Source organism: Campylobacter bilis (assembly GCF_016806695.1).
Taxonomy (GTDB): Bacteria; Campylobacterota; Campylobacteria; order Campylobacterales; family Campylobacteraceae; genus Campylobacter_D; species Campylobacter_D bilis.
Map to the genome: position 1 here is coordinate 1 of NZ_WUED01000013.1, position 49,757 is coordinate 49,757.

Sequence of the window (49,757 nt, forward strand, 5' to 3'; positions counted from 1 at the left end):
AAAGGAGTAAAAAGCATATTGTGGTCCACTAATTTGTGCCATAGCACAAGAACTTAGTAAGGATATGGTAGCTAAGGATAGGGCTAGTTTTTTAGAATTTGGTTTTTTTGATTTTAAATTCTTTGAAGTTAAATTCTTTGATCTTAAATTATTTGTTTTTTTAAATCAGAGTATTTAGATTTTAAATACCCCCCCCCAGAGAGTATTGCAAGCTTTCATAAGTGTTCCTTTAAAGTAAGATAAAATATAAAAAATAATTATGTAATGATAAAATATATTGTTTTAAAAGGAGGTTAAAAGTTCACAAATTAGAAGCTTAGGATTTTTGCTAGTTTGGTGTTTTAGGCTATGAAGTCGGTGCTTTCATAGCTTGTTGGTTCGATAAAAGAAGATTTATCCTTTAAGAATACAAGATCTAGCGATCCTACTGGACCATTTCTGTTTTTGCCTATGATGATCTCAGCATTTTCTTGTATAGGGTTTGGTATGAAGGTTCTTTTGTAATCTTTGCCTTCGAGTTTGGCTTTGTTTTCTTTTTCTTTTTCTTCTTGTTCTCTATAAACTTCATCGCGGTAGACAAATAAAATCGTATCGGCGTCTTGCTCTATGGCACCACTTTCGCGTAAATCACTCATCAAAGGCCTTTTATTTGATCGCTGTTCTAGACTGCGGTTTAACTGTGAGAGAGCTATGATGGGCAAGTCTAGCTCTCTTGCTAGGAGTTTTAGGCCTCTTGAGATTTCGCTTACTTGTAGATGCCTGTCATTGAAGCTTGAATTGCTCATCATTAAGCCTATATAGTCGATCACGCAAAGGCCTATGCTTGGTTCTTGTGATTTTAAGTGTCTTAAAATAGCTCTTAGATCAGTGATAGTGATGTAAGCGCTATCATAGATAAAAAATTTCTTTTTAGAATAATCATCGCAAGCGTGACCCATACGCTCCCATTCTTCGTCATTTAAATCAGCGGTTAGAATCTTTTGCAAAGGAATGGAGGTTTTGCAAGCAAGCATTCTTTGCATGATGTGAGTGGCTGGCATTTCAAGAGAGAATAAAACTACGCCTTTATTTTGCTTTAAGACCTTGTCGATGAAATTAAGACAAAGGGTGGTTTTGCCCATGCCTGGACGTGCGGCTATGATGATGAGTTCGCCATTTTTGAAGCCTTTGGTCATTTTATTAAGGTTTTGAAAACCTGTGTCTAATCCTATGATGGTTTTGTTTTCTAGGGCTTTTTGCTTTTTAAAGTCTTCAAGAAGTTCAGATAAGATCATATCGATGTCTTTGATGCCTTTGGAATTAGCACGGTGGGTTATGTTGAAAATCTCTTTGCTGATTTCATCTGCGATTTGACTGACAGGAAGAGTGGCATTAATACGTGTGGGTAAAAGATGGGTGAAGCTTAGAAGCTGCCTTTTAATAGACATTTCACGAAGCTCTTTGACATAGGCTAAGAGATCTATCATGGAAGGAGTGGCAAGGATTTCTGCTAGAATTTGCTCTTCTAGGCTGGCGTGTTTTCTTAAAAAGCTTAAGGCGATAGGTTGGTTAGCATTGGTACAAAAAATCATAGCCTTAAAAATATCTTGGTGGGCTTTGAGGCTAAAATCTTTAGGCTCTATTTGATCTGCTATGCTTGCATAGGCGTCTTCGCTCGTGATGCAAGCACTTAAAATGGCTCGCTCTAAGTCTAAATCATAGTGTTCTTGTTGCATGAATTTTCCTTGATAGAATCTGACTCTATGGTAATTTTATCTAAAAAAACTTAAAGAATTGATTGTATTAAAGATTTTATAATGATTTAAAATAATATTAGTTACAATAATTTTTGTGATTTTAACAAGATAAAAGTTTTAAGGAGAAAGTTTGAAAAAATGTTTGTTTTCTTATCTTGTAGCTTGCAGCTTGGCTGGGGCTTTGGACTTTGAGGAAGGGTTTAGCGGGAATTTAAGCATGGGAGTGGGTATAAGGGATATAAAAAGCAATCTCTCCACTCTAGCAAATAAGGATTTTTTAAGTGATTATAATGCTAAAAATTCAGATTCTGCTTTTGTTCCTTTTCTGGGGATAGAATTTTATTATAGTGGGCTGGTTGACAATGATAGGATTTTTGTCAAAAACTATAATGGAAGGGATATTAGCGGGGTGGCTTTAGGATATGAAAGGGCTTATTGGGAGGATTTTATCACTTCTTTTGCTTTGGTTTCTTCGCTAAGAGAAAAGGCCTATGCTGATCCGTATAAAAAGGGCTATAGAGAAGAGACGGATGTGAGTAAATATGGCTTTAAAATTTCTCAATTTTATGAAAGTGATTTGGGGAAAGTGAGTGCTTCGTATTTGTTCAGTAGAAATCGCTATGATAAAGATAACATTAGATACAGTTCTTTAAAAAGAGAAGGGGTGTATCATGAATTTGAAGTGAGTTATCAATATAGCTTGGTTAATTTGGGATTAAATTATGATTATAATAATGCTGAAGGAAAGGCTCAAAGCTACTCAAGATATAGTGTGGATATAGGGCTTAATTTGGTTTTAGCACAAAATTATATCCTTAATCCGAATTTTAATTTTAGTAAATATGAGGCACAAGAGAATGATCCTATTTTCCGTCAAAAACAAAACGGCCATATTATGAAAATGAATCTTAAAGTCATTAAAAATCAGTTTTTAGGATATAGTGGGCTTTATGGTTTTGCTCACTATGGTATAGAGAAAAGAAATAGCGATATAGGGTTTTACGATGAAAGCTATCAAATCGCTCTAACAGGTGTAGGGTATAAATTCTAAAAAAATCTTTGATAAGAATAGGAAAAAAGATCTATGAGATCATAGATCTTTTTGATATTTTTGTGCGGCAAAAAATTATTCTAAAACAAAACATTAAAAATCAGTTTGGCTCTATAGTATAGAAAGGATTTTTACTGCGTCGTTAAGCCCTGTGACTATGCTTGCACCGTTTTTGGTGGCGATATCTCCTGCTATGAAGATGCCTTTGACATTGCTTTGCTTATTCTCATCCATTAAAGGTATGCCTTTATCATCTACTTCGATAGAACATTTTTGCAAAAAATCAATAGGAGTAGATCCGCCTATAGCATAGATGACTCTATCATAAATTTGGCTTGTGTTGTCGCTAAAGTCTACTTTGGCTTTGGATTGTTCATCTTGTATTTGAAGTATGTCTGTGCCTAGCTTGAGTTCTAGTTTACCATCGGTGTGTGCTTGGTGGATGTCTTTAAGATTGGTTTGATTTAATCTTGTGAATTCATTTTTGCGGTAGCAAAGGCTTACTTTATGGGTAGAGGCTAGATCTAGAGCATATTCTACGGCTGAGTTGCCTCCACCTACGACTAGAATGGTTTCATTTGCTAAGACTGAGTTGGCATTGAAATTGATGATTTTGTTTAAAGTACTAGGAAGCTTATAATCAGGCTTGTTAGGCTTGCCCATCCTGCCTATGGCTATGATGATGTTTTTGCACTCATAAAGACCTGTGCTGGTGCTTAGTATGAATGTTTCGTTTTCTTTTTTTACGCTTTCTACTTCAGAGTTGAACTCAACTTGTATATGATGCTTGGCTAAGGCATTGCTAAAAGTTTCTAAGGTGCTTTCTTTGGTACCGTCTTCAAAGGGAATATGACTATGATTTGTGCCTTCGCAGCCTTTGTAGGCTTTATCTACCCTTTTGCCGTCTTTGTAAAATTGCATGAGAGTTTGACAAATATGGCTTGATTTTTCTAGGATTAAAACTTCTTTGTTCTTAAGCTTTGCTTCAACAGCACAAGCTATGCCTGTAGGACCTGCACCTATGATGATGAGTTCTGTTTTTTTCATTCTTTTGCCTTTCTTATAATTTTTTAAAAATTTATCAAGTTTTTTGTAAATATTTGTTTAAAAATATTTAAGGAAAATTATCAAAAATAGGATTAAAATTTATAGTGCAATCAATGCAAAGACAAGCTTTTGCCAAAGTGCAAAAGCTTAAGATTATTTATTGGCTTTTTCTATGTATTCTCCGCGTACTGTATCAACGCGAATGACTTCACCTTCTAAAACATGAAAAGGGATTTGCACTACAGCACCTGTTTCTAAGGTGGCGGGCTTTTTGTTTGATCCTTGAGTGTCGCCTTTGAAATTAGGTGCGGTTTGGGTGATTTTGAGTTCGACGACTTGAGGCACTTCTACACCTATGGCTTTGCCATTGTGAAAAAGCACTTCAACCATCATGCCATCAAGCATCCATTTTTTCGCATCGCCTACGTCTTCATCACTAATGGCTACTTGCTCATAGCTTGTTGTATCCATAAACTGGCAGTTTTCCCCATCATCATAAAGGTATTGCATGGTTTTGTTTTCTAAATTAGGGGCTTGGCATTTATCGCCTGCATGGAAGGTTTTTTCAAGTACTTTGCCATCGATAAAAGATTTGATTTTAATGCGTACGAAAGCTGGGCCTTTTCCTGGTTTTACGTGCTGATACTCGACTATTTTAAAAGGAATTCCATCGATTTCTATTTTAAGTCCTTTCTTTAAATCGCCCATTGAATAAGATGCCATTATATTTCCTTTGCTAAAAAATAAAGATTAATTCTAGCAAATTTTAATTGATATGGCAATAAAATCGTAGTATTTGATGAAAAAATAAGTAAAATTTAGCTATAATAAGAGCTAAGCATAGCAAATGCTCGCTTCTTTTTAGAAGAGGAAAGTCCGAGCTGCTAAAGACAAACATTCCATCTAACAGATGGCTAGGGCAACCTAAGGGATAGTGCAACAGAAAGCAAACTACCACTATAAAATGTGGAAAAGGTGAAACGGCGGGGTAAAAGCCCACCAGCGATTTTGGTAACAATTTCGGCTATGTAAACCCAATGTGCAGCAAGAAGGGGTGGTTGATGTCTTTGTTTAAACCCTTCGCTTGATTTTACTTGCAAAAGCAAAACTAGATAAATGAGCATTCACGACAGAACTCGGCTTATCGCTATGCTTTTAAGAATTAAAATAATTTATAGCTTTTTGGAATTTTTGAATTTCTGTGGCTTTGGTTTTTTTCTTTTCACTTAAAAGTGCTATGGCTTCTTGCAAAAGGGCTTGAATTTGAGTTAGAATATCTTTGGCGTGATCTTGTAATGAGTCTTTGGATAAAGAATTTTCAGCCAAGTCTTGTAATAATTGCTTTAAATCAAGCTTTTCTAGTAATGCTTCAAGCTTTTGGATGTTTTCTTCAATCAAAGCTAATTTAAAATCACTAAGCCATTGTTTCATTGTGGTGTACCTCTCTCCATGCTTCTAATAAGGCCTTAGTCACTTTAATGACTTCATTGACTTTTTCTTCATCGTTTTCTAGATTTGCTAAGGATAATAATTGGATTTCTCTTGTGTACAAACCGCTTAAATAATGTGCCACATCCCCGCCTTTGTCATAATCTAGCGTATTGATGAGTTCTATGAAGATGGCGGTGGTTCTTTTGACAAAATAGACTCTTTGTTCTATGTCTTCGTTTTTTATAGCTAGTTTTACCCTAGCACAAAAACGCAAAATCCCCTCATAAAGCATTTCAATAAGTTTTTGTGGCGATTCTATACTGACTTGATTTTGAGAATAAGCATTGTAGGCTAAATTATTTTGCATTGATTTTTTCCTTAATTATTTGAATTATTTGCTGCTTCTATCATGCTTTGTACAGCAGTTAATTGTCGGTTAAGTCTACTTAAAATACCTTCATATTGTAGCCATTGACTTGCCATGGTTTCATATCTTGTGTCAATGAGTGATTGGGTTGATTCTTTGATTTTAGTGAGAGATTTTGTATCATTTGTCAGACTCTCATCATATTTTGTCAAAGATCCGTTTTTGCCTGTGATGCTTTGTAAAGCTGCTTTAAGCTGAGAGAAAACCCCCACACCTTCAAGCGCTTGTGCGGTGATGCTTGTCTGACTTAAACCAAAGCGTTTTAACAATTCTTCATCGCCTTTGATAGCAAAATCTGAACTTCCATCGGTTTTGAAATTAAGCTTATAACCTTTTTCTCCGTCTTTATCGTAAGATTCTACTTTAACTGTGAGGCCTTTAATGCCTTTGGAATTGATATGAGAGGCTAGATTTTGAAGCATTTGCTCTTCTGTTTCACCTGTGAGTTTAAAATCGGTTCCATCGGCATTTTTGGATAAATCATAGGTTTGAAAATCAACAATGATTTGAAATTTTCCAGGTTCAAAAGTGATGCCTTTGCCTTCTTCTTTGCCTAAAAATTCTTTAAGGCTGTCTTGTTTAATCAAATCCCCTGTATAATTAATGTCTTTATATTGAGTGATACCTGAAAAAAAGCTTTCAGCCATGCTAGGATTTTCTTTTACCTTGTTTTCAAAAGCAGAAGAATCAAAATTCAAAGTTCCTGATTCTGTCATGCTTAGGCCATAATCTTGTAAAGAAAGCATGACTTTGGTGTGGACTTTGTTGCCATTGGCATCTTCTACAACTCCATCGACTGATTGGGTTTGAAAAAGTATTGAAACAAGTTTTGATCGTATGGAGTTTACCTCGCTAATGCCTTGTAAGGAACCTTTGGTTCCTGTTTCGCTATTATAATCTGTGGCTGCATTAAGGTTTAAAACTAGATCATTATAGGCATCTACCATATCTTGCATGGCTTTGGTGATAGAATCTGTGTCTTGAAGTACGTCAAAATCGATTTCACCTGTGCTATTTAAGGTCAAGGTAAGCCCTACGCCTAAATCGGTAATGGTATTGCTTGATCTTGTCATTTTAACCCCATCCATAGTAAATTTCGCATCTTGGGCTTTTTGTATATGCAAAGGATTATCTTCATCATCAATAATGCCAACGCCTTTTTTGTTTTTACTAGGATCAAAATCTTGTGCTTTTAAGGCATTATCATCAAGTTTCCAACCAAGGCTTTCAAAAACAGTTTTTGCATTTTCATCTACTTGATATTTTCCTTCGGAATCTTTTTTACCTGGATAAAAGCTTATAGCACTGTCTTCTCCGGTTTCTTTAGTGCTTAAGGTCAGGCGGTAAGGAGAGTCTTTTTCTCCTGTGTTGACAATCTTTGCAATTATTTCTCCACCGCTTGCTTCATTAATCTTATCAGCTAGGTCTCTATAAGTGGTGTTTTTATCTATAGTTACGGTGTATTCTTTGCCATTAGAGAAAAAAGTAAGATCAGTAGGGCTTTGTAAATTAGCATTGATAATGCCTGTGTCATTTACCAAACCCTTGCTTTGATAGACGTCTTTTTGTGCTAGTTGGGTGACATTAATCTTCATGCTTTGTAAAGCAACCCCACTACTAGCGCTTAAGCTTGCTGGAGGATTGGTGCTTACACTAGAATTTACCTTTCTTTTTGCAAAGGCACTCGCATCGGCTAAAGAAGACACGGCTGATTGGAATGCTGAAAGCTTGGTTTTAAGCTCTGTTAAATCCTTTTGCTTGGTTGTGTTTTCTTCGATCTTTTTTGTGTAAGGATCAATGCGTGCTTTTTGCTCTGCTTGCTTTAATTTATCTAAAGTATCTTGGGTTAAAACTCCTGAACCAAATCCTAAACTTGATAAACTACCAAATGCCATTTTTAACTCTCCTTATCAAATATCATGCCTATAACATCTTTAAAATATTCGGCTAATTTCATAGCCTCTTCACTAGGGATTTGACGGATTTCTTTTCCTGTGCTTTTTTCAGTGACTTTGACATACATTGAACCAATTTTATCACTATATCCAAAGCGAACGTTCGTACCTAAAGAATCCATTTGCTCGTTTAACTTTTCTATAATTTTGGCTAATTGATCTTTAGTATTTTGATCTTTTTGATCTTTGCTTCCGCCTTGGGCTTGATTTTTATGGGCTGGAATATTAAATGTTTGCTCTGTTTTATGGCCCGTATTGAGTAAGCTTGGATCCATTTGTGCTTTGGTTTTTAATATTTCCATTTTAAAATCCTTATTAAAATTTCATACTTACTGATAAAAACTATATCGACAAATTTATAAAAATATAAATACTTTATAAATAAAAATTGTATTTTTAACTATTAAAATAAGAAGCAAAAAGCGTGCCAAAAATTTGAAATTAAATTTTTGGCTTAGAAAATTTCAAATCGGGCAAAAAGCTCAGGATCGTTTTTTAAAATATTGCGCAAGATGAGATCTTCTATGACATTTTTCGAACAATCAGTTTGCTTAGGCCAAGCTCTTTCATAGCCTTCTATTTCACTTTTAGCACTTGCGTCTATACCTACTCTGTTGTTTTTGATAAAAATATCTCTTTTAGCATCTATATTATTTACCACGCGCCATACTAGCATATAAGGATTTTCTAATTTATTGTGCGTGTCTAAAAAGACTAAAATTCTAAAATGTTTTTTAAATTCTAAAAGCTTTTGAAAGCTTTGTTCTAGTTTTTCTTTTTTATCAAGCAAGATGCAAGTAATGGGGCTTTTGCTCTCTTTATAAAATTGCTTTAAATTTAATATTTCTAGCTTGGTTTTAAAAAGCTCTAACAAGGTTTGATCTTCTAAAATTTCAAGCTCTTCAACTTGCGTTTTTTCGCAAGCATCTAAGCCTGCTTTAGCTCCAAAACAAGAATGAGGCGAGGCATGATCTAATTGATCGCATATACCTTGAGAGATTAAAATTTTGTTTGCATCAAAACGGTTTAAGATGTAATTAATCAAAGCATCGTAATCTTTTAAAGAAGGTGCGTTTTTATCCACAAAAATAGCGTGCTTTACAAAACTCATTTGTCCTATACCCCAAAAAGCATGCATGATTTGTTGGGCGTGGGCAGGGTATTTTGCATCGATTTTTGCTAAAATAAGATTGTGAAAAACGCCATTTTCAGGCATTTTATAATCAATTAAATCAGGTATGGAGGTTTGAAGCAAAGGCAGAAAAATCCTTTCAGTTGCAAGGGCCATGATTTTATCTTCTAAAGGTGGTTTTCCCACTACTGTTGCTTGATAGATGGCTTCTTTTTTGACGCTGATTTTTTCTACTTTCATCACAGGGAAAAGTTCAGCAGAGGTATAAAAGCCTGTGTGATCCCCAAAGGGGCCTTCGATTTTAAATTCTTCTAAATCCACATAGCCTTCAATGACTATATCACTATCATAAGGTACGAAAATACCATTTTCACAAGGGGTTAATTTAGCAGGGGATTTTTGGATAAAACCATAAAGCAAAAGTTCAAAAATGCCTTTAGGTAAAGGTGCTTGCGAACACCAAATATAAAGCGGATGTCCGCCTATGGCTATGCTTACGGGCATTTTTTTAAAGCCTGCATTTTTATACTCATGATAGAAATTAGCTCCATCTTTGTGGATTTGCCAATGCATTAAAAGCTCATTTTTGCCGCTTAGTTGTAAACGATACATGCCAAGATTGTTTTGGGTTTTATCAGGATTTTGGGTGTAGACTTGCCCCATGGTGATGAATTTGCTCACATCTTCTTCCCAAGTTTTTAAAATAGGAAGCTCTTCTAAAGAATTTAAAATTTCATATGTGTATTGTGCTTTTTGCTTATGGAGTCTTTTAGGGGGGATGTTTTTAAAAGTTAATAAGGTCTTGAAAAAATCTATTTTAGCTTTAAAACTTGTAGGGATATGAAGCTTGAGTAAACTCTTAATTTCTTTAGCTACTTCTTCATGATCGCGACCAAAAGCTAAATTTAAAGCCTTTTGATTGCAAAAAGTATTCATTAAAACAGGGAATTTGTAGCGTTTGTTTAATTTCTTATCTATAGGGTTTTTAAAAAGCAAAGCCTTGCCATTTTCGCCCTTTTTAGCTTCTATGTAAGCTAAATGTGCGATTTCAAGTTCTACATCAAGAGGTTCTTCAATGACTTTTAATAAATCATTTTCTTTTAATATTTTAATAAATTTTTTCATATCATACTCTCAGCTTTGATTAAAAGTTCTTTAGCGCCTTTGGCGATAAATTCTTGGGCTAGTTTTTTGCCAAAGCCTTTAAAATCGCTTTTTTTAATCATTCTTTTATCCTTTAAAATCTCACTCCCATCAGGAAGTCCTAGCACACTGCGGATATAAATTTCATCCTTATAAAGCTCTGCATTAATGCCTATGGGCACTTGACAACCCCCTTCTAAAGTAGCGATAAAATCTCTTTCTATGCTAGTTTCAATGAAAGCGTGCTCATCATTAAGGCAGTTTAAAAAAGCTAAAATTTCATCTTCATCAATGCTTTGTATGCCTAAGGCTCCTTGAGAAGCTGCTGGGATTAATTCTTCTTTAGAAAATTCATAGACAAAATTGACTTGCTTGTCTAAATCTAAACGCCTAATGCCTGCCATAGCTAAAACTATAGCATCAAATGCACCATTTTTTAGTTTCTCTATGCGAGAGTTGACATTGCCGCGCAAGGAAATGATGTTTAAATCCGGACGTAATAATAAAAGCTGCATTTTGCGTCTAAGGCTTGTAGTGCCTATTTTTGCACCCTTGGGTAAGGAAAGGAAATTTTCATAATTTTGACTTAGCATGGCATCATTGCTTTTTTCTCTTTTGCTGATTGCTGCTAAAACTAAGCCTTGTGGGAAGAAAGCTGGGACATCTTTTAAACTATGTACGGCTAAATGGGCTTGCTTTTTTAACATGCTTTGTTCAAGTTCTTTAGTAAAAAGGCCTTTGCCCCCGATTTTTGCTAAGGGAGAATCAAGCAAAACATCGCCTTTAGTTTTAAAGCCTTTTAAAATCACTTCTACATGGTGCTTTTCTTTTAAAATCTGTGCTATGTGCTGGCTTTGCCAAAGGGCTAATTGGCTTTTTCTTGTTGCAATGATAAGTTGTTTCATTTTCTATCCTCTATGATTTCTACATCGATGATTTCTTCATTAGAATTAGCATGATGAGTGGGCTTGGATTTTGATTTTGTCATTAATTTTAAACTAAGGCCAAAAACAAAGACTAAAATCCCCAAAACACTAGTAAAAATCCCTGGAAAAATAAGCAAAAATCCCGCAATCACAAAAGTAAATTGCGTTAGCATATGCTTTAAATCAGTGATTTGAAATTCTAAAATATTTTTCCAAAAAATTGCTAATAAAACAATGCCAAAAATCAAGCTAAAAAGCATGAAAAGCAAAAAATTTCCCAAACCAAAAAAAACTATAAAAAGTACGCTAAGCACGATTTCAAGGACTATTAAAGGACTTAGATTTAATTTATAATTCATAATACTTTCTTTTTAAGAATTTCCATGAGTTCATTTGTATTAATGAGTTCTTTTATCAAGCCTTGCCTTTGGATGAGTTCTACTTGGGCACTCTTTAAAGCCTTGCCTATAACCAAAGCATAAGGAAAACCCATAAGTTCAAAATCATTCATCTTTACTCCAAAACGCTCATCCCTATCATCAAGCAATACTTCAATGCCTAATTGCATTAAATCTTCATAAAGCTGCTCAGCAAAGGCTAGAGTTTTTTCATCTTTGATATTTGAAACAATAATTTCTAGAGTAAAAGGGGCTAAAGCTTTATTCCAAATGCAGCCTTTTTCATCATGGCTAGCTTCAACTGCTACTGCAAGCAAACGTGAAACACCTATGCCATAACAACCCATGTAAAATGGCTGATTTTTACCATTTTGATCTAAAAAATTTGCATTCATGGCTTTAGAGTATTTTTGCCCTAATTTAAAGATATGACCTACTTCTATGCCTTTGCTTTGTTTTAATTTGCCTTGGCATTTGATGCAAAGATCATTTTGCTTGACTTCTACTAAATCTTTGAAGCGATCTTTGTTAAAATTAACCACATCAATGCCTATTAAATGATAATCCTTCTCATTGGCACCTATAATCATTTGCTTTTCATTTTCAAGTTCTTCATCTATATAAAAATCTATTCCTTTTAAGCCTACAAAACCTATAAAACCAGGAATTAATCCGGCTTTTTTCACTTCTTCTTCACTTGCATCAAGAAGTTCAAGGGCCTTGCAAGCATTTTGTGCTTTAGTCTCTTGTAAATCATCACATCCACGTAAAAAAAAGACTATTATCTTGCTTTCTTTTTCATAAACGGCCTTTTTTACTACGGCTTTAATGGTGTAAAAAGGATTGATTTTAAAAAATTCTGCTAAGGCCTCTATGGTGGTAATATTAGGCGTGTAAAATTTGCTTGCATAATTAGCCTCAGGACGTTCATCTTGACAAGTTTTTTTAATCCTTTTTGCCGCTTCTATATTGGCTGCGTAATCGCAATCTTGACAGATTAAGATATCATCTTCGCCATTTCTTGCCAAAACCATAAATTCTTTAGATCCACTCCCACCAATGGCTCCACTATCAGCTTCAACTGCTCTAAATTCTAAGCCCATTCTTTGGAAAATTCTAGAATAAGTTTTATACATCAAATCAAACTCACGCGTTAAGTCTTGCTCATCAGCATGAAAGCTATAACCATCTTTCATTAAAAATTCGCGACATCTTAAAAGCCCAAATCTTGGCCTTGCTTCATCGCGGAATTTAAGGCCTATTTGATATAAATGTAAAGGCAAATGCTTATAACTTGTGATTTTGTTTTTAACTAAAGAAAGTATAGCCTCCTCATGTGTAGGCCCTAAAACAAAGTCATTTTCTTTTCTGTCTTTAAAACGCAAAAGTTCTTTACCAAAAGCATAATAACGTCCGCTTTCTTGCCATAAAGATGCTGGAGTGATAAAACTAAGGCTTGTTTCTTGTGCGTTTGCTTGATCCATTTCTTCTTTAATGATATTTTTAATTTTGTCTAAAACCCTTTTTCCTAAAGGCAAAAAATTATAAAGTCCACTACCAATTTGCTCGATAAATCCCGCACGTGTTAAAAAAATATGGCTTGGTAAGATTGCATCTTTTGGCGCTTGTTTTAAACTTGGGGCGTATAATTTAGTCCATTTCATCATTATTCTCCATATTAAATTCGCATTTGTATTGATTCAAACCTTCAAGGTCGGTTTTTAAATCAAACACATAACGCATAGCATTAATGACTGTGTCACTTTGCACCTTGCCTTGTAATTGCTTTAAATTCATAGTAGGTTTATGCAAAAAAGCTTTGAAAACTTGATGGATGAGTTTTCTTGCTTCTTCTTTGTCAGATTTTTTCAAATAGCCCTTTTTTAGAGCAAGTTCAAGCTGAGTATGGGCGTATTGTTTAGCTTGTAAACGTATGGCTTTAATAATAGGGGCTAAGGCTAGATCGTTTAAATAGCTGAAAAATTCAGCCGTTTCATTGCCTATAATAGAATATGCCATGCGTGCTTCTTGTTCTCTTAAGGCTAGATTTTTTTGCACTACAAGCTTAAGATCATCAACAGAAAAAACGCAAATATTTTCGCTTTCATTAAGATCAATATCGCGTGGAACAGCAAGATCAAAAAAATACCGTTTATAAGGAAGATCTTGCAAAAGCTTAGAAGTGATAATAGCATAAGAAGCATTTGTAGCTGAGAAAAAAAATTCGTATTGATTTAAGTATTGTTTTAAATTTTCTAAACTATCATACTGGCTTAAAGTACCTAATTTTTCACAAAGATCTTTAGCCTTTTGTAAATTACGGTTTAAAATAATCACCCTAGCACCCGCAGCAATTAAATGTCTTGCCGCAAGCTCTCCCATTTCACCAGCTCCTATGATAATAACTTGTTTTTGACTAAGATTAGCAAGTTCTTTAGCTTTTGTAACCGCAACACTAGCTACTGAAATAGGATTTTTAGAAATTTGGGTTTCATTGCGGACTTTAGCAGCACATTTAAAAGCACTATGCAAAGCTCTTGAAAGGTGTATAGCACAAAAATTATTTTCTAAAGCAAAAACAAAAGCATCTTTTAACTGACCTGCAATTTGTGTTTCTCCTACTACTAAACTGTCTAAAGAACTAGCCACAGAAAATAAATGATGTATGGCTGCTTGATCTTGGAAAATATCTGCTTTTTGAAGCAAGATCTTTTTATCGCTATCGCACAATAAAGCCAATGAAGCAATGATAAACTCCGCACAGAGTGTTTTTACAAAAGCTACAATTTCAACGCGATTGCAAGTGCTTATGAGTAAACATTCATCAATATTTTCATTTGTTTTTACGATTTTTAAAAATTCTTTCTTTTTCTTTTCGTCTGAAAAACTCAATTTTTCTCTTAAAGCAAGATCGGTATTTTTGTGAGTAAAAGATATGCAATAATACATTAAAATTCCCTATCTACCATTGCTTGAGTGATATCATTGAGTTTAGCATTAGCATAATGCTTGATGGCTTTGCTAGCTTTTTCAGCATAGGCTTTAGCCTCTAAAATGGCTTTTTCTAAGGCTTTGTGTTCTTGTAATTTTAAATTGATCCATTGTTTTTCATTCTCATTTAACTCTTTTTTGAACAAGGTTTGTAAATAAAGCCTGTCTTCTTGATTTAAACTTTCATAAAGATAAATGTAAGGCAAGGTTGTTTTGCCTTCTTTAAAATCACTCATAATAGGTTTGCCAAGAATTGCTTCATCACTTTTAAGATCTAAAATATCATCTATCATTTGAAAAGCAAGACCTAGATTTTTCCCATATTGGGCAAAATCTTCTTCATCATACCCTGCTAAGATCGCTCCACACCTTGCACTTGCTTCGATTAAAACAGCTGTTTTATTATAAATCATTGTTAAATAAGCTTGCTTGTTAGTATTAAAGCTTTTAGCTAGTTCAACATCCATAAGTTCGCCTATAGCAAGCTTGACTACAGCATTTGAAATGATGCTTGCAAATTGAGTATTTATTTGGCTTAATTCATAAAAAGCTTTAGAATATAAAATATCTCCTAGCATTAAAGCATTTTTAGTGCCAAATAGGGCATTAAGTGACTTAGCTCCACGTCTTAATTCACTCTCATCAATAATATCATCATGCAACAAGCTTGCAAGATGTATAAGCTCTATAATAGCACAAATTTTATAAGCATCCTCACTTTCTAAAGCAATAGCTAAAAGCAATTTCGAACGCAATTTTTTACCTGTTTTGATATTTTTAAGCATATTTAAAATAGGCTTATAATCAAGCTCTTTTAAAAATTGTTCGATTAAATTATCTATTTTTTGCATGTTTTTCCTTGCTAATTGCTGATATTGTTTTCTTTGCTTGTTAAGGGTTTAACTTGCGGTTTGTTTAAATCTATCATAGGAACGACTTGATTGTTTTGTGGTGGATTTGATAAAGGTTTTTTTCTCGGATCTAAAAATTCTACCATAAGACGCGATTCCTTATCCTCTATATAAACTGTAAAAGTTGCCAAGCCTTTATTATAACCACTAAATTCTAAAATCAGCCTTGCCCTATCAATATGAGGATGAGTATAATCAGGAATTAAAGTCTGACTCACCCAATCTAAATTTCTGCGCAAACTCATCACAAATTGACGTGGGAATTTGCGAAATTTAGAATGCACAATGATATTGGTATTATCAAATAAAGTCCAATAAAAGTCGAAATTTTGTACTTTCTCCTCATAGCCTATTTCTTTAATCTGTACGCTAGCTCTTTGATCTTTTTTAAGTATAAATTGATAAATATAATCAAATTTTGGTTCTGATGCTTTAAGCTCGCTAAGAATAAAAAAAACAAAAATCCAACCACAAAAACCTATTTTTAGCAATTTTAGCCTTCATGTCCTAAAATTTTCGCAGCTAATTCTATATAAATATCATTTTGCCTTTGTTCTATCAAATCCCCGTTTTCAAGTATGAAATTTTTTACATCTCTTTCTGTGAGGCCTTGTTTTTCTAAAAGCTCTATCATAGCAATATGATCGGCAAAAAAATTTGCAAAAACTTTTTCCAAAGCTCCTAAATTACCATTATGAATGATTTCTATGAATTTTTCCTTAGGAGTTTTGCTAAACATTTCATCAAAAAGATCCATTAATTTTCCTTGATTATAAAAGTTTTTGATTATAAAATTTTAATCGTTAAAAGTAGCTAAATTAAAATTTTATTTGAAATTTATAAGAAAGATGAAAGAAATTCCGTAAAATACGGAATTTAAGAATGTGCCTTTGCTTGAGTGGCGTATTGTACCCCTAAATCAAAAGCTTTTGCATTTGCATCTTTTGTTTTAGCGGGAACCATGTGCAACATAGTTTGTTTTAATACCTCTAAATCAATGCATTTACTCATATAAGCAGCAATGGCTAATGCTACAACAGATTGAGTGGCTACATTTCCTACTTCATCCTTAGCTATAGTGATAATGGGGATTTGAAAAATTTGCCATTTTTTATAATCTTCACTTTCAGGATGGACCAAATTAGGCTCTACTACTATAATGCCGTCTTTTTTCACCCCGGTACGAAAATCTTTATAACCTTTATCTGCTGTTGAAAGCATGAAATCAACTTCACCTTCTACAGCATAAGGAAAAAGAATTTCTTTATCATCGATAATAATATCAACCTTAGTAGGACCCCCACGCACCTGTGAGGTGTAAGTTGAGGCTTTAAAGGCTTGGCGTCCTTCTTTAATCGCTGCTTCGGCTAAAATTTCTCCTGCGGTGATAACGCCTTGTCCGCCTTCGCCTCCAAATCTTAATTGATATTTCATTGTAAAGCTCCTAAGTCTATCATTCTTTTTTCTTTGGTTGCTCGACGCACTTCTTCATAGGCATGACAATACTCTGGCTGGGATTTATCCTCATGCAAGATTCCGGTTGGAAATTTGTCTTTTCTTTGTTCAAAATCCATGCTTTCAAATTTGGCTTTATCAACAACACGATTTTTAATCCAATCAAGCATAGCCACAGCTTCGCCCATTTTGTTTTTTCGGCCTAAATTAATATGACAGTTTGAAAACACATCCACAAAACTATAGCCTTTATGTGCTAGGGCTTTATAGATTAAATTTTCAAGTTTATTAGCTTCAATAACATTTCCTCTTGCTACAAAAGAAGCCCCCGCTGCCTTAGTAAGTTCACAAGCATCAAAATTAGGATCAATGCTACCGCATTGAGCTGTTACTGTGTAAAAGCCTTTTGGGGTAGTTGGCGAGGTTTGAGAATTAGTAAGCCCATAAATAAAATTATTGATCACAATATGAGTTAGATCTATATTTCTGCGACAGCCGTGTATAGTGTGATTTCCTCCAATCGCTAAGGTATCTCCATCACCGCTTACTACTATAACATGTTTACTAGGATTTGCTAGCTTAATACCTGTTGCATAGGCAATGGCTCTACCATGGGTAGTATGTACAGTATTGCAATTGACATAAGAACTCATCCTGCCACTACACCCAATACCTGAAACAAGACAAACATCATCCATATTCCAAGCAAGCTTTTCTATAGCGCGAATAATACATTTTAAAACAACCCCATCACCACAGCCCCAACACCATTGAGTAGGAAGTTTATCTGTTCTTAAATACTCATCATAATTAAATGCCATTTTATATATTCTCCTTTACTTTAGCGATAATTTCACTTGGGGTTATAGGACGGCCATTAGCACGGTGCAAGCTAATAAAATCGCGGCGAGAACTTACTCTTTCGATTTCTTCAAGGTATTGCCCCATATTAAGTTCACTTACCATTATTTTTTTAAATTTGCTTGTTACTTGTGCGATTTTCTTTTCTGCTACAGGATAAAGAGTAATAGGACGGAAAAGCCCTACTTTAATCCCTTCTTCTCTTAATCTTATAATGGCTTCTTTAGCCGAACGACTCACACTTCCATAAGCTATGATTAAAAACTCAGCATCATCAATCATATATTCTTCATAAGTGCAAATTTCATCTGTATTATTTTTGATCTTGCCTATAAGTCTTTGGATATTTTTTTTCACTGTATCGCCATCTTCGGTAGGAAAACCTATATCTCCATGATGAAGCCCGGTTATATGATAACGATAGCCTGTAAAGAAAGGATTTAAGGTTGCAGGTTCGTTTTCTCCTGCTGCATAAGGTTTATAATCTTTTTTATCCCCTTGGAATTTTTTACGGTTGTAAATTTTAATATCTTTTAAATCAGGCAATACAGCCTTACCATTCATATGCCCCACAGTTTCATCCATGAGTAAAAATACTGGGGTCATGAATTTTTCGGATAAATTAAAAGCTCTAATAGTTTCTGTATAAGCCTCTTCAAGTGAAGCAGGTGCAATAGCAATACTTGCAAAGTCCCCATGAGTAGGTGCTTTAGCCTGAAATAAATCCCCTTGGGCCACTCTTGTTGGAAGTCCTGTTGATGGGCCACCACGCATAACATTTACAATAACTAATGGAATTTCAGCAATAAATGCAAGTCCGATTTGCTCTGCTTTTAAAGAAATCCCCGGACCGCTACTTGCTGTCATAGATTTTACCCCACTCATAGCCGCACCAATAGCTACGCTAATGCCTGAAATTTCATCTTCCATTTGTATAAAAGTCCCATCATTTGCAGGAAGCATGTGACTTAACTCATGTGCTATTTCACTACTAGGTGTTATAGGATAACCTCCAAAAAATTTACATCCACAATCAATCGCTGCTTGTGCGATTAAAACATTACCAGTTGCTATAACTTCTCTCATTCTTATTCCTATGCTAGTTTTTTATATTTGTTGTTTTTTAGAGCTAGGGCTCTTTCTTTAGCTTCTGGAGTAAGTTTAGCAAATTTAAACTCATCCCTTTTTGCCACCATAATAGCAAAATCAGGGCAATGCGTTTCACACTCTGTACAGCCTATGCAAGATTGAGGATGTACAACTTCTATCATTTGCCCTAAAACCGCATGCACATCATCGCGCATAGCTAAAACTCCAGCAGGACAATAGCTAACGCAGATATTACACGCCTTACACCTATGCTCATCCACCCAAACAGGGGTATCTTTTGGAGCTATCATACTCATAATTTTTTCCTTTATTAAGCTAATATTTTTTCAATTGCTTGGCCAATTAAAGCAGGAGAATCCACTACATGAATCCCGTAAGACTTTAAAGCTTCTTTTTTGGCTGCAGCACTCTCATCAGCACTGCCTACTATAGCACCTGCATGTCCCATTCTTTTGCCTTTAGGTGCAGTCGCTCCTGCGATGAATGCTACCACAGGTTTACTGATATTTTCTTTAATAAATTTAGCCGCTTCAACCTCTAAACTACCGCCAATTTCTCCTATCATGACTATGGCTTTAGTCTCATCATCTTTTTGAAATTCGCTTAAAAGTTCTTTATAAGCAAGCCCTATAATAGGATCGCCTCCAATCCCTACTGCTGTAGAAATTCCATATCCGCTTTGAACGATTTGATTAGCTGCTTCATAGGTTAAAGTTCCGCTTTTTGAGATGAGTCCTACACAGCCTTTTTTGAAAATAAAACCAGGCATAATGCCTAATTTGCACTCTTCAGAAGTAATAATGCCAGGACAATTAGGCCCTATGATTTTCATACCCTTTTTATTGGCGTATTGTTTAGCAAACATCATGTCTTTTACAGGGGTATGTTCAGTTATAATCACAGCAAGCTTAATACCCGCATCAGCTGCTTCAATCACACTATCACCTACAGCAAAAGCAGGTACAAAAATCAAGCTCACATCAGCCTTTGTGGCTTCACGTGCTTGTGCAACAGTGTCAAAAACAGGTTTTCCCAAATGAGTTTGTCCTCCTTTATAAGGGGTAACTCCTCCGACTATATTAGTACCATAAGCTAGGCATTGTTCTGCATGAAAAGTTGCTTCCTTGCCTGTAAATCCTTGAACTATAACCTTGGTGTTTTTATTTACTAAAATACTCATGATTTATCCTTATCCTACTAAACTTTTTACAAGCTCTGCACCGTTTTTAAGATCGCTTGCTGCTTTGATATTTTTAAGATTTGAATTTTCTAAAATAGCTTTTGCTTCAGCTGCATTAGTGCCATCAAGACGCACTACTATAGGGATATTTACTTCTACATTCTGAGTTGCTTCTAAAATTCCATTTGCAATTCTATCACAGCGTACAATACCACCAAAAATATTGATAAATATAACTTTTACGTTTTTATCTCTTAAAATGATTTCAAAAGCCTTTGCAACAGTTTTAGCACAAGCTCCACCTCCAACATCTAAGAAATTTGCAGGTTTGGCACCGCTATAATTAATAATATCCATAGTAGCCATTGCTAAACCCGCACCATTTACCATACAAGCTACATTTCCATCTAGTTTCACATAACTCAAGCCAAACTCAGCCGCTTCTCTTTCAGCAGGATTTTCTTCTGTGATGTCTCTAAGTTCAGCAATTTCAGGATGACGATAAAGGGCACTATCATCAAAGCTGCATTTTGCATCAAGGGCATAAAAATCGCCTTCTTGGGTTTTGATTAAAGGATTGATTTCAAGCATATTCATGTCTTTATCATTATACAATTTATAAAGCTTAGCTATCATGTTAATAAATTTTTGACTTTCATCTTTATTAAGCCCTAAAACTTTTGCTACTTCAAGCCCATGAAAAAGCTTAAAGCCAATTTGAGGATCGATATTTACTTTTGCGATTTTTTCAGGGTATTCTTTGGCTACCTTTTCTATATCCATGCCTCCTTCGCTTGAAGCAATAAGGGTAATTTGCTCTGCCATTCTGTTGAATAAAATAGCCAAATAATACTCTTTTACAATGTTTACACCGCTTTCTATATAAAGCTTTTGCACGAGTTTGCCTTCAGGACCTGTTTGATGAGTAATTAAATTCATTCCTAAAATCTGTTCAGCATAGCTTTTTACTTCGTCTAAATTTTTAGCGATTTTAACACCCCCGCCAAGACCACGACCACCTGCGTGGATTTGAGCTTTAACCGCCCAAACATTACCACCTAATTCTTTAGCATTTGCAAGGGCTTGTTCTACACTAAATGCGACTTTTCCTTTTAGTGTAGGGATGCCATTATCCGCAAAAATAGCCTTTGCTTGATATTCATGTATATTCATTTATTCTCCTTTGTACTGATATTTGATTAAAGATTTTTCTAATTTATCTTTTTCTTGTGCACTAAGATCTAAATTCATGATTTCTATAACGCCTTCAAGACCTAATCTTGCCATTACTCCTAAAGCTTTATTCTTCACACCAAATTCTTGATGTAAAATCACACTCATAGGCAAAAATTCTCCACTTCTTAAAGACTCAAGCATCCTAACACAAGCACTAGCAGGGGCTAAATAGGCTGAAATTTTAAGGTATTTTATCACCTTAGCACCACCGGTTTTAACTTCGTTTTCTAAATCTTCAAATTCTTCTTCATTTAAAAATTCGCTTATATTTTTATTTTTAACACTAGCGTAGGATTTAAGCAAGACCATATCATCATTATGAAAGCCTATAAGTCTAGTATCTACACTTGACATTTTAACATTTAGTTTTTTAGCAAGTTCATATTTAAATCTTGCATTATCTAAAATACCTGCCATTGCCGCAATTTTTTTTGACGCGAAAATTCCACTTTCATAAAGAGTATTGAGTAAAAAATCCACAGGATTGGTTAAAATAATAAAAAGGGGATTAGGCGTAAATGCCTTAATATTTTTAGCACAATCAAGCATGATATTAGCATTAAGCTGTAAAAGTTCTTCTCTGCTTTGCCCTGCTTTTCTAGTAAAACCTGCACTAAAAAGCACTATATCTGAGTCTTTAGTATGGACATAATCTTTAGTGCAAATTAGATCTATATCTAAATTTAAAGCCGCTATGCTTTGTGCAAGCTCTAATTCTTTAGCGATCAATAAATTCTCATTAATATCAATTAGAACTATTGTGTTTGCCAACTCTCTTAAAATCAAAGCATAAGCTACACTTGAACCTACATTTCCAGCTCCTATGATGGTGATTTTCATCTTTACCCTATCTTTTCTAAAATAGCATTAAAAGTTGCACTAGGACGCATGATTTTATTAACCTTTTGTTCATCAAATTTATAATAACCACCCAAATCGACTTTGACTCCTTGAGTGTCATTAAATTCAGTTCTAATCTTTTCTTCATTAGAAGAAAGCTCTAAGGCTATATCCTTAAAAAAGCTTTGAAGTTCCATATCATTAGCCTGTCTTGCCAAATGATTAGCAAAATATAAGGCTAAATAAAAATGGCTTGTGCGATTATCATCTTCTTTGACTTTTCTTGTAGGGGTTTTATTATTTTCAAGCCATTCTCCTATAGCCTCATCAAGGCATTGAGCCAAGACTTTAGCTTTAAAATTTTTGCATTTATGGGCATAGAATTCTAAACTTGCTTGCAAGGCTAAAAACTCACCTAAGCTATCCCAACGCAAATGGTTTTCTTCTACTAATTGTTCTACTTGTTTAGGTGCTGATCCTCCCGCTCCTGTTTCAAACATAGCTCCACCATTTAACATAGGCACTATAGAAAGCATTTTTGCACTCGTTCCAAGCTCTAAGATAGGAAAAAGATCGGTTAAATAATCCCTTAAAACATTTCCTGTAATAGAAATAGTATCTTTTCCAGCACGGATAAGCTCTAAGCTTCTTAAGCAAGCTTGTTTTGGGGATAAAATAGCTATATCTTTGCCTTTTTCTTTAAGACGGTTTTGCACTAAAGCTATCATAATTTTATTGCTTGCTCTTTTACTATCTAGCCAAAAAATTGCTTCAGAACCTGTAATATCAGCCCTTTGTATACCCAAATCAATCCAATTTAACACTGCATCAATTTTTGTCTCATTTACTCTATAAATATCGCCTTTTTTCACACGATGTTCTAATAATACCTTGTCTTCGCAGACTATTTTAAAAACCCCATCTTCTTTAGCTACAAAGGTTTTATCATGAGATCCATATTCTTGTGCTTTTTTAGCCATTAAGCCTACATTAGAAACACTGCCTAATTTTGCAGGGTTTAAAGTGCCATTTTTATGTAAATCTTCAATCACTGCTTCATAAATGCTTGCATAAGTTTGATCAGGAATTAAAGCATTAGTATCTTTTGCTTTGCCTTCTTTATCCCATAATTTTGCACCATTTTTAAGCATAGCAGGTATGGAAGCATCTACAATCACATCACTAGGAACATGAAGATTTGTAATGCCTTTATCAGAATTTACCATAGCAATATCAGCAGATTTAGCTAAAATGGCATTGTATTTTTTTAAGATTTCTTCTTTTTTATCAGAAGCTTCAATTTTGGTTAAAAGCTCGCTTAATCCGTTATTAGGATTGATATTGAGTGCTTGAAATTCGTCTTTAAATTCCTCAAACAATTCTTTGAAAAACACTTTTACAGCATAACCAAAAAGTATAGGATCGCTTACTTTCATCATAGTAGCTTTTAGATGAAGCGAAAAAAGCACATCATCTTCTTTGCTAGCTTGAATTTCTTTAGCATAAAATTCTTGAAGCTTTTCTACATCCATAAAGCTTGCATCTAAAATTTCATTTTTTTCAAGCTTTAATCCCTCTTTTAAAATTTCACTTTTGCCACTATTTGCTAGGAATTCAACATTTACCAAGCAATCTTTATCAAGCAAAATCGCTTTTTCATTAGAGAAAAAATCCCCTTCTTTCATATAAGAAATTCGGGTTTTTGACTCAGGATGAAATTCTATAATTTTATAAGGATTATTTCTAGCATAGTCTTTAACCGCCTTTGTGCAACGACGATCAGAATTGCCTTGTCTTAATACTGGATTTACAGCTGAACCTAAAACTTTTTGGTATTTAGTTTTAATTTGTAATTCCTCATCATTTTTTGGCTCATCTGGGTAGTTTGGTAACATGTAGCCTTTATCTTGCAATTCTTTAATAGCGGCTTTTAGTTGTGGTATGGAAGCAGATATGTTTGGTGTTTTGATCAAATTAGCATCGGGTTTTTTTACAAGTTCTCCTAAAAATTCTAAAGCATCTTCGCATCTTTGCTCTGGTTTTAAATACTCGCTAAAATTTGCTAAAATCCTTGCTGATAAAGAAATGTCAGAGATTTTAACCCCTATGTGTGCCCTAGCTAAAAAGGCTTTGATTATAGGTAAAAATGAGTAAGTTGCAAGCGCTGGAGATTCATCTGTTAGGGTATAAGTAATTTGCATTTTGAGTCCTTTAAAACGCTATTTTTTTTTTGATTTTTAAGTATATTACAAATAAAAAAAAATGCAAGAGTAAATTTAAAGTTTATTTTAGTTTTGCAATAAACTTTAAATATTTCTAATTGAGTAAATTTGCGGGTAATTGTATGATATTTTTAATAAGATTAAATGGGGTTTTTAAAGTATCTGTTAAGATTTGGGTATGGAATTGGGGATCATCAATGCTTCCATCTATTTTTAAATTTGTGCTAATTTCTTGATTTTTCCCTAAAACAACATAATTAACAATAGGAACTTTAGATATGGCTTCAGAGGCTGATTTTAAAGTTTTTAATTCTAAATTAAAATTCACAGTATTTGATCTTAAATTAAGCGATCCTAAACCATAAATATCCACACTATCACCATTTAAATTAATCGCTGATACACTTAAAAGATCTTTTTTTCTATTGAAAATAATTTTCCCATCTTGCAAACTCAAGCCCTTTTGATTAAAAGTAGGAGATTTAAACATTAATAAACTAGGCACAGTATCAATAAAAGAAATCAATTGATTAATGCCTTTTAAATCTTTTATATAAGTATTTTTAAACTCAATTTGTCCTTCAAAGTATTCTAATGCATTCCCTTTTATACTCAGATTAAATATCCCATCTTGAACTGCTTGCTTTTGAAAAAATTCATTAAAATAGCCATCATCTGCGTTGCGCACATTTAATTTAAAATCTTTAGAAGAATAATAAAGATCAAAATGGGTATTTTTTCTCAAACCTTTTAAATTCAAAGCATCATCTTTTAGCTCTGCTTCTAGTTTATCAAAAGCTAAGGTTTTATTAAAATCTGCTAAAACTAAAGCTATATTAGCCCCACCTATGCTAAGTTTTTGCCAATTTTTTAAAGTATTGAAATTGAAGTCATTAAAAGAATCGGACTTTTTAGTATGAAGATAGGTTAAATTTTTTAAATGTAATTCTTTATTATGCGGGCCTATTTTAGCACTTATGATATTACTTTGGGAATGGATTTGGACGATATTGTTATCTTTGGTGATATCAAAAGTATCATTTTCATAAGGAATTTTGCCATGGATGAGTAAATTGTTTTTAAAATAAGCATCTTTAATGCTGGCATTAAAATCTTCAAAATTAAGGGTTTTATAATAAAAGCTCTTAGCATCAATAAAACCTAATTTTTTAAAAAAGGCAGAATGTGAGAATAAAATTTTAGGATCATTTAAATTCATTTGCATACCTTCTTTAAAATCTAAAACCAAATTCCACTTAGGAACACTTATATTAATATCTTTAGAATAATCTAAAAAAATGGTAGTATTCTTATCTTTTATATCCAAAAGTTCGCCATTTAGAAAATAAAGCCTTGAAATTTGAGTGTTAAATTGTGCTTGTTGCTTTTGCAAATCCAATTTAGCATTAAAATCAGCTTCTAAAAATCCGTTTTTAATACTAGCATTTTCTATGCTTAAATCATTTTGATTTATTTTTACAAAAGCTTTGCTAATATTAAAATCAGCCAAAGAAATATTAGCATTTTCTAAGGCTAAAATGCCATCGTAAAAAGTTTCGCCTTTATCATGAAAATCAATTTTTAACTCCAAATTGCTTTTAATTTTTCCACTTTTTTGATAAAAAGGCAAGGAAAAATGATAATTTTCCAAAGCTTTAGCAAGGTTTTGATCAAATTTTAAATTATCTGATTTAATACGTAAATAAATTCCTATTTTTTTCTCATCAAATAAATCGTATAAATAAACCTTACTAGAACTTAAATCAGAACCATTATAAGAAGCTTTATTAAAAGCAAAATCTAGCTTTTGTTTGTTTAGTTTAAAATGAAGCTTTGGAATTTCAATAGCATTCATATTCTCATCCAAACGGACTTGGACTTTATTGATATAACCCAAAGCACTTATACTATCTAAATAATAATTATCCTTAGTAAAATCTACAAATCCTTGCAAATAATCCCAGTGATAAAACTCTCCCTTAGCCCTATGTGCTATCCAAAGTTTTAAACTATCTTGAAGTTGGACTCTTTTGTCTATTTTTTCAAGCACTTGGACAATGTCTTTAATATTTAAATCCTCTATTTTATAAGCTAAATTTTTGTTTTTATAAGAAATGCTTGCGTTAAAATCAAGCAAATCCCCGCTTGCTTTGCCTTGAAAATAATAAAATTCGCTTTTGACATTAATGCTTAAATTCCCATCAATATTAAGATTATAATCTTTTAATAAAAGTTTTTTAATATCAGCTCTAAGCTCTTTATCTTGGCGTTGTAAGCTTAATTTTAAAAACAATAAATCATTATCAATGAAAAATTCATTATCTTTAAATAAAATCCGCACATGATTGTCTTTTATGCTTAAATTTTGTATATCAATCTCTTCTACAAAAGTATAAAGATATTTTAAATTTTTTGTTATTTTTAAAATTTCAGTAGAAACATAGTTAGAATTAGGGCTTGAGTTTAAGGCTAAAGCATCAGAGTTTTGGTTTATAATAATGTTTTTTGCTCTAACAATTAATTTTTTATCTAATTTAATATATAATTGTTCTAATTTTAAAAAATCAAATTGGATGCTAGAGATGACAATTCCATTTTTAAGTATGAAAAATAATGCTAAAATAAGCATGATAAAAAATATAACAATATATAAAATTTTCTTTTTCATGTGCCACTTCTTTTTAATATTTATTTTAGGTTTTTTTTATTATTTATCTCAACCTCTAAAAAGTAATTCTGTAGTGTTTATTCCCCAAGGTTCAGTTTCGCAAATTATAACATATTTAAAGCAAAATAAATACGAGATGAGTAGCATTGATAAATATATTTTATTTTTTTTAGGTCATCCTCAATCAGGTTGGATCCATATAGGTACAAAAGAATTAAACCGGGCAGAATTTTTACACAAGCTTACTGTCGCTAAAGCCGCACTTAAAACTATCACCCTCATACCAGGAGAAACTAGTGCAGTGTTTTTAGATCAAGTTGCTAAAGAACTTAATCTAAATCAAACTATACTTTTAAAAGAATTAGAAAAACAAGCTTCCTATAAAGAAGGGATTTTCATACCTCAAACTTATAAAATTCCTAAGGGCATCACAGAAAAATTATTCATCCAAATACTTTTAAATTATGCTGAACTTTTTAATAAAAAAACTTCTGAAAAAATTTTTGGCGATTATAATTCTAAAAAATGGCATCAATACATCATCATCGCTTCAGTCATACAAAAAGAAGCTGCCAATGAAAAAGAAATGCCTATCATCGCAAGCGTGATTTATAATAGACTTAAAAAAGGCATGAAACTTCAAATGGATGGGACTTTAAATTATGGAATTTACTCTCATATTAAAGTCACCCCACAAAGAATACAACAAGACAATAGCTCTTATAATACCTATAAATTTAAAGGCTTGCCTGAAGAAGCGGTGTGCAATGTATCTTTAGCAGCTATACGTGCAGCAATTTTTCCTGCAAAAACGGATTTTTTATATTTTGTCCGTGATAAAACTACAAAAGCTCATGTTTTTAGCACTAATATCAATGATCATAATAAAGCTATCAATTTACAAAAGGGAAAATAAATTATGGTATTCTTTTACAAGGAAAATAATTGGAACGCTATTTGCTTTCAATCTTTACAATAAGCTATAAAAAGGATGTAAAATGATCAATTCATTTAAATCAAAAGAACTAATCGTAGGGGCTTTAGCGGGTAGAAATCTAAGAAATCAGCTTATTAATTCTAATCTTGCTAATGTCGATACTCCTTTTTATAAAGCAAGAGATATTGAGTTTGAAACAGCTTTAATTGAACGTGCAAAAGAAATTTTTGATCAAAATGATAATAAAGAATTAAAGCTTGCTTTAACCCAAGAACATCATCAAACACCTTGGAAATTCCCTGATCCTAGTAAATCAACTATTTACTTAAGGGATGGGCATTTAGCAAGAAATGATGCAAATACTGTTGATTTAGATGTAGAAACAACAGAAATGAGTAAAAATACTATTATGATAACAGCTTTAGATGGAGTTTTAAGAAGACAAAGCAATATTTTTAGCTCCATACTAGATGCAAGCTCTAAATTAAGTTAAAGGTAAATTATGGCATATTTAAGTGATTTTGATATTAGTGGTTATGGTTTAAGCGCGCAACGCTTTAGAATGAATGTTATTAGCTCTAATATAGCTAATGCAAACACTACAAGAACAGCTGAAGGCGGACCTTATAGAAGGCGCGAAGTGATCTTTAAAGCGACAGATTTTGACAAGCTTTTAAATGAGCAAATCGATCAAAATAATAATTTTTTAAAATATGAAAATCCTTTAAACGATCCAAGTTCACCTGAAGAAGCTAAACCTGCTATTCAAAGTGTAGTGGTTGATAAAGTCGTTAGAGATGATAAAGATTTTCGCATGAAATACAATCCTTCTCATCCTGATGCTAATGCACAAGGATACGTGGCATATCCTAATGTCAATCCTGTGATTGAAATGGCTGATTTAATTGAAGCCACAAGGGCTTATCAAGCCAATGTTAGTGCCTTTACAAGTGCAAAAACCATAGCGCAAAGTGCGATTGATTTATTAAGAGGATAATGAAAATGAATAGTATTAATGATTTAAGATTAAAAAGCGTTTCAAATACGGATAAAACCCCAAATACAAATCCCAAAATAGGCGATGAATTTGCTAAACTTCTTAAAAATGAAATCAATGATTTAAACCAAGCACAAAAAACCGGTGAAGCTGCTATGACAGATATAGCCACAGGACAAGTTAAAGACTTACACCAAGCAGCCATTGCCATTACAAAAGCTGAAAGCAGTATGAAATTTATGCTAGAGGTTAGAAACAAAGCCATTAATGCTTATAAAGAAATCACAAGAACTCAAATTTAAACCCTAATGCAAGAAAACAAAAAAAATAGGGTTTCAAAAGTCGCCTTTGCTTATTGCATGGCACTTTTGTTTATGATTATTTTTCTTATCTCTACCTTTTTTCTCACTTCAAAACGCCATATACCTAATACTGAAAAAGACCAATATGATCTTGCTTTAAGAGGCTTAATGATTAGCAAAGATAATTTTACTATCGCAAGTTCTAAGCAAATTTATCGCGCAGAAATTGATCTAAGAAGCATCAATAAAGACAAATTTGATTTATTTTTAAAACTTTTTCAAATTTATAGCGGCATAAGCGATGATCAAGTAAAAGATATCAAAACAAGAATGCAAAAGCACAAAAAACGATCTTATACCTTTGTTCTTTTACAAAAACTTGATTCTAAACAAGCAAGCTATCTTAAAGATCTCGCAAAAAAGCTCTACATACAAGGATTTTTCAAAGCTTTTACCAATAACTCAGGCAAGGTTGAAACTAGAGGATTAAGCATTATAGAACACGAAGAAGACAGGATTTACATGTCTAAAGATTCTTTTACTCCTATAATAGGCTATACTAAAATGGTTTTAGATCCTCAAAGTGGGATTTTAAAAAATATTGGCATTAAGGGTTTAGAAAAATACTATGATGAGTGTTTAAGCCCGGTTCAAAATGAAAAAATCCAAGGCTTAAAAGATATAGGTGGAAATATTATCTTAAATTTAAATTCCCTCCAACAAAGAAAAATCAATGGCTGCAATTTATACTTAAACCTCTCTTTAAAATTACAAAAAAGCATAGAAAAGGCTATAGATCAAAGAAATAAAGACTTACAAGCTAGCGAAATCATCGTTGGGGTCATGCAGAGTAAAACAGGCAAAATCTTAGCCCTAGCAAGTTCAAGACGCTATAATCCACAAAACCGCAGGAAGGATCTATCAGTGCTTAATGCCAGTGCTATAGAATACGGTTATGAAGCAGGATCAGTCATTAAACCCTTTATTTTTACAACAGCTCTAAGACTTGGCAAAATTAAAATAGATGAAGTGATAAACACTTATGGAGGCTCTTACAAACTTGGACGTTTTACCATAAAAGATGATCACAGAATGGATAAAATAACCATGGAAGAAGTCATAAGATATTCTTCAAATGTAGGCATGATACAAATTGCTAAAAGGCTTAATAATGTAGAGATCATATCCGGACTTAGAATATTTAAATTTGGCGAAAAAAGTGGCATTGATCTTCCTTATGAACAAAAAGGAGAAATCCCAAATCCTAAGCGTTTAAAAGATATAGAAAAATCTGTTTTAAGCTATGGCTATGGACTTAAAACAACATTCATGCAATTACTTAGTGCTTATAATGTTTTTAATAATGACGGAATTTATATCACACCCCGCTTAGCACAAAAATTCTATCTAGATGGACGTTTTACAAACCTCGATGATGAAGTAAAAAAAGAAAAAATCTTAAGCTCTCAAGCGGCTAAAACCATGCAAAAAGTTTTAATCAATGTTATTGAAAAAGGCACAGGCAAAAAAGCCATCACCCAAGGCATCATCCTAGGGGGCAAAACAGGAACAGCACGCATAGCTGAAAGGCAAGGCTATAGCTCTAATCGTTACAATGCCTCTTTTTTTGGCTTTGCTAATGATTTAAACAACGCTTACACCATAGGAGTTTTAGTAAGACAACCCACTAAAGCTTATAGTTATTACGCTGCACAAAGTGCTTTGCCTATATTTAAAGACGTTGTAGATATTTTAATCAACGAAGAATTTTTAACACCCTTACAAAATCCTAATGACTTGAAAGAGAATTAAAGGTATTTTAATTTTGCCCTTGTAGTTTTTCAAATTCATATTTTAAAAATTCTCGTAAATCCTGGGCTTGTTTTTCGCCATTTTCTAAAAATTCAAGCAACAAATTTTCTAATTCTTTTAAAAAGTCAAAAAGTTCATTTTGCCAAATGCTGTCATTTTTATTGCTTAAATTTATAGTTTGTATGAAGGTAAGCTCTCTGCTTAAATCCCCTAATTTTTCTAAAAACTCATCTTTTTGTTCTTGATTTTTTAAGTTTAAAGCCCCATCTTGGATGTTTTCTTTCAATTCCCTTATTTTTTCATCAATCAAATCACAAAATTGAGGATAAATATCCATTTTTACAGGTTCTAAAAGTTCTTGTTCATCTATTTTTAAAGTTAATTTTTTAAGTGCAAAATAAAGCCCCAAAAAAGACAAAGCTGCTATAAGTAAATAAAATCCTAGCATTAACTACCTCTAAAAGCAAGCATTCCGCCCTCTAAATTACTGCCTACAATGCCTAATTTTTCAGCGACTAATTCAGCTGCAGACTTGCTTCTTTGCCCGCTACGGCAAACAAAAGCAAGTTTTTTATTCTCATCTCTTTTACTTTGAATTTGCTTTAAAAACTCCTCATTTAAAAAGCCTTTATTATCATACAAACTCACGCACTGGGCATTAGGTAAAATACCTTCCTCCCATTCTAAAGGCGTGCGAACATCAAAAATTTGATATTGACTTAAATCGCTTTTTGTCCAAAAACTTGCAGGGATATTTTCTATCATGAAAAAGCCTTATTGATAATTTTTGTAAGACTTGCATTAAATTCAACAGGATTATCAACCCCCATGCCTTCGCTAAGCTTTGCCATATTTAAAACCAAAGTAGCTATATCAGCGCTGAAAGTTTCATGATTTTTAAGGCCTTTAAAGATAGCGTGCTTAGGATTGATTTCTAAAATAGGCTTGAAATTTTGTTCTTGTCCCATTTGTTTTAAAAGCTGTTGCATGGCAAAATCAGGTTTATTTTTATCATAAACTATACAACTTGGACTATCTTGTAAACGGCTTGTAAGTCTTACATCTTCAACTTGATCTTTTAAAAGTTCTTTAAATTGAGCAAGCAATGGAGCAAAGTCGCTTTTTTCCTCATCGCTTAATTCATTTTTATCTTCTACTTGATTAATTGCTACAAATTTCAAGCCTTCATATTCCCCAAGCATAGGAATTATTAAAGAATCAATTTCATCATCCATAAGTAAAACTTCTATATTTTTTTGCTTATATTCTTCAAGTAAAGGTGAATTTCTTAGCAAGCTTTCATTATTACCTGTGATATAAAAAATTTCTTTTTGTTCGTTTTGTAAATCTTTTTTATACTCTTCTAAAGAACGCAAATTTTCGCCTTTAGTGCTTTTATAAAGCATGAGTTTTAAAAGGTTTTCTTTTTCATTGCTAAATCCATAAAGTCCTTCTTTAAGCACTTTACCAAAGGTTTTAAAGAAAGCAAGATATTTTTCTTTGTCAGTATTTTTGATTTTTTCAAGTTCACCTAAAATCTTTTTAACACTGGCTTCTTTAACGCTTCTTAAAATTTGATTTTCTTGTAAAATTTCGCGGCTTACATTAAGCGGTAAATCCTCCACATCGATAATTCCACGCACAAAACGCAAATAAGTAGGCAAAAGCTCTTTATCATCATCACTTATAAACACACGTTTAACATAAAGCTTTAAACCACTTTGATAATCCACACGAAAAAGATCAAAAGGTGCATTTTGCGGGATAAAAAATAAAGAACTATATTCTAACTTGCCTTCACTTTTAGTATGAAGATAAAATAAAGGCTTATTAGAATCATGGAAATTTTGCTCGTAAAATCTTTCATAATCTTGAGGTTTAAGACTTGATTTTTGCATTCTCCAAAGTGCGTTAGCCTTATTAATTTGTGAAATTTTAAGTTCTGTTTTTCCCTCTTCTTCACCTTCTTTAGCAGGAGTGAATTCTTCTTTTTCCATAAAAATAGGAAATTGTATATGATTAGAATATTTTTCTACTATACTTTCAATCTTATAAGCGTTTGCAAATTCATCATCTTTAAGGTATAAGGTAATACTTGTTCCTTGTTCTTCTTTTTTAGTTTCTTCAATCTCATAACCTTCAGCATCCGAAGTCCAAAGATAAGCTTTATCATCCAAAGCTTTTTTACTCAAAACCTCAATTTTACTAGCTACCATAAAAGCAGAGTAAAAGCCCACGCCAAATTGTCCTATAAGCTGAGAGTCCTTTTTAGCATCCCCGCTTAAATTTTCTAAGAAGCTTTTAGTACCGCTTTTTGCAATAGTACCAAGATTATTGATAAGATCGTCCTTATCCATACCTATGCCATTATCGCTGATAGTGAGGGTTTTTTTATCTTTGTCAATTTTAATTTCTATTTTAGGATCAAATTTTAAGTTTTTATATTTATCATCGCTTACACTTAAAAAATTCAACTTATCTAAAGCATCACTTGCATTAGAAATCAACTCTCTTAAAAAAATTTCTTTATTAGAATATAAAGAATGTATCATGAGTTGTAAAAGCTGATTTACTTCGGTTTGAAATTGCATTTTGTATCCTTTAATTGTGTTTTTGAATGATATTTTAGCAAAGAAATTCTAAGATAAATTTAAAAGATATCATTTAAAATGACAAAATCAAATCCCTTTATGAAGGCTTTATTTAAAATATTTCTTATTATTAAATATGATAAAATACATGAAAAACTCTATTTAAGCAAGCTTCTTTCTTGATCTAAAATTTCTTGCATTTTTTTTCGAGTGTTTTCAAGCCATTTTTCATCTTGAAGATCGACTAAATCCATACAAATGATTTTAAGCTTTCCTTTTTTTGCACTAAAACTTTTTGTATCTAAAATTTGGGCTGAGTCTACAAGCAAAATAGGCTGCACTTTAAGGTTTAGCTTCTCACTTAAAATTTTAGCTCCGCTTTGGAATTTAAGAAGTTTATCACCCCTAGAACGCGTCCCTTCAGGAAATATAGCTAAAACCCTTTTTTCTTTTAACCTCTCTTTAGCCTCTTTTAAAACGCGTACTAAATCACGTGGATTTTTTCTATCGATACAAAGAAGCTTGGGTTTGTTAATAGCGATTTTAAAAAAAGGGATTTGTCCTAATTCTTTTTTAGCAACCCAGCATAAATTTTTAGGATATAATTCCTCTAAAGCAATGATATCTAAAGTGCTTTGATGATTCATTAAAATCATATTGGCATTAAGATCAAATTCCCCCACAAGCTCTTGTTCATAAGATAAAATGTATTTTTGCGTTCTAGCCCAAATTTTGCGTATTTTCCACAATATGTTTTGAGAGTGAGTAAAACAAAAGCAAAGCACCACAAAGGCAACACTTACAACAAAAAGAACCCAAAAATAAAGAGCCTTAATTCTTCTGTAAATCATCTTTATTAACCCAACCTATCTTTCCATTAGAAAATAGTACTTTAATATAATTTTGCCTTTTAGCTAAAATCTCTACTTTTTCATCCGTATTTGCTATATAAAAATAAGTTGAAGGCTCTGTGGGCAAAATCTTAGCTCTAGACCCTGCTTTAAGCACAGCATTTTGAGTATGAGTATCTACTAAAAAACCTAAAGTAAAACAAACAATTGCCAAAAGCAACACGATATAACTTTTTTTCCATACAAATAAAATCACTAAAACCAATGCTAAAAACCAAAGTGCATATTGTTTATAAAGATTAAAGCTTTTATTTACAGGATTTAAATCACTTTGAGTGCTGACTTCATCATCGCTAATTTTGAGTTTCAAATTGAAATTTTCAAGTTTTTTGCTGTCTTTATTAAAATAAGAAAATTCAAAATTCGTCTTACTTGCAGGTAAAATAGCGTAATAAAAAGCATTAGAAGCATTAAAATCACCCTTTAGATTTTCAATACCTTGCTTTTCAATGCCTTGTATGAAAAAGCTTTTTAAATTAGCATGGCTTGCGTTTAATTCCATCATCATAATAATATTAGCATCATCAAAATAGCTTGCTTTAACCTTTTTAACTGTCAAAGAACTAGCCACAAGATGAGAAAAATCTTTATTAGATAAAGTATTTTCAAATTCAATAGGACTAAGATTAATATCAGCTTCTTGAAACACTTTATGGTTTCTTAGAAGTTTCACAGAAATTTTATCTAAGCTTGCATTGGAATTTTTAGCTTCAAACCACAAAGTCGTTTTGTATTCATTATCTAGTTTTTCCCATTTTGCATCAGGATTTAAAAAAGATAAATTGCTTCTTTCTACGCTAATATTAAAATCAAATTTAGTATTTTCAACAGTACGTGCATAGATAGTGATAGGAAAAACTTCTCCCACATATACTTTATTTGCATACTCATCATGAGTAAGAACTAAAGTTCCTTGCGCTATAAAAGGATCATCTGCATCGCTTTCAAAATCTGTAGTCTCATCACTAGGCACGACATTTTGATAAAAGCTTTGTTCTTCTTTTGGGAGTTTTTGCAAGGCTTCATCTTGGACATTAAAAACAGAACTTTCAGATCTAGCTAATAAAACAATAAAGCTAAAAACCAAAGCCCATAAAATTTTCAAGATAAAAAACCTTCAAGCATTTTCAAACCCTTATCATTGCCAAGAATTTCTTCGCAAGCACGCTCAGGATGAGGCATAAGTCCAAATATTTTTTTATTTTTATCACAAATTCCTGCAATATCAAGCATGGAACCATTAGGATTTGACTCATATTTTAAAAGAATAAGACCTTTATCTTGCAAGTTTTTTAAAGTATACTCATCTGCATAATAATTTCCTTCAGCATGGGCGATAGGAAGAGTGATAAGCTCATCTTTTTTAAAATTTTTTAAAAATGCATTGTCATTGGAAATCACTCTTAAATTTTGATTTTTAGAAATGAAACTAAGATGCTCATTGTGTCTCATAGCACCTTTTAAAAGACCACTTTCAAGCAAAATCTGAAAACCATTGCAAATACCTAAAACAAAGCCACCCCTTTTTGCATGTTCAAACACCCCTTGCATAATAGGCGCAAGTTTAGCAATAGCAGCACATCTTAAATAATCCCCATAAGAAAACCCTCCAGGTAAAACCACTAAATCGGCATTGATTTGCTTTTCTTGATGCCAAACAATTTGCGTTTGCACTCCAAGTTTTTCAAAGGCATAAACTGTGTCAAATTCACAATTTGTTCCTGGAAATTGGATAATAGCGACTTTCATATTATTCTTTTTCTATAAGGCATTCATATTCTTCAATAACACTATTGACCAAAAGCTCTTCGCACATTTTTCTTACTTTTTCTTTAGCAAGTTTTTCATCTTTTTCATCAAGATTAATTTGGATTTGTTTGGCGACTTTCACTTCTTTTACTCCATTAAAATTTAAAGAATGCAAGGCCTTTTCTAGGGCTTTACCTTGGGGATCTAAAACCCCATTTTTTAAAGAAATATTTACAATGACTTTCATTTTTTTCCTTAGTTTAGTATTCTTTTTAAAACTTCTTCATAAGCCATTTTTACATTGCCTAAATCCTGACGAAACCTATCTTTATCTAATTTCTCATTGCTAAATTTATCCCAAAACCTACAGCTATCAGGACTGATTTCATCGGCTAAAACAAGTTCATTTTCTTGAGTGAAACCAAATTCTATTTTAAAATCAACAAGTCTTAAATTTTTAGCATCAAAAAAAGCACTTAAAATAGAATTGATTTTTCGTGCCATATCTTTGATTTTTCCGATACAGTCTTCATTAGGCACTAAATTTAAAAGCAAACAATGCTCATCATTGATAAAAGGATCGCCTAAAGCGTCATCTTTAAGACAAAATTCCACCAAAGCAAAAGGCAAAATCTTTCCTTCTTCAATACCTAATCTTTTTGTAAGTGACCCAGTCGCAACATTGCGCACTATCACTTCAATAGGCACAATCTTGCATTTTTTAATGATTTGCTCTGTATCGCTTATAGTTTCAATTAAATGCGTTTTAATACCATTTTTTTCAAGCAAACGGAAAATTTCTGTACTGATTTTACAATTTAAACTACCTTTTCCACTTTCATTTCCCCTTTTTTCAGCATTAAAAGCAGTTAAATCATCTTTAAACTCACTAATGAGTAAATTCTCATCCTCTGTTTTAAAGATCTTTTTACCCTTTCCTTCATAAAGCATTTCTTTTTTCATTGTTTACCTTGTTTGATATTTAAGATTTTAATGGTATCTATGGCTGATTTTAACTGTATGTCATCATTAATTTGCTTTTTAGTAATGATATTTTTATTGTTTTTATTTTCTTGTTTGTCTTCTTTTTTATCTTTATTTATTTTTTCTAATTCCCCTTCTAAGTGTTGCTTTAAATCGCTTTCTTTAATACTAAAGCTATCTTCTTGAGTGCTTACCTTTCCTGGAAAAACTTCAATATCAGGTTTTACACCTACGGCTTGGATAGTACGTCCACTTGGAAGATAATACCTTGCAATAGTAAGCCTTAAAGCCTCAGTTTTATTAATAGGAATGATTTGTTGTACACTTCCTTTTCCAAAGGTATTCTCACCTATAACCACACCGCGTTTAAGATCTTGCAAAGCCCCACTTACAATCTCACTAGCACTAGCACTTCCTCCATTGACAAGCACAACTAAAGAAGCATTAGAAATTTTATTTTTAGCATCGGCTTTATATTCTTGATTCTCATTTGCAATACGCCCTTTTTGAGAAACGATAATGCCTTTATCTACAAATAAATTCACAAGTCCTATAGCTTGATTTAAAAGCCCTCCAGGATTGTTTCTAAGATCGAGTATAACTCCTTGGACATGAGGATATTTTTTAAGCTCTTTTTTAGCCATATCCACGACATTTTTATCAAAATTAGTCACTCTAAGATAAAGCATATTTTCATTCTCTATTAATTTAGCATAAACGCTTTCGATTTTAATAATCTCTCTTGTTAATGTGATATCAAAAGGCTTAGTCGATCCCTTTCTAAAGATAGTAAGAACAATCTGTGTTTTTGGCTTACCACGCATTTTTTCCACAGCATCATTAAGATTGATCCCTAAAGTAGCCTCATCATTGATTTTTAAGATAATATCACCCGATTTAATTCCTGCTTTATCAGCCGGTGTTCCTTCTATAGGTGAAACTACTGTCAAAGCTCCATCTTTCATTCCTACAGTAATACCAAGCCCGCCAAATTCACCAGTTGTTTGGATTTTCATATCATTGAAATCTTTTTCATTTAAAAAAGAAGAATGCGCATCAAGATTACTTAAAAGCCCTGATAAGGATTTATCTACCAAATCGCTAATATTTTGATCCTCTACATAGTATTGTTCTACTATGGCAAGGGTTTTTGTAAGTTTATCTAAAGCTTCTAAGCGTTTTTTAACTTGATCTTCTTTTTGATCAATTTTAGCTTGTAAATGGCTAGTTAAAAATAAGCATAAAATAAAAGTACTAGCAAAACCTGTAAGACTTGTAAAAAATCGTTTTGTTTTCAAAATGCACTCCATTATTGAGTTTTAGTTTAAAGACTAAATTTTAGTAAAAATTACTTAAAATTTCGTAAATCCATTGAATTTCTTAAAAATATGTTAAAATAGCCTAAAAAATTTTATAAAGAAAGTCACAAACATGCGCCCAAAAACTCTACATCAACATTCTCAAAAACACATCAAAACAGTCAGCAATCGTTTAAGCAGAACCATAGGGCATTTAAATGCTATTAAAAGAATGATAGAAAATGATAAAGATTGTAGTGAAATTTTAATCCAGCTTGCCGCAGTAAAAGCCCAGGTAAACAATACTGCCAAAGTGATTTTAAAAGAACATTTAGCCCATTGTGTCATCCATGCTGTGGAGGAAAACGACACCCAAAGCATAGAAGAATTAAACAAAGCCATAGATATGTTCATGAAATAGCCTAAAAATAGTCGTCTGAATTATTATTTAAAAAAAATCACTTAATTAACTTGACATTATTTGACTAAAGTTATATAATAGAACTTGAATAAATCAAACTGAAAGGATAAATAATGGCAAACATACAAGACTTTTTAACTGATAATATGCTTTCAAACCTAGAAAGTGCAGCATCTTTAGCCATACATTCTAAAAATAATGAAGTCATGCCTTTGCATCTTCTGTGGGCTTTAGCTGTAGATAGCACAAGTATTTTAAATCAAATTTTAAATAAACTCAATCTTTCTAAAGAGACCTTAGAACTTGAAATCAAAAGCAAAATTGCAAAGCTTCCTACAAGTTCAAATGTAAGCCGTCAAAACATACGCTTTTCAAATGACTTAATCGATTCTTTAGAAAATGCCAAAGGACTCATGAATGCTAATGGAGATAGTTATTTAAGCGTAGATACATGGCTTATAAGCCAAAGTCAAAAAAGTCCTATTAAAGAAATCTTAGAAGCGTTTTTGGATTTAAGAGAATTTCAAAAAGAACTTCAAAACCTTAGATCTGGACGCAAGATCGATAGCAAAACCAGCGATGAAACCTTAGATACTCTTAATAAATTTGGCATAGATCTAAGTGCAAAAGCAAGCGAAGGCAAGCTTGATCCTGTCATAGGTAGAGAAGAAGAAATCCAACGCTTAATGCAAATTTTAATACGCAAAACCAAAAACAATCCCATACTCTTAGGCGAACCAGGCGTAGGAAAAACAGCTATTGTTGAAGCCTTAGCTCAAAGAATTGTTAAAAAAGACGTGCCTAAATCTTTGCAAAATAAAAAAGTCATAGCCTTAGATATGAGTGCTTTAATCGCAGGTGCAAAATACCGTGGGGAATTTGAAGACAGATTAAAAGCTGTAGTCAAAGAAGTCATACAAAGTGAAAATATCATACTTTTTATCGATGAAATTCATACCATAGTAGGTGCGGGTGCGAGTGAGGGAAGTATGGATGCGGCAAATATCTTAAAACCCGCACTTGCAAGAGGGGAACTTCACACCATAGGCGCAACAACCTTAAAAGAATATCGCAAGTATTTTGAAAAGGATGCAGCCTTACAACGCCGCTTCCAGCCTGTTAATGTAGGAGAACCTAGTCTAAATGAAGCATTAGCTATGCTAAGAGGTATTAAAGAAAAACTTGAAATCCATCACAATGTCAGCATAAACGATAGTGCCTTAGTAGCAGCAGCCAAGCTTTCAAAACGCTATATAGCTGATCGTTTCTTGCCTGATAAAGCCATTGATTTAATCGATGAAGCAGCAGCCGAACTTAAAATGCAAATTGAAAGCGAACCTAGTTCTTTAAGAAAGGTACGCAAAGATATAGAAACCTTAGAGGTTGAAAACGAAGCTTTAAAAATGGAAAAGGATGAAAAAAACCAAAAAAGGCTTAATGAAATCGCAAAAGAACTTGCGAATTTAAAAGAAAAACAAAAGGCCTTAAACTCTCAATTTGAAAACGAAAAAAATGTCTTTGATAGTATAAGTGCTAAGAAAAAGCAAATCGACACGCTTAAAAACGAAGCCTCTTTAGCCAAAAGCAAGGGCGAATTTCAAAAAGCAGCTGAGTTAGAATATGGCAAAATTCCAAGCCTAGAAAAAGAAGTTCAAATCCTAGAAGAAAAATGGAAAAAAATGAGTGAAAATGGGGTCTTGCTTAAAAACCAAGTTGATGAAGATTTAGTAGCAGGGATTTTAAGCAAATGGACAGGTATTAGCGTGCAAAAAATGCTAACTTCTGAAAGACAAAAATTCCTAGAAGTAGAAAAACACCTCAAAGAAAGCGTCATAGGCCAAGATCAAGCCTTAAGTGCTTTAGCAAGAGCTATTAAACGTAACAAAGCAGGACTTAATACTGATAATAAACCCATAGGAAGCTTTTTATTCTTAGGCCCAACAGGAGTAGGTAAAACCCAATCGGCTAAGGCTTTGGCCAAATTTTTATTTGATGATGAAAAAGCCATGATACGTTTTGATATGAGTGAATTCATGGAAAAACATAGTGTTTCAAGACTTCTAGGCGCGCCTCCAGGATACATAGGGCATGAAGAGGGTGGAGAACTCACTCAAGCTGTACGCACAAAGCCTTATAGCGTGCTTTTATTTGACGAAGTAGAAAAAGCCCACAAAGATGTATTTAACATACTTTTAGGAATCTTAGATGATGGTAGGGCTACAGATAGCAAGGGTGTTACAGTAGATTTTAAAAACACTATTATTATTTTAACTTCAAATATCGCTTCTCATGCCATCATGACTCTAAACGCAAAAGAACGCGAAAAAGCTGTCAAAAATGAATTAAGAAATTTTTTCAAACCCGAATTTTTAAACCGTTTAGATGATATTATCATCTTTAATCCTTTAGGAAAAGATGAAGCCTATGAGATAGTCAAACTCTTGTTTAAAGATTTGCAAGAAAACTTAGAAAATAAAGGCATAAAAGCAAGCCTAAGTGAAAATGCCGCCCTTTTGATAGTTAAAGACGGTTTTGATCCTGATTTTGGTGCTAGACCTTTAAAAAGAGCCATTTATGATCTCATAGAAGATAAATTAAGCGATATGATACTCTCTGATCAATTGCACGAAAATGACAGCATACTCATTGATGCTCAAAATGATGAAATCATAATTAAAAAAGTTTAAAGGCTTGAAAGTAGATCTTTTCTACTTTCAAAATATAATCTCACTTTCATTGAATTTCATACTAGCCTTAGGCAAGGGCGATTTGATGGTATAATAAGCACTTTCGCCTTTATAATTACCCTTATATACCCCTTGTGGGATGCTAAATTTTCTAGTTGTATCAGGGAATTTTTCCAAGTATTTGCTTAAAAATTCTCTAAACACAGGTGCAGCAGTCCTAGCACCCCCTTCTGTATAACGCATAGGCTTATTATTATCATTCCCATACCAAATAACAGCTTCAATTTCAGGTGTGATACCGCAAAACCAAGCATCAATGCTTTTATTAGTCGTGCCTGTCTTGCCTGCTACTTCTATATCCTTCACTCTTGCATTACGTCCTGTGCCTTTTTCAACAACATCTCTCATCATATCCAAGACCAAAAATCCTTGCGCTTCATCGCTTATTTTGCTTTCATATGCTTGAAATTCTAGCACGGTTTTGCCTTCTTTATCTTTAACTTCTCTAATGATTTGAGGTTCTTTTATCACACCGTAATTCCCAAACATAGTGTAAAATTTAGCAAATTCCAAAGGCGAAATCCCAAAACTTCCAAGAACTATAGAAAGATCAGCTGGAAGGTTTTTAAACCCCATATCTACAAGCTTAGAATGCACCACATCAATGCTTATATCAAGAGCAAGATTAATAGTAGCTAGATTCCTTGATGCTACAAGGGCTTGTTTTAAGGTAATAAGTCCTTGAAAGCTTCCTCCATAATTTTTAGGTTTCCAATCCTCATTATTGCCCGCACCCCCTTTAAAAATCCTTGAAATATCAGCTATTTCACTCATAGGAGAATATCCAAGATTTATAGCCACTTGATAGACAAAAGGTTTAAAAGCACTCCCAGGCTGACGCGTGCTTTGAGTAGCACGGTTATAATTGCTTTTTTCATAATCCACACCCCCAACCAAGGCTAAAACATCCCCATTTTGATGATTTACCACTACCATAGCACCATTTAAAGTACTTAAATTCGCATCCTTATCCCGCTTAATGATTTCATCATAGCCTAGTTTTAAAGCATTTTGTGCCATTTCTTGTACGTCTAAATCTATATTTAAAAAGATCTTATACCCCCCTGTTTTAAGATCTTTAAGGCTTAAGCTAAGCTGCCTCATGACTTCATCTACTACATAAGGAGCACTGTTTTGAGTAAGGGTTTGATCATAAACTTTAGGAATTTCTTTAAGGGCCTTATCATATTCTATCTTAGAAATCCAGCCAAGATTATACATTCTTAAAATAACATTATTTGCCCTTGAAATAGAAAGATCAAGATGCTTAGTAGGATCATAGCTACTAGGGGCTTTTGGCATGCCAACTAGCATAGCAATTTCTTTAAGGCTTAATTCATTTAAATTTTTATGAAAATACCCTTGTGCAGCTGTCTTGACCCCATAATACCCATGCCCAAAAAAGATAAAATTCAAATACCTTTCTAAAATCTGTTCTTTGCTTAAAAGCGTTTCCATTTTATAAGCAAGCAAGGCTTCGCGGATTTTACGCGTAATAGTCTTTTCAGAACTTAATTCTGTATTTTTGATAAATTGTTGTGTTAGGGTTGATGCGCCTTCCATAGTCTTACCGCCGCTTTTTATAATCTTTATCGCAGCTCTAAAAATCGCATCGATATTTACCCCATTGTGTTCAAAAAAGCTTGTATCCTCTATAGCTATAAGAGCTTCTATAAGTCGCGGAGGCAACTCCTCATAGCTAGCATAAAAGCGGTGCTGTTCAAAGACATTAGCTATAAGTCTGGCATTTTTATCATAAATTTGAGTCGTAAGAGGGGGTTTGTATTCTTTAAAAGTATAATCTTGCGTATCAGTGCTTGTAAAAAGATAAGCCACATAAACAAAGCCAGCTATCAATAAAAGAGTAAAGAATGAAAAAATAGCTTTTAAAATTTTCATAAATAAGCCTTTAAAGTCGGTATATCAAGTCCCAAAGCAGTGCTTAAATTCCCTGTTTGTTTAATGATAAAATCCTTATGAAAACCCTCACACATCATACATCCAGCCTTACCCTTATAAAGATCATTTTCCACATAAGTTTTTAAAGCCTCTTGATCAAAATTTTTAAAGTAAAATGTAGTTTTTGACACACAAAACACCCTTTTATTTGCTTTTATAAGCAAAAAAGCTGATAAAACACTAGCGCTTTTTCCATCTTGCAAAGCAAGCATTTCATAGGCTTGCTTTTGATTTTTTGCTTTGGTTAGAATTTTCCCACCCGCACAAACCACACTATCAGCAAAAAGTAAATCAAAATTTTCAAAGTCCTTTTGAAAAGCCTTTAAAAATTGTTTTTCTTTTTCAAGCACTACATTTTGGACATACGAAACAGCTGAAACATTTTTATCCAAATTCTCATCATAGTCAAAGCCAAACTGTTTAAACTCTATCTTTGCTTCTTTAAGCAAAGAGTATCTTGATGCAGAATGAGAGGCAAGTATAAGCATTAAAGTGCTTTTTTTACGAATTCTAAGGCTTGCTTTAAAGCCTCATCGATCTTTTGGATATATTTTCCACCCGCACTTGCAAAATCATCGCGTCCACCGCCATTGCCTCCTAGAATTTGCGCTATTTCTTTAATCCAAACTCCAGCCTTTAAAGGTGCATCTTTAACTCCAGCTGCAAGAGTGATTTTATCTTCTTTAGCCTGTATGAGTAAAATAGCAGCCTTGCTAAAACGGTTTTTAAACTCATCTATCATAGCCTTAATATCCCCACTATCAACGCGTTTAACACAGACTTTAACCCCATGGATATTTTCATGATCAAGTTCGCTTTTATGAGAATTTTTCAACTCATTTTTAAGATGAGAGATTTCATTTTTTAGCTTTTTAACAGTGCTTAAAATATCATTGCTTTTCAATTCTTCTTTGATCTTAGAAAGTTCTTCAAATTGATTTTTCACAAATTCCAAAGCCGCTTTAGAAACCACCGCTTCTATACGTCTTACTCCTGCACTCACACCGCTTTCTTTAGTGATATAAAAGCTACCAATTTGAGCTGTGTTTTTCACATGGGTTCCCCCGCAAAGTTCCTTACTTTCACCCAGGGTTAAAACCCTAACATTGTCTTGATATTTTTCATTAAACAAAGCAATAGCACCGCTTTTTTTAGCATCCTCTAAAGACATATTTTCTAAAACCGCCTCACTAGAGTTTATAATCATCTCATTGACTCTTTTTTCTATGCTTTGTAATTCTTCCTTGCTTAAGGCCTTATTATGCGTGAAATCAAACCTTAATTTATTGCTTTCAACCAAAGATCCTGCCTGACTCACCTGAGTCCCTAAAATTTCTCTTAAAGCATGGTGCAAAAGATGGGTTGCAGAGTGATGGCGTGCGGTTTGTTCTCTTTTTTCTTTATCGATTTTTGCATACACTCTATCATTGACTTTAAGTTCTTTTCCAGCCTTAACAAGACTAAGATTTAAGCCAAAAAACTTTTGCGTATCTAAAACCTCACGATCAGCTATCACACCTCCATCAGCACTCTGCCCTCCACTTGTAGCATAAAAAGGCGTATTATCAAGCATAACCCAGCCAGTATTTCCAAGGCTTGAAACTTCTTTAAAATTCTCATCTAAAAGACCTAGAATCTTACTTTCACATTCTGTTTTATCATATCCTATAAAACAATTCTCCCCCCATTTTTCAAGCAGATTTTTAAATTCTCCATTAACAGCCTTATCCCCGCTTCCCTTCCAAGAAGCCTTAGCACGCGTTTTTTGCTCATGCATCAAAGCTTCGAATTTAGCTTCATCCACGCTAAGATTTTTTTCTTTTAGCATATCCTCTGTTAAATCAAGTGGAAAACCATAAGTATCATAAAGTTTAAAAGCCACTTCTCCACTAAAAACCTTCTGCGTATTTAAAAGCTCTTCATTAAATATTTCTATCCCTTTTTCTATGGTACTTAAAAACCTTTCTTCTTCAAGATAAATTTGTTCTTTAACCCAATCTTTTTTTTCATTAAGATAAGTATAATGCCCGCCCATAAGCATACAAACCACTTCCACCAAACCATGCATAAAAGGTTCTTTAAATCCTAACAAATACCCATGTCTTAAGGCACGGCGTAAAATACGGCGTAAAACATAGCCTCTGCCTTCTTTATCAAAATTAATCCCCTGTGCAAGCAAAAATACGCTAGATCGTATATGATCAGCAATCACTCTAAAACTCACTCCACTTTCATAAACATAGCTTTTATGACAAAGCCTTGCAATTTCATCGATAATAGGCATGAAAAGCGAACTGTCAAAATTACTCAATTTTCCTTCTTTGATCGCACTAACCCTTTCAAGCCCCATCCCCGTATCAATGCTAGGCTTAGGCAAAGCACTTAGCCTTCCATCAGCACTTCTTTCATACTGCATGAAAACAAGATTCCAGATTTCTAAAAACCTATCTCCATCCCCTCCCATATAATCTTGCGCACTATGAAAATGTTCCTCACCCTGATCATAAAAAATCTCACTACAAGGTCCACAAGGCCCCGTATCTCCCATTTGCCAAAAATTATCCTTATCACCAAAACGATAAATCCTATCCTTTTGAATGTGCTTTTGCCACAATTTAAAGGCCTCATCATCATTTTCATGCACACTCACATAAAGCCTTTCTTTAGGCAGTTCTAAAACCTCACTAACAAATTCCCAAGCATAGGCTATAGCTTCTTCTTTAAAATAATCCCCAAAGCTAAAATTCCCAAGCATTTCAAAAAAAGTATGATGACGTGCGGTATAGCCTACATTATCTAAATCATTGTGTTTGCCTCCAGCTCTTATACAAGTTTGACAGCTTGTTTTACGCTTAGACTTATCACAAGGAATTTCTCCTGTAAAAATACTTTTAAAAGGTACCATACCAGCATTAGTAAAAAGTAAGCTTGCATCACTTGGGACCAAAGGACTTGAAAGAACAATCTCATGTCCTTTTGATGCAAAAAAATTTAAATAAGCTTTTCTAATATCCATAATTAAGTTTTCCTAAGAAATTTTTATAAAACCATATCATACCAAAATTACTTTAAATTAAGTAAAACTAAAATACAATAAACATTTTATTTTTCTCTACTAAGGTGTTTTATGAATTTTATCAATCTTCAAGCCCAATATCTTGCCTACAAAGAAGAAATCGACCATCAAGTCCAAACCATACTCTCAAATGCCTCTTTCATAGGTGGTGCAAAATTACAAGAATTAGAGTGCAATCTAGCCCATTTTGTAGGCATCAAGTATGCCATTACTTGTTCAAGCGGCACAAGTGCTTTATACCTTGCCCTAAGAGCCCTAGACATCCAAAAAGATGATGAAATCATAGTGCCTACTTTTACCTTCATAGCCACAGCCGAAGTCATAGCCTTAATAGGTGCTAAACCTGTCTTTGTAGATGTGAATTTAGCTAATTACAATCTTGATTTTGACGCTGTGAAAAAAGCCATCACTCCAAAAACCAAAGCCGTCATAGCAGTGAGTATGTTCGGGCAGATGAGTGATTTAAGAGCCTTAGAAGAACTTTTAAAAGAACAAAACATCACCCTAATCGAAGATGCTGCCCAAAGCTTTGGCGCAAGTTTTAAAAAAGAAAAATCCTGTTCCATAGCCAAAATCTCTTGCACCAGTTTTTTTCCTTCTAAACCCTTAGGAGCTTATGGGGATGGTGGTGCTATTTTCTGCCATGATGATGCCCTTGCTAATAAAATAAAAATTTTGCTAAACCACGGACAAACCGAGCGCTATAAGCATGAATTCATAGGTATAAACGCACGCCTTGATACCCTTCAAGCAGCCATTTTAAATGTGAAATTAAAGCATCTAGAACAAGAACTCCACCAAAGACAAAAAATAGCCCAAACCTACGATGCCCATCTAAGCAATTATTGTCAAATCCCACAAATTCATCCCAATGCCTTTAGTGTCTACGCACAATACAGCATCATAGTCAAAGACAGAGCAAGCCTCTTACAAAAATTCCAAAAAGCAAACATCCCTTACGCCATACATTATCCCATCCCTTTACACAAACAGCCTTGCTTTAGTGAATTTTCAAATTTAGAGCTTGAAAATGCGCAATATCTTAGCGATCATATCCTATCCTTGCCTTTTTCTCCTTTCCTAAGCCAAGAAGAGCAAGAACGCGTGATTGCGATTTTCAAGGATTAATCCATGACAATAGGCATCATAGGACTAGGCAAAATGGGGCAAAATCACCTAAACGAACTAGCCAAAAACCCCCATTTTCAAATCAATGCCTTATATGATCTTAAGCAAAATCATACCTTAAATTATCCTTTTTTCGACAATCTAAACGATTTTTTAAAACAAAAAAGCGATATTATCATCATAGCAACCCCTACAAACTCCCATTTAGAGCTTGCAAAGGAAGTATTTGCACATTCTAAAACCGTCCTCATTGAAAAACCCCTAGCACTTAATCTAGAGCAAATTACTGCTATCTCCCAGCTAGCCAAAAAGCACGAAGTCAAACTTGCAGTGGGCTTTTGCGAAAGATTTAATCCAGCCATCTTAAGCCTTAAAAAAGACCTTGCGAGTCAAAAAATCATTAGCATCAACATCCAAAGATTTTCCCCTTATCCTCAAAGGATCACCGACATAGGAATCTTACAAGACCTATCAGTCCATGATCTAGACTTATTAAGCTTTTTAAGTGATCAAAAAATCATAGATGCAAAACTCCTTGCAAAATCCACCAAAAACCCTGCAATGTACAGCGAAAGCATACTCTTATGTCAACTTGAAAACTCTATAGCCACCATACACCAAAGCTGGAATAGCACTCAAAAATTAAGAAAAATCCATCTCATCACCCAGGATCATTTTTACCAAGCAGATCTTAATGATTTTTCCTTATTAAAAGACGCAAAAAGTATAAGCACCCCTCATCACACTCCTCTTTTTGCACAGCATCAAGCCTTGTTGTCCCTAGCGACCAATCAAAGCCATCATCTAGCCAATGCTAATGATGCATATAAAGTACAAGAAATTTTAGAAAGGTTTATATGAAATTAGTTTTATTTTTAAATATGGGCGGAGCTTCGAATTTACAAGAATGCGAGCTTTTTTTAAAAAATATGTTTAATGATCCTTATATTTTAAACATTAAAAACAACTTTTTAAGAAAAACACTAGCATGGATCATCACCAAAGCCCGCAAAAAAGCCATGCAAGAAAACTACAAGCAAATGGGCGGTAAATCCCCTTTAAACCAACTCACTCAAAGCCTATGCGACAAACTCAATGCACAGCAAAATCATTTCCATTTTGACTTTGTCAATCTCTACGTGCCACCCTTTGCCAAAGAAGTCTTATTAAAATACTCTTTAAGTTCTAAAGATGATTTAATCCTTTTTCCTCTCTACCCGCATCACTCTTCTACTACTGTAACTACCTCGCTTCAGTTCTTACAAAAACAAATTCAAGCTTTAAAAATCCCCGCCAAATTAACAACCATAGATGTCTTTTATAAAGATCCTCTATACAATCAAATGATCCTCACTCACATCCTAGAAAAACAAAAGCAAAGCCAAGCAAAAATTTTGATTTTTTCGGCCCATTCCTTGCCCCTTTCTGTGATCAAAAAAGGAGATTTATATGAACAGCACGTAAACGAACATTTTCATATTTTAAAACAAAATCTAAAAGACCATTTCCAAGACTTCATCCTATCCTACCAGTCAAAACTAGGCCCTATAAAATGGCTAGAGCCAAGCACAAGCCAAATTCTAGCAGATTTAAAAGCTCCCGCCTTAATCTATCCCATATCTTTTTGCATAGATTGTTCAGAAACCATCTTTGAACTAGGCATAGAGTATAAATATCTAACCAAACACCCTTACGATCTCATATCCTGTCCTAATGATACTAAAGAATTCATCCATTTTATATTAAATACCTTGCAAAATCAAAGCTAATCCGCACACCCCATTCCTCTAAAAATAACACTATCTTTATTTGTAGTGTTAATAGTGCCTGTATTAATAAAATTTGTAAGAATAGAATAAGCAAAGTTAATGCCTTGATCATCGCTTCCACTTATAGCACCACTATTGATAAAATTAGTAATTCTTGTTTGCTTTGAAGTTTCTAAACCTTTCTTTGCTTTAATCACTCCTGTAATTTGTTAGGGTAGTATTACTAAAGATAACACCTGTATCTTTAGCCTGTATGGTGCCTTGATTGTAAAAATGAGTAATGGTGGATTTATGACGATCTTGAGCTGATTTGGATTGCTTTTGATCGTCGTTGCCACTATTAAATTCCACTCCTA

Annotated in this window: 47 protein-coding genes, 1 other RNA gene and 1 pseudogene; 12 read left to right on the forward strand and 37 right to left on the reverse strand. The window is 33.4% G+C overall.

Annotated elements, in window-relative coordinates:
- Positions 1-341: 341 nt before the first annotated feature.
- Positions 342-1,715, reverse strand: coding sequence for a replicative DNA helicase (locus GRQ01_RS06505; RefSeq protein ID WP_158334971.1), 1,374 nt, complete (start codon positions 1,713-1,715; stop codon positions 342-344).
- Positions 1,716-1,866: 151 nt separating this feature from the next.
- On the opposite strand from GRQ01_RS06505, the gene GRQ01_RS06510 reads away from it, so the two are divergent.
- The gene (locus GRQ01_RS06510; RefSeq protein WP_158334972.1) at positions 1,867-2,787 is read left to right on the forward strand and encodes a DUF2860 family protein; all 921 of its coding nucleotides are present in this window, start codon (positions 1,867-1,869) and stop codon (positions 2,785-2,787) included.
- Positions 2,788-2,898: 111 nt separating this feature from the next.
- Here the strand turns inward: GRQ01_RS06510 and GRQ01_RS06515 are convergent, their stop codons facing one another.
- Positions 2,899-3,834 (reverse strand): NAD(P)-binding domain-containing protein, encoded by a 936-nt coding sequence (locus tag GRQ01_RS06515; RefSeq protein ID WP_158334973.1) that lies wholly within the window; start codon positions 3,832-3,834, stop codon positions 2,899-2,901.
- A gap of 153 nt (positions 3,835-3,987) precedes the next feature.
- The gene (gene efp, locus GRQ01_RS06520) at positions 3,988-4,557 is read right to left on the reverse strand and encodes an elongation factor P (protein ID WP_158334974.1); all 570 of its coding nucleotides are present in this window, start codon (positions 4,555-4,557) and stop codon (positions 3,988-3,990) included.
- A gap of 112 nt (positions 4,558-4,669) precedes the next feature.
- Between efp and rnpB the strand changes: the two genes are divergently transcribed.
- Positions 4,670-4,994, forward strand: an RNA gene (gene rnpB / locus GRQ01_RS06525) — RNase P RNA component class A.
- On the opposite strand, the gene GRQ01_RS06530 is transcribed toward rnpB, so the two are convergent.
- The 21 genes from GRQ01_RS06530 to GRQ01_RS06630 all read right to left on the reverse strand — a co-directional run bounded on the left by GRQ01_RS06530 (position 4,990) and on the right by GRQ01_RS06630 (position 26,720).
- Complete coding sequence (locus GRQ01_RS06530) at positions 4,990-5,265, reverse strand: hypothetical protein (protein ID WP_158334975.1); 276 nt, start codon at positions 5,263-5,265, stop codon at positions 4,990-4,992. The two genes, rnpB and GRQ01_RS06530, sit on opposite strands and share 5 nt — an antisense overlap.
- Entirely contained in the window at positions 5,249-5,632 is a 384-nt protein-coding gene (gene fliS, locus GRQ01_RS06535; protein WP_158334976.1) for a flagellar export chaperone FliS, read from the reverse strand. Before fliS ends, GRQ01_RS06530 begins: the two co-directional genes overlap by 17 nt.
- Before the next feature lie 11 nt (positions 5,633-5,643).
- A complete protein-coding gene (gene fliD / locus GRQ01_RS06540; RefSeq protein WP_158334977.1) occupies positions 5,644-7,587 on the reverse strand; it encodes a flagellar filament capping protein FliD in 1,944 nt (647 codons plus the stop codon).
- A gap of 2 nt (positions 7,588-7,589) precedes the next feature.
- Complete coding sequence (locus GRQ01_RS06545) at positions 7,590-7,949, reverse strand: flagella length regulator FlaG (RefSeq protein WP_158334978.1); 360 nt, start codon at positions 7,947-7,949, stop codon at positions 7,590-7,592.
- A 152-nt stretch (positions 7,950-8,101) separates the two neighbouring features.
- Positions 8,102-9,904, reverse strand: a complete 1,803-nt coding sequence (locus GRQ01_RS06550; RefSeq protein ID WP_158334979.1) for a menaquinone biosynthesis decarboxylase — start codon at positions 9,902-9,904, stop codon at positions 8,102-8,104.
- Positions 9,901-10,827, reverse strand: coding sequence for a hydroxymethylbilane synthase (hemC, locus tag GRQ01_RS06555; RefSeq protein WP_158334980.1), 927 nt, complete (start codon positions 10,825-10,827; stop codon positions 9,901-9,903). Before hemC ends, GRQ01_RS06550 begins: the two co-directional genes overlap by 4 nt.
- Complete coding sequence (locus GRQ01_RS06560) at positions 10,824-11,207, reverse strand: FxsA family protein (protein ID WP_158334981.1); 384 nt, start codon at positions 11,205-11,207, stop codon at positions 10,824-10,826. Before GRQ01_RS06560 ends, hemC begins: the two co-directional genes overlap by 4 nt.
- A complete protein-coding gene (locus tag GRQ01_RS06565) occupies positions 11,204-12,913 on the reverse strand; it encodes a proline--tRNA ligase (protein ID WP_158334982.1) in 1,710 nt (569 codons plus the stop codon). The genes GRQ01_RS06560 and GRQ01_RS06565 overlap by 4 nt, the downstream gene beginning before the upstream one ends.
- The gene (gene hemA / locus GRQ01_RS06570) at positions 12,897-14,195 is read right to left on the reverse strand and encodes a glutamyl-tRNA reductase (RefSeq protein ID WP_158334983.1); all 1,299 of its coding nucleotides are present in this window, start codon (positions 14,193-14,195) and stop codon (positions 12,897-12,899) included. The genes GRQ01_RS06565 and hemA overlap by 17 nt, the downstream gene beginning before the upstream one ends.
- Positions 14,195-15,088: a hexaprenyl-diphosphate synthase gene (locus GRQ01_RS06575; protein ID WP_158334984.1), complete on the reverse strand. Its 894-nt coding sequence runs from the start codon at positions 15,086-15,088 to the stop codon at positions 14,195-14,197. Before GRQ01_RS06575 ends, hemA begins: the two co-directional genes overlap by 1 nt.
- 11 nt (positions 15,089-15,099) lie before the next feature.
- Positions 15,100-15,630, reverse strand: coding sequence for an exporting protein (locus GRQ01_RS06580; protein WP_203121281.1), 531 nt, complete (start codon positions 15,628-15,630; stop codon positions 15,100-15,102).
- A gap of 11 nt (positions 15,631-15,641) precedes the next feature.
- Positions 15,642-15,905, reverse strand: coding sequence for a DUF2018 family protein (locus GRQ01_RS06585; RefSeq protein ID WP_158334986.1), 264 nt, complete (start codon positions 15,903-15,905; stop codon positions 15,642-15,644).
- 119 nt (positions 15,906-16,024) lie between these two features.
- Positions 16,025-16,582, reverse strand: a complete 558-nt coding sequence (locus GRQ01_RS06590; RefSeq protein ID WP_158334987.1) for a 2-oxoglutarate:acceptor oxidoreductase subunit OorC — start codon at positions 16,580-16,582, stop codon at positions 16,025-16,027.
- Entirely contained in the window at positions 16,579-17,424 is an 846-nt protein-coding gene (locus tag GRQ01_RS06595) for a 2-oxoglutarate ferredoxin oxidoreductase subunit beta (protein WP_158334988.1), read from the reverse strand. The genes GRQ01_RS06590 and GRQ01_RS06595 overlap by 4 nt, the downstream gene beginning before the upstream one ends.
- A gap of 1 nt (position 17,425) precedes the next feature.
- On the reverse strand, positions 17,426-18,550 hold the full coding sequence (locus GRQ01_RS06600) for a 2-oxoglutarate synthase subunit alpha (protein ID WP_158334989.1): 1,125 nt from the start codon (positions 18,548-18,550) through the stop codon (positions 17,426-17,428).
- A gap of 8 nt (positions 18,551-18,558) precedes the next feature.
- Positions 18,559-18,870: a 4Fe-4S dicluster domain-containing protein gene (locus GRQ01_RS06605; protein WP_158334990.1), complete on the reverse strand. Its 312-nt coding sequence runs from the start codon at positions 18,868-18,870 to the stop codon at positions 18,559-18,561.
- A 14-nt stretch (positions 18,871-18,884) separates the two neighbouring features.
- Complete coding sequence (gene sucD / locus GRQ01_RS06610) at positions 18,885-19,754, reverse strand: succinate--CoA ligase subunit alpha (RefSeq protein ID WP_158334991.1); 870 nt, start codon at positions 19,752-19,754, stop codon at positions 18,885-18,887.
- 9 nt (positions 19,755-19,763) lie between these two features.
- On the reverse strand, positions 19,764-20,927 hold the full coding sequence (gene sucC, locus GRQ01_RS06615; protein ID WP_158334992.1) for an ADP-forming succinate--CoA ligase subunit beta: 1,164 nt from the start codon (positions 20,925-20,927) through the stop codon (positions 19,764-19,766).
- Positions 20,928-21,830 (reverse strand): malate dehydrogenase, encoded by a 903-nt coding sequence (locus tag GRQ01_RS06620; RefSeq protein ID WP_158334993.1) that lies wholly within the window; start codon positions 21,828-21,830, stop codon positions 20,928-20,930.
- A 2-nt stretch (positions 21,831-21,832) separates the two neighbouring features.
- Positions 21,833-24,031: an NADP-dependent isocitrate dehydrogenase gene (locus tag GRQ01_RS06625; RefSeq protein ID WP_158334994.1), complete on the reverse strand. Its 2,199-nt coding sequence runs from the start codon at positions 24,029-24,031 to the stop codon at positions 21,833-21,835.
- A gap of 115 nt (positions 24,032-24,146) precedes the next feature.
- The gene (locus tag GRQ01_RS06630; RefSeq protein WP_158334995.1) at positions 24,147-26,720 is read right to left on the reverse strand and encodes a YhdP family protein; all 2,574 of its coding nucleotides are present in this window, start codon (positions 26,718-26,720) and stop codon (positions 24,147-24,149) included.
- On the opposite strand from GRQ01_RS06630, the gene mltG reads away from it, so the two are divergent.
- The 5 genes from mltG to GRQ01_RS06655 all read left to right on the forward strand — a co-directional run bounded on the left by mltG (position 26,635) and on the right by GRQ01_RS06655 (position 30,768).
- Positions 26,635-27,636, forward strand: a complete 1,002-nt coding sequence (gene mltG / locus GRQ01_RS06635) for an endolytic transglycosylase MltG (RefSeq protein WP_158334996.1) — start codon at positions 26,635-26,637, stop codon at positions 27,634-27,636. The two genes, GRQ01_RS06630 and mltG, sit on opposite strands and share 86 nt — an antisense overlap.
- Positions 27,637-27,718: 82 nt before the next feature.
- The gene (gene flgB / locus GRQ01_RS06640; RefSeq protein WP_158334997.1) at positions 27,719-28,150 is read left to right on the forward strand and encodes a flagellar basal body rod protein FlgB; all 432 of its coding nucleotides are present in this window, start codon (positions 27,719-27,721) and stop codon (positions 28,148-28,150) included.
- Positions 28,151-28,159: 9 nt separating this feature from the next.
- A complete protein-coding gene (gene flgC, locus GRQ01_RS06645) occupies positions 28,160-28,654 on the forward strand; it encodes a flagellar basal body rod protein FlgC (RefSeq protein WP_158334998.1) in 495 nt (164 codons plus the stop codon).
- A gap of 5 nt (positions 28,655-28,659) precedes the next feature.
- Positions 28,660-28,956 carry a flagellar hook-basal body complex protein FliE gene (gene fliE, locus GRQ01_RS06650; protein ID WP_158334999.1) on the forward strand — a complete coding sequence of 99 codons (297 nt, stop codon included), beginning with the start codon at positions 28,660-28,662 and terminating at the stop codon, positions 28,954-28,956.
- 6 nt (positions 28,957-28,962) lie between these two features.
- Positions 28,963-30,768: a peptidoglycan D,D-transpeptidase FtsI family protein gene (locus GRQ01_RS06655; RefSeq protein ID WP_158335000.1), complete on the forward strand. Its 1,806-nt coding sequence runs from the start codon at positions 28,963-28,965 to the stop codon at positions 30,766-30,768.
- A gap of 7 nt (positions 30,769-30,775) precedes the next feature.
- On the opposite strand, the gene GRQ01_RS06660 is transcribed toward GRQ01_RS06655, so the two are convergent.
- The 9 genes and pseudogenes from GRQ01_RS06660 to GRQ01_RS06700 form a co-directional block, all read right to left on the reverse strand.
- On the reverse strand, positions 30,776-31,216 hold the full coding sequence (locus GRQ01_RS06660) for a hypothetical protein (protein ID WP_158335001.1): 441 nt from the start codon (positions 31,214-31,216) through the stop codon (positions 30,776-30,778).
- A complete protein-coding gene (locus GRQ01_RS06665) occupies positions 31,216-31,533 on the reverse strand; it encodes a rhodanese-like domain-containing protein (protein ID WP_158335002.1) in 318 nt (105 codons plus the stop codon). The genes GRQ01_RS06660 and GRQ01_RS06665 overlap by 1 nt, the downstream gene beginning before the upstream one ends.
- On the reverse strand, positions 31,530-33,359 hold the full coding sequence (gene htpG / locus GRQ01_RS06670) for a molecular chaperone HtpG (protein ID WP_158335003.1): 1,830 nt from the start codon (positions 33,357-33,359) through the stop codon (positions 31,530-31,532). Before htpG ends, GRQ01_RS06665 begins: the two co-directional genes overlap by 4 nt.
- Positions 33,360-33,517: 158 nt before the next feature.
- A complete protein-coding gene (locus GRQ01_RS06675; RefSeq protein WP_158335004.1) occupies positions 33,518-34,210 on the reverse strand; it encodes a lysophospholipid acyltransferase family protein in 693 nt (230 codons plus the stop codon).
- Positions 34,191-35,375, reverse strand: a complete 1,185-nt coding sequence (locus GRQ01_RS06680; protein WP_158335005.1) for an SH3 domain-containing protein — start codon at positions 35,373-35,375, stop codon at positions 34,191-34,193. Before GRQ01_RS06680 ends, GRQ01_RS06675 begins: the two co-directional genes overlap by 20 nt.
- Positions 35,347-36,019 (reverse strand): annotated as a pseudogene (gene purQ / locus GRQ01_RS06685) (phosphoribosylformylglycinamidine synthase subunit PurQ). Before purQ ends, GRQ01_RS06680 begins: the two are co-directional and overlap by 29 nt.
- Before the next feature lies 1 nt (position 36,020).
- Positions 36,021-36,266 (reverse strand): phosphoribosylformylglycinamidine synthase subunit PurS, encoded by a 246-nt coding sequence (gene purS, locus GRQ01_RS06690; protein WP_158335007.1) that lies wholly within the window; start codon positions 36,264-36,266, stop codon positions 36,021-36,023.
- An 8-nt stretch (positions 36,267-36,274) separates the two neighbouring features.
- A complete protein-coding gene (gene purC, locus GRQ01_RS06695; RefSeq protein WP_158335008.1) occupies positions 36,275-36,982 on the reverse strand; it encodes a phosphoribosylaminoimidazolesuccinocarboxamide synthase in 708 nt (235 codons plus the stop codon).
- Positions 36,979-38,316, reverse strand: coding sequence for a S41 family peptidase (locus tag GRQ01_RS06700; RefSeq protein WP_203121283.1), 1,338 nt, complete (start codon positions 38,314-38,316; stop codon positions 36,979-36,981). Before GRQ01_RS06700 ends, purC begins: the two co-directional genes overlap by 4 nt.
- 118 nt (positions 38,317-38,434) lie before the next feature.
- Between GRQ01_RS06700 and GRQ01_RS06705 the strand changes: the two genes are divergently transcribed.
- Both GRQ01_RS06705 and GRQ01_RS06710 read left to right on the forward strand, forming a co-directional pair.
- Positions 38,435-38,722 (forward strand): metal-sensing transcriptional repressor, encoded by a 288-nt coding sequence (locus GRQ01_RS06705; protein WP_158335010.1) that lies wholly within the window; start codon positions 38,435-38,437, stop codon positions 38,720-38,722.
- 113 nt (positions 38,723-38,835) lie between these two features.
- Entirely contained in the window at positions 38,836-41,409 is a 2,574-nt protein-coding gene (locus tag GRQ01_RS06710; RefSeq protein WP_158335011.1) for an ATP-dependent Clp protease ATP-binding subunit, read from the forward strand.
- A 27-nt stretch (positions 41,410-41,436) separates the two neighbouring features.
- Here the strand turns inward: GRQ01_RS06710 and GRQ01_RS06715 are convergent, their stop codons facing one another.
- Genes GRQ01_RS06715 through alaS form a run of 3 tightly spaced genes read right to left on the reverse strand, consistent with a single transcriptional unit; the run spans position 41,437 to position 46,444 of the window.
- Positions 41,437-43,368: a penicillin-binding protein 1A gene (locus tag GRQ01_RS06715; protein ID WP_158335012.1), complete on the reverse strand. Its 1,932-nt coding sequence runs from the start codon at positions 43,366-43,368 to the stop codon at positions 41,437-41,439.
- Entirely contained in the window at positions 43,365-43,916 is a 552-nt protein-coding gene (gene maf / locus GRQ01_RS06720) for a septum formation inhibitor Maf (RefSeq protein ID WP_158335013.1), read from the reverse strand. The genes GRQ01_RS06715 and maf overlap by 4 nt, the downstream gene beginning before the upstream one ends.
- Positions 43,916-46,444, reverse strand: a complete 2,529-nt coding sequence (gene alaS, locus GRQ01_RS06725) for an alanine--tRNA ligase (RefSeq protein WP_158335014.1) — start codon at positions 46,442-46,444, stop codon at positions 43,916-43,918. Before alaS ends, maf begins: the two co-directional genes overlap by 1 nt.
- 111 nt (positions 46,445-46,555) lie before the next feature.
- Between alaS and GRQ01_RS06730 the strand changes: the two genes are divergently transcribed.
- From GRQ01_RS06730 to hemH, 3 genes are read left to right on the forward strand one after another with little or no spacing between them, the layout of a single operon-like run.
- A complete protein-coding gene (locus tag GRQ01_RS06730) occupies positions 46,556-47,632 on the forward strand; it encodes a DegT/DnrJ/EryC1/StrS family aminotransferase (protein WP_158335015.1) in 1,077 nt (358 codons plus the stop codon).
- Positions 47,633-47,635: 3 nt separating this feature from the next.
- Positions 47,636-48,493 carry a Gfo/Idh/MocA family protein gene (locus GRQ01_RS06735; RefSeq protein ID WP_158335016.1) on the forward strand — a complete coding sequence of 286 codons (858 nt, stop codon included), beginning with the start codon at positions 47,636-47,638 and terminating at the stop codon, positions 48,491-48,493.
- Positions 48,490-49,401: a ferrochelatase gene (hemH, locus tag GRQ01_RS06740; protein ID WP_158335017.1), complete on the forward strand. Its 912-nt coding sequence runs from the start codon at positions 48,490-48,492 to the stop codon at positions 49,399-49,401. Before GRQ01_RS06735 ends, hemH begins: the two co-directional genes overlap by 4 nt.
- Here the strand turns inward: hemH and GRQ01_RS06745 are convergent.
- Positions 49,398-49,598, reverse strand: a complete 201-nt coding sequence (locus GRQ01_RS06745) for a hypothetical protein (protein WP_158335018.1) — start codon at positions 49,596-49,598, stop codon at positions 49,398-49,400. The genes hemH and GRQ01_RS06745 overlap by 4 nt on opposite strands.
- Positions 49,599-49,757: the final 159 nt, after the last annotated feature.

Bases quoted from the DNA above. Each gene is read 5' to 3' on its own strand.
- GRQ01_RS06505 (WP_158334971.1), bottom strand. From the start codon at position 1,715: ATGCAACAAGAACACTATGATTTAGACTTAGAGCGAGCCATTTTAAGT.
- GRQ01_RS06515 (WP_158334973.1), bottom strand. From the start codon at position 3,834: ATGAAAAAAACAGAACTCATCATCATAGGTGCAGGTCCTACAGGCATA.
- efp (WP_158334974.1), bottom strand. From the start codon at position 4,557: ATGGCATCTTATTCAATGGGCGATTTAAAGAAAGGACTTAAAATAGAA.
- GRQ01_RS06530 (WP_158334975.1), bottom strand. From the start codon at position 5,265: ATGAAACAATGGCTTAGTGATTTTAAATTAGCTTTGATTGAAGAAAAC.
- fliS (WP_158334976.1), bottom strand. From the start codon at position 5,632: ATGCAAAATAATTTAGCCTACAATGCTTATTCTCAAAATCAAGTCAGT.
- fliD (WP_158334977.1), bottom strand. From the start codon at position 7,587: ATGGCATTTGGTAGTTTATCAAGTTTAGGATTTGGTTCAGGAGTTTTA.
- GRQ01_RS06545 (WP_158334978.1), bottom strand. From the start codon at position 7,949: ATGGAAATATTAAAAACCAAAGCACAAATGGATCCAAGCTTACTCAAT.
- GRQ01_RS06550 (WP_158334979.1), bottom strand. From the start codon at position 9,904: ATGAAAAAATTTATTAAAATATTAAAAGAAAATGATTTATTAAAAGTC.
- hemC (WP_158334980.1), bottom strand. From the start codon at position 10,827: ATGAAACAACTTATCATTGCAACAAGAAAAAGCCAATTAGCCCTTTGG.
- GRQ01_RS06560 (WP_158334981.1), bottom strand. From the start codon at position 11,207: ATGAATTATAAATTAAATCTAAGTCCTTTAATAGTCCTTGAAATCGTG.
- GRQ01_RS06565 (WP_158334982.1), bottom strand. From the start codon at position 12,913: ATGATGAAATGGACTAAATTATACGCCCCAAGTTTAAAACAAGCGCCA.
- hemA (WP_158334983.1), bottom strand. From the start codon at position 14,195: ATGTATTATTGCATATCTTTTACTCACAAAAATACCGATCTTGCTTTA.
- GRQ01_RS06575 (WP_158334984.1), bottom strand. From the start codon at position 15,088: ATGCAAAAAATAGATAATTTAATCGAACAATTTTTAAAAGAGCTTGAT.
- GRQ01_RS06585 (WP_158334986.1), bottom strand. From the start codon at position 15,905: ATGGATCTTTTTGATGAAATGTTTAGCAAAACTCCTAAGGAAAAATTC.
- GRQ01_RS06590 (WP_158334987.1), bottom strand. From the start codon at position 16,582: ATGAAATATCAATTAAGATTTGGAGGCGAAGGCGGACAAGGCGTTATC.
- GRQ01_RS06595 (WP_158334988.1), bottom strand. From the start codon at position 17,424: ATGGCATTTAATTATGATGAGTATTTAAGAACAGATAAACTTCCTACT.
- GRQ01_RS06600 (WP_158334989.1), bottom strand. From the start codon at position 18,550: ATGAGAGAAGTTATAGCAACTGGTAATGTTTTAATCGCACAAGCAGCG.
- GRQ01_RS06605 (WP_158334990.1), bottom strand. From the start codon at position 18,870: ATGAGTATGATAGCTCCAAAAGATACCCCTGTTTGGGTGGATGAGCAT.
- sucD (WP_158334991.1), bottom strand. From the start codon at position 19,754: ATGAGTATTTTAGTAAATAAAAACACCAAGGTTATAGTTCAAGGATTT.
- sucC (WP_158334992.1), bottom strand. From the start codon at position 20,927: ATGAATATACATGAATATCAAGCAAAGGCTATTTTTGCGGATAATGGC.
- GRQ01_RS06620 (WP_158334993.1), bottom strand. From the start codon at position 21,830: ATGAAAATCACCATCATAGGAGCTGGAAATGTAGGTTCAAGTGTAGCT.
- GRQ01_RS06625 (WP_158334994.1), bottom strand. From the start codon at position 24,031: ATGCAAATTACTTATACCCTAACAGATGAATCTCCAGCGCTTGCAACT.
- mltG (WP_158334996.1), top strand. From the start codon at position 26,635: ATGACAATTCCATTTTTAAGTATGAAAAATAATGCTAAAATAAGCATG.
- GRQ01_RS06630 (WP_158334995.1), bottom strand. From the start codon at position 26,720: ATGAAAAAGAAAATTTTATATATTGTTATATTTTTTATCATGCTTATT.
- flgB (WP_158334997.1), top strand. From the start codon at position 27,719: ATGATCAATTCATTTAAATCAAAAGAACTAATCGTAGGGGCTTTAGCG.
- flgC (WP_158334998.1), top strand. From the start codon at position 28,160: ATGGCATATTTAAGTGATTTTGATATTAGTGGTTATGGTTTAAGCGCG.
- fliE (WP_158334999.1), top strand. From the start codon at position 28,660: ATGAATAGTATTAATGATTTAAGATTAAAAAGCGTTTCAAATACGGAT.
- GRQ01_RS06655 (WP_158335000.1), top strand. From the start codon at position 28,963: ATGCAAGAAAACAAAAAAAATAGGGTTTCAAAAGTCGCCTTTGCTTAT.
- GRQ01_RS06660 (WP_158335001.1), bottom strand. From the start codon at position 31,216: ATGCTAGGATTTTATTTACTTATAGCAGCTTTGTCTTTTTTGGGGCTT.
- GRQ01_RS06665 (WP_158335002.1), bottom strand. From the start codon at position 31,533: ATGATAGAAAATATCCCTGCAAGTTTTTGGACAAAAAGCGATTTAAGT.
- htpG (WP_158335003.1), bottom strand. From the start codon at position 33,359: ATGCAATTTCAAACCGAAGTAAATCAGCTTTTACAACTCATGATACAT.
- GRQ01_RS06675 (WP_158335004.1), bottom strand. From the start codon at position 34,210: ATGATTTACAGAAGAATTAAGGCTCTTTATTTTTGGGTTCTTTTTGTT.
- purS (WP_158335007.1), bottom strand. From the start codon at position 36,266: ATGAAAGTCATTGTAAATATTTCTTTAAAAAATGGGGTTTTAGATCCC.
- purC (WP_158335008.1), bottom strand. From the start codon at position 36,982: ATGAAAAAAGAAATGCTTTATGAAGGAAAGGGTAAAAAGATCTTTAAA.
- GRQ01_RS06705 (WP_158335010.1), top strand. From the start codon at position 38,435: ATGCGCCCAAAAACTCTACATCAACATTCTCAAAAACACATCAAAACA.
- GRQ01_RS06710 (WP_158335011.1), top strand. From the start codon at position 38,836: ATGGCAAACATACAAGACTTTTTAACTGATAATATGCTTTCAAACCTA.
- GRQ01_RS06715 (WP_158335012.1), bottom strand. From the start codon at position 43,368: ATGAAAATTTTAAAAGCTATTTTTTCATTCTTTACTCTTTTATTGATA.
- maf (WP_158335013.1), bottom strand. From the start codon at position 43,916: ATGCTTATACTTGCCTCTCATTCTGCATCAAGATACTCTTTGCTTAAA.
- alaS (WP_158335014.1), bottom strand. From the start codon at position 46,444: ATGGATATTAGAAAAGCTTATTTAAATTTTTTTGCATCAAAAGGACAT.
- GRQ01_RS06730 (WP_158335015.1), top strand. From the start codon at position 46,556: ATGAATTTTATCAATCTTCAAGCCCAATATCTTGCCTACAAAGAAGAA.
- GRQ01_RS06735 (WP_158335016.1), top strand. From the start codon at position 47,636: ATGACAATAGGCATCATAGGACTAGGCAAAATGGGGCAAAATCACCTA.
- hemH (WP_158335017.1), top strand. From the start codon at position 48,490: ATGAAATTAGTTTTATTTTTAAATATGGGCGGAGCTTCGAATTTACAA.